Annotated in this window: 55 protein-coding genes (1 of these 55 cut by a window edge); 29 read left to right on the forward strand and 26 right to left on the reverse strand. The window is 62.9% G+C overall.

What is annotated here, in order from left to right; genetic code table 11:
- Positions 1–245: 245 nt before the first annotated feature.
- The 7 genes from APH35_RS06175 to pilM all read right to left on the reverse strand — a co-directional run bounded on the left by APH35_RS06175 (position 246) and on the right by pilM (position 7,195).
- Complete coding sequence (locus APH35_RS06175; RefSeq protein ID WP_060514426.1) at positions 246–1,850, reverse strand: AAA family ATPase; 1,605 nt, start codon at positions 1,848–1,850, stop codon at positions 246–248.
- Positions 1,851–1,865: 15 nt separating this feature from the next.
- The gene (aroB, locus tag APH35_RS06180) at positions 1,866–2,963 is read right to left on the reverse strand and encodes a 3-dehydroquinate synthase (RefSeq protein WP_041166613.1); all 1,098 of its coding nucleotides are present in this window, start codon (positions 2,961–2,963) and stop codon (positions 1,866–1,868) included.
- A 95-nt stretch (positions 2,964–3,058) separates the two neighbouring features.
- The gene (gene aroK, locus APH35_RS06185; protein ID WP_041166614.1) at positions 3,059–3,577 is read right to left on the reverse strand and encodes a shikimate kinase AroK; all 519 of its coding nucleotides are present in this window, start codon (positions 3,575–3,577) and stop codon (positions 3,059–3,061) included.
- A gap of 4 nt (positions 3,578–3,581) precedes the next feature.
- On the reverse strand, positions 3,582–4,844 hold the full coding sequence (locus tag APH35_RS06190) for a type IV pilus secretin PilQ (RefSeq protein WP_082425717.1): 1,263 nt from the start codon (positions 4,842–4,844) through the stop codon (positions 3,582–3,584).
- Positions 4,774–5,784: a pilus assembly protein PilP gene (locus tag APH35_RS06195; protein WP_012274633.1), complete on the reverse strand. Its 1,011-nt coding sequence runs from the start codon at positions 5,782–5,784 to the stop codon at positions 4,774–4,776. Before APH35_RS06195 ends, APH35_RS06190 begins: the two co-directional genes overlap by 71 nt.
- Positions 5,781–6,317, reverse strand: coding sequence for a PilN domain-containing protein (locus APH35_RS06200; RefSeq protein ID WP_012274634.1), 537 nt, complete (start codon positions 6,315–6,317; stop codon positions 5,781–5,783). Before APH35_RS06200 ends, APH35_RS06195 begins: the two co-directional genes overlap by 4 nt.
- Positions 6,314–7,195 (reverse strand): type IV pilus biogenesis protein PilM, encoded by an 882-nt coding sequence (gene pilM, locus APH35_RS06205; RefSeq protein WP_060493003.1) that lies wholly within the window; start codon positions 7,193–7,195, stop codon positions 6,314–6,316. Before pilM ends, APH35_RS06200 begins: the two co-directional genes overlap by 4 nt.
- Before the next feature lie 181 nt (positions 7,196–7,376).
- On the opposite strand from pilM, the gene APH35_RS06210 reads away from it, so the two are divergent.
- Complete coding sequence (locus tag APH35_RS06210) at positions 7,377–9,827, forward strand: penicillin-binding protein 1A (RefSeq protein WP_370739375.1); 2,451 nt, start codon at positions 7,377–7,379, stop codon at positions 9,825–9,827.
- 183 nt (positions 9,828–10,010) lie between these two features.
- Here APH35_RS06210 and APH35_RS06215 read toward each other — a convergent pair whose 3' ends face one another.
- The 3 genes from APH35_RS06215 to rpmE all read right to left on the reverse strand — a co-directional run bounded on the left by APH35_RS06215 (position 10,011) and on the right by rpmE (position 12,496).
- Complete coding sequence (locus APH35_RS06215; RefSeq protein ID WP_041166616.1) at positions 10,011–11,279, reverse strand: malic enzyme-like NAD(P)-binding protein; 1,269 nt, start codon at positions 11,277–11,279, stop codon at positions 10,011–10,013.
- A 177-nt stretch (positions 11,280–11,456) separates the two neighbouring features.
- The gene (locus APH35_RS06220; RefSeq protein ID WP_012274638.1) at positions 11,457–12,278 is read right to left on the reverse strand and encodes a thermonuclease family protein; all 822 of its coding nucleotides are present in this window, start codon (positions 12,276–12,278) and stop codon (positions 11,457–11,459) included.
- A gap of 2 nt (positions 12,279–12,280) precedes the next feature.
- Positions 12,281–12,496, reverse strand: coding sequence for a 50S ribosomal protein L31 (gene rpmE, locus APH35_RS06225; protein ID WP_012274639.1), 216 nt, complete (start codon positions 12,494–12,496; stop codon positions 12,281–12,283).
- A gap of 167 nt (positions 12,497–12,663) precedes the next feature.
- On the opposite strand from rpmE, the gene APH35_RS06230 reads away from it, so the two are divergent.
- The 3 genes from APH35_RS06230 to APH35_RS06240 all read left to right on the forward strand — a co-directional run bounded on the left by APH35_RS06230 (position 12,664) and on the right by APH35_RS06240 (position 17,440).
- Positions 12,664–14,883 (forward strand): primosomal protein N', encoded by a 2,220-nt coding sequence (locus APH35_RS06230; RefSeq protein ID WP_060493001.1) that lies wholly within the window; start codon positions 12,664–12,666, stop codon positions 14,881–14,883.
- Between the two features lie 120 nt (positions 14,884–15,003).
- A complete protein-coding gene (argS, locus tag APH35_RS06235; RefSeq protein ID WP_012274641.1) occupies positions 15,004–16,740 on the forward strand; it encodes an arginine--tRNA ligase in 1,737 nt (578 codons plus the stop codon).
- Between the two features lies 1 nt (position 16,741).
- A complete protein-coding gene (locus tag APH35_RS06240; RefSeq protein ID WP_012274642.1) occupies positions 16,742–17,440 on the forward strand; it encodes an SPOR domain-containing protein in 699 nt (232 codons plus the stop codon).
- A gap of 37 nt (positions 17,441–17,477) precedes the next feature.
- Here the strand turns inward: APH35_RS06240 and APH35_RS06245 are convergent, their stop codons facing one another.
- Positions 17,478–17,897, reverse strand: a complete 420-nt coding sequence (locus tag APH35_RS06245; protein WP_012274643.1) for an NINE protein — start codon at positions 17,895–17,897, stop codon at positions 17,478–17,480.
- A 166-nt stretch (positions 17,898–18,063) separates the two neighbouring features.
- Between APH35_RS06245 and APH35_RS06250 the strand changes: the two genes are divergently transcribed.
- Entirely contained in the window at positions 18,064–18,690 is a 627-nt protein-coding gene (locus APH35_RS06250; protein WP_060514428.1) for a C40 family peptidase, read from the forward strand.
- Between the two features lie 111 nt (positions 18,691–18,801).
- Here APH35_RS06250 and APH35_RS06255 read toward each other — a convergent pair whose 3' ends face one another.
- Positions 18,802–19,800 carry a type IV pilus twitching motility protein PilT gene (locus tag APH35_RS06255; protein ID WP_060493000.1) on the reverse strand — a complete coding sequence of 333 codons (999 nt, stop codon included), beginning with the start codon at positions 19,798–19,800 and terminating at the stop codon, positions 18,802–18,804.
- A gap of 65 nt (positions 19,801–19,865) precedes the next feature.
- On the opposite strand from APH35_RS06255, the gene APH35_RS06260 reads away from it, so the two are divergent.
- The 9 genes from APH35_RS06260 to APH35_RS06300 all read left to right on the forward strand — a co-directional run bounded on the left by APH35_RS06260 (position 19,866) and on the right by APH35_RS06300 (position 26,424).
- Complete coding sequence (locus APH35_RS06260) at positions 19,866–20,552, forward strand: YggS family pyridoxal phosphate-dependent enzyme (RefSeq protein ID WP_012274646.1); 687 nt, start codon at positions 19,866–19,868, stop codon at positions 20,550–20,552.
- A gap of 38 nt (positions 20,553–20,590) precedes the next feature.
- Positions 20,591–21,409, forward strand: coding sequence for a pyrroline-5-carboxylate reductase (gene proC, locus APH35_RS06265; protein WP_060492999.1), 819 nt, complete (start codon positions 20,591–20,593; stop codon positions 21,407–21,409).
- Positions 21,410–21,419: 10 nt separating this feature from the next.
- Positions 21,420–22,010, forward strand: coding sequence for a YggT family protein (locus APH35_RS06270; RefSeq protein WP_012274648.1), 591 nt, complete (start codon positions 21,420–21,422; stop codon positions 22,008–22,010).
- 88 nt (positions 22,011–22,098) lie between these two features.
- Complete coding sequence (gene metX, locus APH35_RS06275) at positions 22,099–23,238, forward strand: homoserine O-succinyltransferase MetX (RefSeq protein WP_012274649.1); 1,140 nt, start codon at positions 22,099–22,101, stop codon at positions 23,236–23,238.
- Positions 23,239–23,245: 7 nt separating this feature from the next.
- On the forward strand, positions 23,246–23,866 hold the full coding sequence (gene metW / locus APH35_RS06280) for a methionine biosynthesis protein MetW (RefSeq protein ID WP_012274650.1): 621 nt from the start codon (positions 23,246–23,248) through the stop codon (positions 23,864–23,866).
- A gap of 22 nt (positions 23,867–23,888) precedes the next feature.
- Complete coding sequence (locus APH35_RS06285) at positions 23,889–24,323, forward strand: DUF4426 domain-containing protein (protein WP_012274651.1); 435 nt, start codon at positions 23,889–23,891, stop codon at positions 24,321–24,323.
- Positions 24,320–24,916 (forward strand): RdgB/HAM1 family non-canonical purine NTP pyrophosphatase, encoded by a 597-nt coding sequence (gene rdgB, locus APH35_RS06290; RefSeq protein ID WP_012274652.1) that lies wholly within the window; start codon positions 24,320–24,322, stop codon positions 24,914–24,916. The genes APH35_RS06285 and rdgB overlap by 4 nt, the downstream gene beginning before the upstream one ends.
- The gene (hemW, locus tag APH35_RS06295; protein WP_060514429.1) at positions 24,913–26,088 is read left to right on the forward strand and encodes a radical SAM family heme chaperone HemW; all 1,176 of its coding nucleotides are present in this window, start codon (positions 24,913–24,915) and stop codon (positions 26,086–26,088) included. Before rdgB ends, hemW begins: the two co-directional genes overlap by 4 nt.
- A 9-nt stretch (positions 26,089–26,097) precedes the next feature.
- A complete protein-coding gene (locus tag APH35_RS06300; protein WP_003249095.1) occupies positions 26,098–26,424 on the forward strand; it encodes a DUF3392 domain-containing protein in 327 nt (108 codons plus the stop codon).
- A 624-nt stretch (positions 26,425–27,048) separates the two neighbouring features.
- On the opposite strand, the gene trmB is transcribed toward APH35_RS06300, so the two are convergent.
- The 4 genes from trmB to APH35_RS06320 form a co-directional block, all read right to left on the reverse strand.
- Positions 27,049–27,771 carry a tRNA (guanosine(46)-N7)-methyltransferase TrmB gene (gene trmB / locus APH35_RS06305; protein ID WP_060514430.1) on the reverse strand — a complete coding sequence of 241 codons (723 nt, stop codon included), beginning with the start codon at positions 27,769–27,771 and terminating at the stop codon, positions 27,049–27,051.
- A 9-nt stretch (positions 27,772–27,780) separates the two neighbouring features.
- Positions 27,781–28,593, reverse strand: coding sequence for a thiazole synthase (locus APH35_RS06310; protein ID WP_003249091.1), 813 nt, complete (start codon positions 28,591–28,593; stop codon positions 27,781–27,783).
- A 54-nt stretch (positions 28,594–28,647) separates the two neighbouring features.
- Positions 28,648–28,848 carry a sulfur carrier protein ThiS gene (thiS, locus tag APH35_RS06315; RefSeq protein WP_012274654.1) on the reverse strand — a complete coding sequence of 67 codons (201 nt, stop codon included), beginning with the start codon at positions 28,846–28,848 and terminating at the stop codon, positions 28,648–28,650.
- 102 nt (positions 28,849–28,950) lie between these two features.
- Positions 28,951–29,322, reverse strand: a complete 372-nt coding sequence (locus tag APH35_RS06320; protein ID WP_012274655.1) for a DUF423 domain-containing protein — start codon at positions 29,320–29,322, stop codon at positions 28,951–28,953.
- Between the two features lie 64 nt (positions 29,323–29,386).
- On the opposite strand from APH35_RS06320, the gene mtgA reads away from it, so the two are divergent.
- Positions 29,387–30,097, forward strand: a complete 711-nt coding sequence (gene mtgA, locus APH35_RS06325) for a monofunctional biosynthetic peptidoglycan transglycosylase (protein WP_060493015.1) — start codon at positions 29,387–29,389, stop codon at positions 30,095–30,097.
- Positions 30,098–30,276: 179 nt separating this feature from the next.
- Here the strand turns inward: mtgA and rpoH are convergent, their stop codons facing one another.
- From rpoH to ftsY, 4 genes are all read right to left on the reverse strand, one after another.
- On the reverse strand, positions 30,277–31,131 hold the full coding sequence (gene rpoH, locus APH35_RS06330) for an RNA polymerase sigma factor RpoH (protein ID WP_015272155.1): 855 nt from the start codon (positions 31,129–31,131) through the stop codon (positions 30,277–30,279).
- 111 nt (positions 31,132–31,242) lie between these two features.
- Complete coding sequence (gene ftsX / locus APH35_RS06335; RefSeq protein WP_012274658.1) at positions 31,243–32,268, reverse strand: permease-like cell division protein FtsX; 1,026 nt, start codon at positions 32,266–32,268, stop codon at positions 31,243–31,245.
- Positions 32,265–32,936, reverse strand: coding sequence for a cell division ATP-binding protein FtsE (ftsE, locus tag APH35_RS06340; protein ID WP_012274659.1), 672 nt, complete (start codon positions 32,934–32,936; stop codon positions 32,265–32,267). Before ftsE ends, ftsX begins: the two co-directional genes overlap by 4 nt.
- Before the next feature lie 2 nt (positions 32,937–32,938).
- Complete coding sequence (gene ftsY, locus APH35_RS06345) at positions 32,939–34,471, reverse strand: signal recognition particle-docking protein FtsY (RefSeq protein WP_060514431.1); 1,533 nt, start codon at positions 34,469–34,471, stop codon at positions 32,939–32,941.
- Positions 34,472–34,702: 231 nt separating this feature from the next.
- Here ftsY and APH35_RS06355 point away from each other — a divergent pair, with 231 nt between their 5' ends.
- The 6 genes from APH35_RS06355 (at position 34,703) to APH35_RS06380 (ending at position 41,956) form a co-directional block, all read left to right on the forward strand.
- A complete protein-coding gene (locus APH35_RS06355) occupies positions 34,703–36,058 on the forward strand; it encodes a M16 family metallopeptidase (RefSeq protein ID WP_060514432.1) in 1,356 nt (451 codons plus the stop codon).
- Entirely contained in the window at positions 36,051–37,541 is a 1,491-nt protein-coding gene (locus APH35_RS06360) for a M16 family metallopeptidase (RefSeq protein WP_012274662.1), read from the forward strand. The genes APH35_RS06355 and APH35_RS06360 overlap by 8 nt, the downstream gene beginning before the upstream one ends.
- Complete coding sequence (rsmD, locus tag APH35_RS06365) at positions 37,541–38,143, forward strand: 16S rRNA (guanine(966)-N(2))-methyltransferase RsmD (protein ID WP_012274663.1); 603 nt, start codon at positions 37,541–37,543, stop codon at positions 38,141–38,143. The genes APH35_RS06360 and rsmD overlap by 1 nt, the downstream gene beginning before the upstream one ends.
- Positions 38,144–38,235: 92 nt before the next feature.
- The gene (locus tag APH35_RS06370; protein WP_060514433.1) at positions 38,236–39,537 is read left to right on the forward strand and encodes a M16 family metallopeptidase; all 1,302 of its coding nucleotides are present in this window, start codon (positions 38,236–38,238) and stop codon (positions 39,535–39,537) included.
- Positions 39,530–40,903 carry a M16 family metallopeptidase gene (locus APH35_RS06375; protein WP_060514434.1) on the forward strand — a complete coding sequence of 458 codons (1,374 nt, stop codon included), beginning with the start codon at positions 39,530–39,532 and terminating at the stop codon, positions 40,901–40,903. Before APH35_RS06370 ends, APH35_RS06375 begins: the two co-directional genes overlap by 8 nt.
- Before the next feature lie 60 nt (positions 40,904–40,963).
- Entirely contained in the window at positions 40,964–41,956 is a 993-nt protein-coding gene (locus tag APH35_RS06380; protein WP_060514435.1) for a hydrolase, read from the forward strand.
- Between the two features lie 12 nt (positions 41,957–41,968).
- Here the strand turns inward: APH35_RS06380 and APH35_RS06385 are convergent, their stop codons facing one another.
- Both APH35_RS06385 and APH35_RS06390 read right to left on the reverse strand, forming a co-directional pair.
- Positions 41,969–42,823, reverse strand: a complete 855-nt coding sequence (locus APH35_RS06385) for a sulfurtransferase (protein WP_012274667.1) — start codon at positions 42,821–42,823, stop codon at positions 41,969–41,971.
- 35 nt (positions 42,824–42,858) lie between these two features.
- Positions 42,859–43,524: a TetR/AcrR family transcriptional regulator gene (locus tag APH35_RS06390; RefSeq protein WP_060493828.1), complete on the reverse strand. Its 666-nt coding sequence runs from the start codon at positions 43,522–43,524 to the stop codon at positions 42,859–42,861.
- Positions 43,525–43,675: 151 nt separating this feature from the next.
- Here APH35_RS06390 and APH35_RS06395 point away from each other — a divergent pair, with 151 nt between their 5' ends.
- The 5 genes from APH35_RS06395 (at position 43,676) to APH35_RS06415 (ending at position 48,172) form a co-directional block, all read left to right on the forward strand.
- Positions 43,676–45,106 (forward strand): coniferyl aldehyde dehydrogenase, encoded by a 1,431-nt coding sequence (locus tag APH35_RS06395; RefSeq protein ID WP_060514436.1) that lies wholly within the window; start codon positions 43,676–43,678, stop codon positions 45,104–45,106.
- Positions 45,107–45,116: 10 nt separating this feature from the next.
- Positions 45,117–45,602 (forward strand): hypothetical protein, encoded by a 486-nt coding sequence (locus tag APH35_RS06400; RefSeq protein WP_060514437.1) that lies wholly within the window; start codon positions 45,117–45,119, stop codon positions 45,600–45,602.
- A 20-nt stretch (positions 45,603–45,622) separates the two neighbouring features.
- Complete coding sequence (locus tag APH35_RS06405) at positions 45,623–47,221, forward strand: GMC family oxidoreductase (protein ID WP_060514438.1); 1,599 nt, start codon at positions 45,623–45,625, stop codon at positions 47,219–47,221.
- A gap of 112 nt (positions 47,222–47,333) precedes the next feature.
- Positions 47,334–47,813: a pantetheine-phosphate adenylyltransferase gene (gene coaD, locus APH35_RS06410; RefSeq protein ID WP_012274672.1), complete on the forward strand. Its 480-nt coding sequence runs from the start codon at positions 47,334–47,336 to the stop codon at positions 47,811–47,813.
- A gap of 107 nt (positions 47,814–47,920) precedes the next feature.
- Positions 47,921–48,172, forward strand: coding sequence for a YfhL family 4Fe-4S dicluster ferredoxin (locus tag APH35_RS06415; RefSeq protein WP_009683359.1), 252 nt, complete (start codon positions 47,921–47,923; stop codon positions 48,170–48,172).
- A 148-nt stretch (positions 48,173–48,320) separates the two neighbouring features.
- Here the strand turns inward: APH35_RS06415 and mutM are convergent, their stop codons facing one another.
- Together mutM and APH35_RS06425 are read right to left on the reverse strand one after the other, a co-directional pair.
- Entirely contained in the window at positions 48,321–49,133 is an 813-nt protein-coding gene (gene mutM, locus APH35_RS06420) for a bifunctional DNA-formamidopyrimidine glycosylase/DNA-(apurinic or apyrimidinic site) lyase (protein WP_012274673.1), read from the reverse strand.
- A gap of 3 nt (positions 49,134–49,136) precedes the next feature.
- Positions 49,137–49,955: an HDOD domain-containing protein gene (locus APH35_RS06425; protein ID WP_171577246.1), complete on the reverse strand. Its 819-nt coding sequence runs from the start codon at positions 49,953–49,955 to the stop codon at positions 49,137–49,139.
- Positions 49,956–50,137: 182 nt separating this feature from the next.
- Between APH35_RS06425 and APH35_RS06430 the strand changes: the two genes are divergently transcribed.
- The gene (locus APH35_RS06430; protein WP_012274675.1) at positions 50,138–51,334 is read left to right on the forward strand and encodes a class I SAM-dependent rRNA methyltransferase; all 1,197 of its coding nucleotides are present in this window, start codon (positions 50,138–50,140) and stop codon (positions 51,332–51,334) included.
- Positions 51,335–51,605: 271 nt separating this feature from the next.
- Entirely contained in the window at positions 51,606–53,447 is a 1,842-nt protein-coding gene (gene ilvD / locus APH35_RS06435; RefSeq protein WP_012274676.1) for a dihydroxy-acid dehydratase, read from the forward strand.
- Positions 53,448–53,508: 61 nt separating this feature from the next.
- Here the strand turns inward: ilvD and APH35_RS29685 are convergent, their stop codons facing one another.
- Positions 53,509–53,967, reverse strand: a complete 459-nt coding sequence (locus APH35_RS29685; protein ID WP_374701318.1) for a DarT ssDNA thymidine ADP-ribosyltransferase family protein — start codon at positions 53,965–53,967, stop codon at positions 53,509–53,511.
- A gap of 60 nt (positions 53,968–54,027) precedes the next feature.
- Positions 54,028–55,083 carry a phosphorylcholine phosphatase gene (locus tag APH35_RS06445; RefSeq protein ID WP_060493822.1) on the reverse strand — a complete coding sequence of 352 codons (1,056 nt, stop codon included), beginning with the start codon at positions 55,081–55,083 and terminating at the stop codon, positions 54,028–54,030.
- A gap of 244 nt (positions 55,084–55,327) precedes the next feature.
- Between APH35_RS06445 and APH35_RS06450 the strand changes: the two genes are divergently transcribed.
- Positions 55,328–56,203 carry the 5' portion of an L-cystine transporter gene (locus APH35_RS06450; RefSeq protein ID WP_060493821.1) on the forward strand. The gene runs 516 nt beyond the window's last position, so the window shows 876 of its 1,392 coding nt (coding positions 1–876); the start codon lies at positions 55,328–55,330; its stop codon lies off the right edge, out of view.

The raw sequence follows: 56,203 nt of genomic DNA on the forward strand, positions 1-56,203 counted from the left end.
AGCGATGCCCACAAATTTTCATGTCTCACCATTGAAAATTTATGTCGCAATTTTGAATGTTTTTGCGCCATGCGCCGTGATAGCGGCTTGGCTTGAGTCTGAAGCGTTTCAGCCATGACTGCAACTAGGGGCTTGTGGCCGGCAGTCTGGGACAGAAAAGCCTGCCGCGCTCGGGCGCAGCAGGCTAGTCGAAAGCTAGAATTCGCTTAGCTACAGGGCGGCGGGGTGATGCCGCCCGGAAGGTATCAGCGGGCCGTGGCCAGCTCTTGTTGGACGCTGCCCACGGTACGTGGCCAAGGTTTACCAGCCTGGACCTTCGCTGGCAAGTTCTTGATTGCTGCAACCGCTGCGTCGCGGTTGGCGAAGCTGCCGTAAGTGACTACATACAGTGGCTTGCCCTGCAGGTTTTTCTTGAAGTAGCGATAGTCGCTACCCTGGGCCTTGACGTATGCCTGGGCCGAAGCTTCGGAGCTGGTGCCGAGGATCTGCACCACATAATTACCTGGCTTCTGCCCCGCGTACCAACCACCACTGCCACCGCCAGCGGCCGCTGGTTTCTCGGCAGGTTTGGCGGCCGGCTTGGCCACGGCAACCTGGGTCGGCGCGGGAGCAGGCTTGGCAGGCGCAACCGGTTTTACGGGTTGGGTTGCAACAGGCTTTGGCGCAGGTGCAACCGGCTCCACAGGCGCACTGGCGACTGGCTGAGCAGGCGCGGGGGCCGGGCCTGCCGGCACACCTTGCGGCGGCGCGATGGTAGTCACGGTAGGTGGTGGGTTGCCAGGCTGCAGGGCGGTATCACCTGCCGGGCTGCCTTCTTCGCCCTCGCCCATGCCTGCGGCCTGGGCCAACGGCTCGCGCATCACCGGCTGCGACTGGCCAACCAGCGGCAGCGGCATGGGCTGGGACGAGCCAGAGAACTCGATGGCAGCACCCTGCTTGCCGTCGCCCAGTGGCAACTGAGCCTGGGCGGCTGGCGCTTCGGCGGGGGCCTTGTCGCTTTTCTTGGGCATCAATACTGCAGCCGCAACGGCGACCACGACCACAGCGGACAGCGCGAGCACATGTTTTTTAGGCATCTTGAACCCCATGGATGGTCGCTTGGCCGTCGAGCGGCTGGCGATCATGGCTTCGATCAAAGTGTCACGGGCGACCTGGTTGATATTGCCAGGCCAACCGTCGGAGTTTTCATGGATATCGGCGATCTGTTCACGGCTGAACACCTCGATGCCCCGGCCGGCGCCCTCCAGGCGCTGCTCCAGGTATTCGCGGGTTTCTTCCTCACTGTAGGGGGCAAGCTCGATGATGTGGAAGCGTTCTTCCTCGACATTGAGCTCGTCCAGCCCGGCAATCAGCGATGGCTCACCGAACAGGAACACGTGCGGGCGCCCTTCCGGCACCCCCGCCGCCAATTCCAGCAACGCTTGGAGTGCCGACTCGTCGAGTTGTTCCGCATCGTCCACCAGCAAATACACTTCCTGCCCGGTCAGTGCCAGCTGCACCACTTTGGACAGGATCGCCTGCACTTCAGGCTGGGCCACACCAAGGTCCTGGGCGACGTGGGCGAGCATGCTGGAGGCATCGCTGGCGCTGCGGGCAGACACCACCACACTTTGCACAGCCTGTTTGTTGGTGCTGGCCACCAAGGCCTGGCGCAGCAGCGACTTACCGCTGCCCAGCGGGCCGCTGACCACCAGCATCAACTGGCTGTAGCGCGCCAGGTGGTGCAGTTGGCCGAGCACGGGCTTGCGCTGGGCCGGGAAGAACTTGAAACCGGGCACGCGGGGCGCGAACGGATCGTGGCTCAACTGGTAATGGTCGAGAAAGGCCTCATCGGCATGCAAACTGGTCATTGCGCTGTCACAACCTCAAAGCTGGGCCACGATCGCGCGGTAATCCGCCGACAGCGTGGCCTGTAGAATCTCTTTCGAATAGTCGTCGGTCACTACGGCCTCGCCCATCTGGCGCAGCAGCACCAGACGCAGACGACCGTCGAGCACCTTCTTGTCGACCGCCATGTGCTCCATGAAATGCGCCGGGGTCATTTCCTGTGGTGGCACCACCGGCAAACCTGCATCCTGCAACAGGCGGATACCGCGATCGCGCTCGGCCTGGTCGATCCAGCCAAGACGCATGGACATTTCCAGGGCCATCACCGTGCCCGCCGCCACGGCCTCGCCGTGCAACCACACGCCATAGCCCATGTGGGTTTCGATGGCATGCCCGAAGGTATGCCCCAGGTTCAGCGTGGCCCGTACGCCCGACTCGCGCTCGTCAGCCCCCACTACTGCGGCCTTGGCCGCGCAGGAGCGGCGGATGGCCTCGGTCAGGGCTGCCGAGTCGAGGGCGCGCAGGGCCTGCATATTGTCTTCGAGCCAGGCGAGGAACGGTTTGTCGCAAATCAGGCCGTACTTGATCACTTCGGCCAGGCCTGCGGACAGTTCGCGCGCGGGCAGGGTCTTGAGGCTGGTGGTATCGATCAGTACCGCATTGGGCTGATAGAAGGCACCGACCATGTTCTTGCCCAGCGGGTGATTGATGCCGGTCTTGCCGCCCACCGAAGAGTCGACCTGGGACAACAGGGTGGTCGGCACCTGGATGAAGTCGACACCGCGCTGGTAGCAAGCGGCAGCGAAGCCGGCCATGTCGCCGATCACGCCGCCGCCCAGGGCGACCACGGTGGTGCGACGATCATGGCGGGCTGTCAGCAAGCCATCGAAAATCAGTTGCAGGGTTTCCCAATTCTTGTGGGCTTCGCCATCGGGCAACACCACCGGCAGTACCGAGTAGGCACCCAGGGTCTTGCTCAGGCGTTCGAGATACAGGGGGGCGACGGTCTCGTTGGAAACGATGGCAACCTGCCGGCCGGCAATGTGCGGCGCCAGCAGTTCGGGCTGGTCCAGCAGGCCTTCGCCAATGTAGATCGGGTAGCTACGCTCGCCCAGGTCGACCTTTAGTGTCTGCATGTATCCCCACAATGTACTTGGGCGCGGCGCCATTCGGGCAACCTGCGCGGTAACGTTGAACCTCGCCCCGGCTGGTGGCCGAGAATAGTCCCGGGTTAACGGGGCGGCAACTGCTGCAAGCGCTCAAGAATATCGATCACCACCATGCGTGGCGGCCGCTCATCGGTTTCCACGACCAGGTCGGCGATTTCGCGGTAGAGCGGGTCGCGGGTTTCCAGCAAGGTACGCAAGGTTGCCTCGGGATTGGCGGTACGCAGCAGCGGGCGGTTGCGGTCGCGCGCGGTGCGCCCGACCTGCTGCTCCACCGAAGCATGCAGGTAGATCACCCGGCCTCCCCGATAAAGCGCCTGACGGTTGGCTTCACGCATCACCGCGCCGCCGCCGGTGGCCAGGACCACGCCGTCGAGCGCGCACAGCTCGGCGATCATCGCTTGCTCGCGATCACGGAAACCCGGCTCGCCTTCCTTGTCGAAAATCCACGGGATGTTGGCGCCGCATCGCAGTTCGATTTCCTTGTCGGAATCCTTGAACAGCAGGCGCAGCTCTTTGGCCAATAGGCGTCCGATGGTGCTTTTACCAGCGCCCATGGGCCCCACAAGTATCAAATTTCGCACAGAATCAACGACTCACAGCAATCGCCTGGTCACTCATGATACGCGGAGTCAGGAAGACCAGCAGCTCGGATTTTTTCTCTTGTAATGCATCGCGTCGAAACAGCCGCCCAACATACGGCAGATCGCCGAAAAATGGCACCTTGTCGACCACATTGTTTTGCGAAGTCGAGTAAACGCCACCAATCACGATCGTTTCGCCATCAGCCACACGAACCTTGGCATTTACCTCGTTCTTGCGGATCGGCGGTACGTTGTTCAAGGCATTGACGTAATCCGGCTCGTCCTTGGTCACCCTGACGGTCATGATCACCTTATTGTCCGGGGTGATCTGCGGGGTAACTTCCAACGACAGCGACGCTTCGCGAAAAGATACCGAGGTCGCACCGCTTTGGCTGGTTTCCTGGTAAGGCACCTCGGTTCCCTTGAGGATCCTCGCCGTTTCCTTGTCGGCCGTGACCACCTTGGGCTGCGAAATGATCTCGCCGTTACCACTCTTTTCCATGGCGCTGAGCTCAAGGTCCAGCAACACGTCCCCGCGCAATAACCCAAGGCCGATACTGCCGCCGGCACGCTCGACGCCGAGATCGACGAACAATTCTTTGCCTGGCCGCAGTTGCGCGCCGTATAGCGGCCCGCTCCAGCGCACCCCCAGGCTCTTCTCGTAATCGACGTTGGCCTCGACGATACGCGCCTCGATCGCTACCTGGCGCACCGGCACATCCAACTGCGTCACCAGTTGCCGCAATTCGGCCAGGCGGTCGGCAGGCAGGTGCACCACCAGGGTATTGGTGCGCTCATCGACACTCAGGCTACCCGTGAGAATACCGTCACCCACCAGGCTCGCCTGTAGCAACTCCGCCAAATCGGCAGCCTTGGCGTGGTGAATAGGCAGCAGTTCCCGACGCAAAGGTTGCAACTGCGCTTCCAGCACTTGCCCCGCACGGGTCTCGGCTGACTGTGCGGCAAAGTCGGCGGCAGGCGCCACCAACAGCACATTACCCTCCTGGCGCCGAGCCAGGCCCTTGCTGCGCAACACCAGGTCCAGTGCCTGATCCCACGGCACGTCCTGCAAGCGCATCGTGACGTTGCCTTGCACCGCATCGCTGGCTACCAGGTTTACCCCGGCATAGTCCGCCAGTACCTGCAGTACCGCGCGCACCTCTACATCCTGAAAGTTCAACGACAGCGGCTCACCCTCATAAGACGTCGCCGACGCCAGCGGAACCGACAGCAGGGTTGCCAGCAGATATTTCATCCACGTTTTCATTCTGGTCCGAGGCCTCCTTGCCCAGGCGCTTGGCAAGGGTGATGAACGCCGTGCGTTCGTGCCACTCCCCCGCCATGAACAGCCGCTCCCGCACTTCGACCTGACGTTGGTCGATGTACGCCACCACCCCCTGATCACGCCCTACCCGGTCACCTGGGCGCACGCGGTAAAGCCTGCCAGCCGCCATCAGCAATGCTTCGCGTGCCGCCCCGCGCGCCAGGCTACCGACCATCTCCAGCTGCGCCAGCGGCACACCGGCCAGCCCCGTTGCGGTCAACCGCGCCGCCACAGGGGCAAACGGGTCTACGGCAGGCGCAGCCATTGCAGCCCTTGCCGGTAGCCGCGCCAGCATCGCAGGTGCCTTCATGGGTGCGGGCGCGTCATAGGCATAAACCCGCAACCGCAGGCGCAACAGCCCAGGCTGGCGATCAACGGCAGCCAGGCTCATGTCATCGCTGTGCAGCACTCGCACCTGCCCCAACCAGTCGTCCAACCACAACCGCAAGGCTGAGTAACGCCCCACCACTTGCAACTCCAGCGGCACTTTGCGCAAACCAGCCTGTTGCTCGCCCTTATCGACATCGAGGCGCTCGACCAGCAAACCCTGCGCATGCCCGGTCACCGCCAGGCGCTCAAGCAGGTCACTCATGCCCTCCCCGCCAGCCAGTTGCCAGCGCGCCTCCTGCAACCGCTGCTCGGCGGCCACCACAGCAGCCCGCAACTGCTCAAGCTCGGCCAACCGCAATGCACTGGCTGCCTGCCTCTGATTCAATTCGGCGTACCTGACATCCTCGCGTGACTGCTGCTGAATCAGTGCCGGCAGGCGCATCGCGCAGCCCAGGCTGAACAACACAGCGGCTACCAGCGCTGGCGCCAGTCGTCGGCAGCGATCGGAGCGCTCGACCACAGCCAACCAAGCGAGAAGCTGTGCAGTACTCACGACCAAAACGCCGAAACGCGCGCGGTCAGCAGGAATTCATCGCCGCCCGGCAGGCTCTTGATGCGCTTGAGTTCCAAATCGAGCAAAACGCTCGAGCGGTTCAAGTCACGCATGAACTGCGCAACCACAGCACCGGATGCAGCCAAGCCGGTCATCTGCAGGCGGCCGCTTTCAAGGCTGAGCTCAAGGAGTTGCACACCTTCAGGCAAAGCCCCCTCAAGGTCAGCGAACAGACCGGCCAACATCCCCTGGTGGGCACGCAAGCCTTCCAGCGCCGAGGCCCGGGCGAGCAATGCTGCATGCTGCGTGCGTACATCGGCCAGCGGCCGCAACTGCTCGTCCAGCTCCTCAAGGGCAGCCTGGAACTGGGTATTGGCCAGCGCCTGCTGCTGCCCGCGCTGGCGGGCCAATTGATCGACCAGCATCACGGCGCACAAGGCCAGTAAAGCGCCAGCAACCAGCTGGCCGCGAAAACGCCGCAGCGCAGCCTGACGCTGCCGTTCACGCCATGGCAGAAGGTTTAACCGCATCATGGGCGCAACCCTCCCACGGCCAAGGCACAGGCCAGGAGCATCGACCCATCGACATGCTCAAGCCCCGTCAGGCCGGGCAGGCACCTGCACGGCAGGTTCAGCCGATTGCCAAGCCCTTGCAACCAGCCTGAGTCAATCGCTGAGCTGCTGCTAATCCACAAGCCCGCAGGCAGGTTTTTTTCGGTCAGCAGCGCCTGCAAATGCTCTGGCAACAGCCCGCTAGTCTCCAAACCGGAGACTGGCAGCTCACGGCGCTGGTATACCCTGCCCGGCAGCCAGTCATAGAGGGTCAGGCTGCGAGCGTCGACACGCAACAACGCCGCCCCCTCCGAGCCGCCCCGTGGCAACATGCGGCACAAAGCAATGTTGTCGACCTCGACGGCTTCCAACTGCAAGCCCGCCGCCTCGACCACTGATTCAAGTGACGCCAGCGCGCTCTGCCGACAGGCAGCAACCATCACCTCACTGCAGCCTGGCTGAACACTGGAAGCCCCCAAGACCTGAAAATCCAGGGCCAGGTCTTCCAGTGGAAACGGAAACAGCCGCTCAGCATCGGCCAGCAACCGCGCCTCCAACTGCGCTTCGTTCTGTTGCGCAGGCAGGTGGCACAGTTTGCAGATGACCTGGCTGGCCGGTAATGCCAGCGCCACCCGGCGCTGCTTGAGCCCGCTACGCTGGTAGGCGCGCTGTAACGCAGCCACCACTGCATCAGGCTCCGCCACCCAATCATCACCCAGCGGTGCCATAAGCGGTTCTTGTGCCGACCCCACCACCCGCCAGCGTCGATTGCGCTGCTGCAGTTGCAGCATGCGAACGGCATCCGGGGCAATTTCCACCCCCACGAGTGAACCGGCATCCTTGCCGAAGCGTCCAAGCATCGCGACTTCCCTGCTGTCTGTGGCAACCCCGCGGCAACACTGGGCCGAGGCTATCCATCGAGGCGACGGGTAGCCTGGCCGGTAACCCGGAGAGGCGAAAAAATGCTTATAATGCCCAGCGTTTTTTGGTCCGCCGGACCCGCGTGCAATCCACTCCCAACCTGGACACCGAAAAGCCTTGATACGTCTGCTGAAGTTCTTCTGGTGGTCATCCGTCGCAGTCATCTGCGCGCTCGTACTCGGTGTGAGCGGTGCGTTTCTGTATCTTAGCCCCAGCCTGCCCTCGGTCGAGTCACTCAGAAGCATCCAGTTGCAGATCCCACTCAGGGTGTACAGCAGCGACGGCAAGCTGATTGCCGAATTCGGCGAAATGCGCCGCTCGCCGATCCGCTTCGCGGAAATTCCCCCACAATTCATTCAGGCGCTGCTGTCAGCTGAGGACGACAACTTCCTCAACCACTATGGTGTAGACCCCAGCAGCCTGATGCGTGCCGCGACCCAGCTGGTGAAAACCGGGCACATCCAGACCGGCGGCAGCACCATCACCATGCAGGTGGCGAAGAACTTCTTCCTCACCAGCGAGCGCAGCTTCTCGCGCAAGACCAACGAAATCCTGCTGGCCCTGCAAATCGAGCGTGAGCTGACCAAGGACGAAATCCTTGAGCTGTACGTGAACAAGATCTACCTGGGCAACCGCGCCTACGGTATCGACGCCGCTGCGCAGGTGTACTACGGCAAGTCGATCCGTGACGTGAGCCTGGCGCAGATGGCGATGATCGCCGGCCTGCCCAAAGCACCGTCGCGCTTCAACCCACTGGCCAACCCGGCACGTGCCAAGGAACGCCGCGACTGGATCCTCGGCCGCATGTACAAGCTGGGCAAGATCGACGAGGCCAGCTACCAGGCCGCCTTGGCCGAGCCGCTCAACGCCAGCTACCACGTACCGACGCCTGAAGTGAATGCCCCGTACATCGCTGAAATGGCCCGCGCGGAAATGGTCGGCCGTTACGGCAGCGATGCCTATACCGAGGGCTTCCGCGTCACGACCACCGTGCCCAGCGACATGCAGGAAATGGCCAACAAGGCCGTCCTCAACGGGCTTTCCGATTACGACGAACGCCACGGTTACCGCGGCCCTGAAGCACGCTTCCCGGGCCGTACCCAGGCAGCTTGGCTGCAGGAACTGGGCAAACAACGCACCCTCGGCGGCCTGGAGCCAGCCATTGTCACTCAAGTTGAAAAAACCGGCCTCAAAGTGCTGACCCGTGACGGCCAGGAAGCACAGGTTGCTTGGGACACCATGAAATGGGCGCGCCCGTTCATCAACAGCAACGCCCAGGGGCGCACACCGCAGTCGCCTTCCGACGTGGCACAGGTCGGTGACCTGGTGCGCTTGCAACGTCTGGAAGATGGCAAGTTCAAGTTCAGCCAGGTGCCCGGTGCGCAGAGTGCACTGGTTACCCTTGACCCCTACAACGGCGCCATCCGCGCCCTGGTCGGCGGCTTCTCGTTCGAGCAGAGCAACTACAACCGCGCCATGCAGGCCAAGCGCCAACCTGGCTCTAGTTTCAAGCCATTCATCTACAGCGCCGCGCTGGACAGCGGTTACACCGCCGCCACCCTGGTCAACGATGCGCCGATCGTGTTCGTTGACGAGTCGGTGGATAAAGTGTGGCGGCCGAAGAACGACACCAACACCTTCCTCGGCCCGATCCGCATGCGTGAGGCGCTGTACAAATCGCGCAACCTGGTGTCGATCCGCCTGCTGCAGGCCATGGGCGTGGACCGCACCATCGACTACATCGCCAAGTTCGGCTTCAACAAGCAGGACCTGCCGCGCAACCTGTCGCTGGCACTGGGTACCGCCACCCTGACCCCGATGGAAATCGCCACCGGGTGGAGCACCTTTGCCAACGGTGGCTACAAGATCACCCCTTACCTGATCGACCGCATCGAAAGCCGCAGCGGCGAGACGCTGTTTACTTCCAACCCAGCCCGCGTACCGCAAGGTGCCGAGGACCAGGCTGGCCTGGCCGCACCCGAGCAGCCAATCAGCACCGCCGCCATGCCAGGCGAAGCACCGCCTGCCTTCAGTCAGGTGGCAACTGCACCACAAGCGCCGGCGATAGCCGAACAGATCGTCGACGGGCGTACCACCTACATCCTCACCAGCATGCTGCAGGACGTGATCAAGCGCGGTACCGGTCGCCGGGCACTGGCCTTGGGCCGTACCGACCTGGCGGGCAAGACCGGTACCACCAACGAATCCAAGGACGCCTGGTTCTCGGGCTACAACGCCGACTACGTGACGACCGTGTGGGTCGGTTTCGACCAGCCAGAAACGCTCGGTCGCCGCGAGTACGGCGGTACGGCGGCGCTGCCGATCTGGATGAGTTTCATGGGCGCGGCGCTCAAGGACAAACCGGCGCATGCGCCAGCAGAACCGGAAGGCATCCTCAGCCTGCGGGTGGACCCGGTCAGCGGGCGCGCCGCCTCGCCGAGCACACCGAATGCCTACTTCGAGCTGTTCAAGGCCGAAGACTCGCCGCCATCGGTGGACGAGCTGGGCAATGGCGCGGCACCGGGCAGCCCGCTGCCAGCCGATGAAGCAGCGCCGATGGATCTGTTCTGAAGCAGGGTGTCTGACTCAGGATTTGCGTGGGCGCGCCAATCGAGCGCCGCCCGCGCGGCGCTCGATCTCATAGGCGCCAACAGTCTCATCACAAGCACCTTGCCACCCTGAAACATTTCCACGGCACAACAAAAAGCCCCGGCTCATCCGAGCCGGGGCTTTTTTATGTTGCTACAGCGGCAATCAGCCGTTGAACACTTCATCCACGCTGGTCAGCGGGTAGTGCTTCGGATACGGCAGGGTAGCCACACCGGATTCGATGGCGGCCTTGGCCACGGCGTCGGAAACGACGGTGATCAGGCGTGCGTCCAGCGGCTTCGGAATGATGTACTCACGACCGAACTCCAGGCCTTCGACACCGTAGGCTTCGCACACTTCCTTAGGCACTGGCAGCTTGGCCAGGTCTTTCAGGGCGATAGCAGCGGCGATCTTCATTTCTTCGTTGATGCGCTTGGCGCGAACGTCCAGGGCACCACGGAAGATGAACGGGAAGCCCAGTACGTTGTTGACCTGGTTCGGGTAGTCGGAACGACCGGTAGCCATGATCACGTCGCTGCGAGTGGCGTGCGCCAGCTCTGGCGAGATTTCCGGATCCGGGTTCGAGCAGGCGAACACGATTGGGTTGGCAGCCATCGACTTCAGGCCTTCCGGGCTCAGCAGGTTCGGGCCGGACAGACCTACGAACACGTCGGCACCGTCAAGGGCATCGGCCAGAGTGCGCTTGTCAGTAGCGTGGGCGAACTGCGCCTTGTACTGGTTCAGGTCGTCACGGCCAGCGTGGATCACGCCGCTACGGTCGATCATGTAGATGTTCTCGACCTTGGCACCCATGCTCACCAGCAGCTTCATGCAGGAGATGGCGGCAGCGCCGGCGCCGAGGCAGACGATCTTGGCGTCTTCCAGCTTCTTGCCGGCGATTTCCAGGGCGTTGATCATGCCGGCGGCGGTAACGATGGCGGTACCGTGCTGGTCATCGTGGAACACCGGGATGTCGCACTGCTCGATCAAGGTGCGCTCGATTTCGAAGCACTCAGGGGCCTTGATGTCTTCAAGGTTGATGCCACCGAAGGTGATCGAAATGCGGCGGACGGTGTCGATGAACGCTTGCGGGCTTTCCGACTCGACCTCGATGTCGAATACATCGATACCAGCGAAACGCTTGAACAGAACACCCTTGCCTTCCATGACCGGCTTGGAAGCCAGTGGGCCGAGGTCACCCAGACCGAGGATGGCGGTGCCATCGGAAATCACCGCAACCAGGTTGCCTTTGCCGGTGTATTTGTAAGCCAGCTCTGGATCACGGCCAATTTCGCGTACCGGCTCTGCAACACCTGGGCTGTAGGCCAGGGCGAGGTCACGGGCGGTGGCAGTGGGCTTGGAGAGTTCGACGCTCAGTTTCCCCGGACGAGGTTGAGCGTGATATTCGAGAGCGGCGGTTTTCAGGTCTGACATGGTGGGCATTCCGCTATTTACTGTTCTGACGGACCGCCGAGGATACGCAAAGAGCCGGGGAGTCACAAGACTGGTCGGTCACTTGTGTCAAGGCCTTTAGCCTACGACTTTACGCTATAACCCACGGGGCATACGGCTCACAGTGTGTACAATCCAATAGCGAAATGTCTACATCTTTTAGCCTGAAATTCGCTCCAACATGCTCGGATCGGTCAATGGCAACACCCAACGTCGCTGCCCAGGCTTGAGGCCGCCCCTGCGGGAACGATCCAGCACCCAACCACGCGCTTCGACCTGGCGTCCTTTGAGGTTATCGAAGAAGCTGGCAGGGAAGTTGCGCTGCAGACGAGCGGGAACCTGTAGCACCACAGCATCGTCCAGGGTCAGCCAGACCCCGCCGCGGTTGCGCTCGATGCCCTTGATGCGGCCACCGACCAAAGCAAAACCCGACTGCCTGACAGCGCTTGCGGGCACCACGGGCGAACGGCGCCACAGGTTGCTACCCGCCTTGCGCGCGGCTTGCTCCGCGAGCTGCTGGCAGCCGTTGAGGCGCACATTGGGGGCAACCGCCACGCGATAACCCAAGCCCTCGCTAAGCAACTGTGCTTCCAGATTGTTGCCATTACGGCCATAGACGTGCGCCAGTGTGCGGCCGTATTTGTCCTTGGATTCAACGCCAGGCACCAGCCCGACACGCCCGTCACTTTCCTGAACCAACGCCTGCAGGCGCCGCTTGGCTGCCTCGGCATAGGGCTCGCTGCTGCGCCCTTTGCGGCCGATTTCCGGAGCATTGATACCGATCAGCCGCACACTGCGGCCATCGGCCAGGCGCAAGGTATCGCCATCGACCACCTGTCGCACCGCTACCAACTGGGGCTTGCCTGGCAGCGGGCAGAACGCATGGGCCGAAGAATGCCAGATAGCGGCCACAAAAAAGGCGCCCACAAGGGGCGCCTTCTTCAGCAACAACGCGAAGCCCGAAGGATTCGCCATGCGCATGATTACTTCTTGGTACCGAACATACCGAAGCGGTCGGCGAACTTCTGTACGCGACCACCGGTGTCCAGGACTTTCTGCTTACCGGTGTAGAACGGGTGGCACAGGTTGCAAACGTCGATCGACAGGACATTGCCCAGGGTCGAACGGGTTTCGAACTTGTTGCCGCAGCTGCAGGTGACTGCAACTACTTCGTAGTTCGGGTGGATACCTTCTTTCATGGTCACTTCCTCGAGCTGCGTGCCGCCACCCAACACCAATTGTTGAATACCGCACGTAATTAGGCGGCGAATAATACCAGAGCACACCGTCAGCGCAAGATGTCGCTTGCACCGACCGTCGTCTGCTAGGCTCGCCAGTTCTTGTAACGCCCTCCGAGACTTTTTGCGTGTCCGACGTCATCCTGCGCCTTGCCCTGCCCTCCCCGCTGCGTCGCCTGTTCGACTACAAGGCGCCGGCGAGCATGGCACGCCAGACCTTGACCCCGGGCATGCGCATTCGCGTGCCCTTCGGTCGCCGCGAAATGATCGGCGTGTTGGTGGAGGTGTGCACGCAGAGTGAAGTACCCGCCGACAAACTCAAGCCGGCCAGCGCCTTGCTCGACCCGGTGTCCCCCATCCCGGCGTCGCTGTTCAAGTTCTGCTTATGGACAGCCCAGTACTACCAGCACAGCCTGGGCGACACCCTGAGCTGGGCCTTGCCCACGCTGCTGCGCCAGGGCGAACCCGCTGAAATGCGCCAGGAACGCTTCTGGCACATTGCCCCCGGCGCCCGCCTGGAAGACCCGCGCATCGCCCGCGCGCCGCGCCAGCGCGACGCCCTGAAGACCCTGGCCCAGCACCCGCACGGCGTGGCCCACAGCCTGCTGACCAAGCTCAACCTGAACAAGGACAGCCTCGACTTGCTGCTGGCCAAGGAGCTGGTTCAGATCGAGGTGCGCCGGCACCTGCCGGCGCTACGCCATGAGCACTGGCTGGCACAGCCGGAACTCCCGCTCAACGAAGAGCAACGCAATGCCTTCGACGCCGTGCGAGAAGGCTTTGACGGCTTCGGCGCGTTCCTGCTGGCCGGCGTCACCGGCAGCGGCAAGACCGAGGTCTACCTGCAACTGATCCGCGAGACGCTGGAGGCCGGCAAGCAGGCACTGGTGCTGATCCCGGAGATCAACCTCGGCCCACAGACCCTGGCGCGCTTCGAACAACGCTTCAATGCCCGCATCGCCCTGCTGCATTCGGCGGTCAACGACCGCGAGCGCCTGGACGCCTGGCTGGCCGCTCGCGACGGCGAGGCCGACATCATCATCGGCACCCGCTCGGCACTGTTCACGCCGATGAAAAACCCCGGCCTGATCATCATCGACGAAGAGCACGACGGCTCCTATAAACAGCAGGAAGGGCTGCGCTACCACGCCAGAGACCTGGCAATGGTACGCGCCCACCAGGAGAACATCCCGATCCTGCTCGGTTCTGCCACGCCGTCGCTGGAAACCTTGCACAACGCCCTAACCGGCCGCTACCACCTGCTGCGCATGAACCAGCGCGCTGGCGGAGCCCGCCCGCCGCGCATGCTGCGCCTGGATGTAAAGAGCTTGCCGCTGGACAGTGGCATCAGCGGCCCGTTGCAACAAGCCATCCGCCAGACCCTGGAGGCCGGCCAACAAGTGCTGGTGTTCCTTAACCGCCGCGGCTTCGCCCCGACCCTGCTGTGCCACGATTGTGGCTGGCTGTCCGAGTGCCCGCGCTGTGATGCGCGCATGACCGTGCATCAGCGCTCTGGCGTGCTGCGCTGCCACCACTGCGGCTATGACGAACGCCTGCCGCACCAGTGCCCGCAGTGCAATCACGTCGACCTGCGCCCGGTCGGCGCGGGTACCGAGCGTGCCGAAGAACGCCTGAAGGTGCTGTTCCCGGACTACCCGATCCTGCGCGTGGACCGCGACAGCACGGCGCGCAAGGACGCCATGCACAACCTGTTCAATACCATTCAGCGCGGCCAGCCGAGCATCCTTGTCGGCACGCAGATGCTCGCCAAGGGCCACCACTTCCCCCGGGTGACCCTGGTGGCCATCCTCGATGCCGATGGCGGGCTGTTCTCGGGTGATTTTCGCGCCAGCGAGCGCATGGCGCAGCTGATCGTACAGGTAGCCGGACGGGCCGGGCGGGCCGAAGAGCCCGGCAAGGTCATCATCCAGACCCACCTGGCCGACCACCCGCTGCTGGTGCAGTTGACCGAGCAGGGCTACTTTGCCTTTGCCGAACAGGCCCTGGATGAACGCCGCGCCGCCGGGCTGCCACCTTACTCCCACCTGGCCCTGCTGCGTGCCGAAGCGCACAAGCCGGGGCAGGCCGAAGGTTTCCTCGACGAAGCCTGCGCCGCCGCCGAGCGCCTGGTGGCCGAACAGCGCCTGCCAGGCATAGAGCTGCTGGGCCCGGTGCCGGCGCCCATGGAACGCCGCGCCGGGCGCTACCGCGCGCAACTGTTGATACAGGCCAATACCCGGGCGCCTTTGCATCGACTGATCAGCGCCTGGTTGCTAGTGTTGGAGCAAATGCCGAGCGGGCGCCAGGTGCGTTGGTCGCTGGACGTCGACCCGGTCGACCTGTACTGACCTCTGGCGCTGCTTTGCAGCCCCAAAGGTTGGCAACCCGCTTCCAGCAACGGATAATGCCCAGTTTTTCCACCTGCGCATCCAGGCGCTCACCGCGCTTGCGGTCGAAAAGAGATCCCCATGAAAGACACCATTCGCCAGCTGATCCAGCAAGCCCTCACCCAACTCGTCAACGACGGTGTGCTGCCTGAAGGGCTGTCGCCGGCGATCCAGGTGGAAAACGCCCGGGACAAGACCCACGGCGACTTCGCCAGCAACATCGCCATGATGCTGGCCAAGCCGGCTGGCATGAAGCCGCGCGACCTGGCCGAGAAACTGATCAATGCCCTGCCGGCCAGCGCCGACATCAGCAAGGTTGAGATCGCCGGCCCCGGCTTCCTGAACTTCTTCCAGAACACCGACGCTTTGGCCAACCGCCTGGATGCCGCCCTGGCCGACGCCCGCCTGGGCGTGCGCAAAGCTGGCCCGAGCGAAAAGGTCGTCATCGACATGTCGGCGCCGAACCTGGCCAAAGAAATGCACGTCGGCCACCTGCGCTCGACCATCATCGGTGACAGCGTCGCGCGCGTGCTGGAATTCCTGGGTGACAACGTCATTCGCCAGAACCACGTCGGCGACTGGGGCACCCAGTTCGGCATGCTGATGGCCTACCTGCAGGAAAACCCGATCACCAGTGACGAGCTGTCAGACCTGGAAAACTTCTACCGGGCGGCGAAGAAACGCTTCGACGAATCGGAAGAGTTCGCCACTCGCGCCCGTGGCCTGGTGGTCAAGCTGCAGGCCGGCGACCCCGAGTGCCTGGCCCTGTGGACACGCTTCAAGGACATCTCGCTGTCGCACTGCCAGAAGACCTACGAGCTGCTCAACGTCAAGCTGACCATGGCCGACGTGATGGGCGAAAGCGCGTACAACGACGACCTGGCCAACGTGGTGGCCGACCTCAAGGCCAAGGGCCTGCTGGTCGAAAGCCAAGGCGCCCAGTGCGTGTTCCTCGAAGAATTCAAGAACAGCGAAGGCGAGCCACTGCCGGTGATCGTGCAAAAAGCCGACGGCGGCTACCTGTACGCCACCACCGACCTGGCCGCCGTGCGCTACCGCAGCAACGTGCTCAACGCTGACCGTGCCCTGTACTTCGTCGACCAGCGCCAGGCCCTGCACTTCAACCAGGTGTTCGAAGTGGCACGCCGCGCAGGCTTTGTCGGCCACCCGATGCAAATGGAGCACATGGGTTTCGGCACCATGAACGGCGCTGACGGCCGCCCGTTCAAGACCCGTGACGGCGGCACCGTAAAGCTGATCGACTTGCTCACCGAGGCCAAGGAGCGCGCCTACGCGCTGGTCAAGGAAAAGAACCCGAGCCTGACCGAAGCCGAACTGCGCCACATCGGCGAAGTGGTGGGCATTGGCGCGGTGAAATACGCCGACCTGTCCAAGCACCGCACCAGCGACTACAGCTTCAACTTCGAGCTGATGCTCAACTTCGAAGGCAACACCGCGCCTTACCTGCTGTATGCCTACACCCGCGTAGCCGGCGTGTTCCGCAAGCTGGGCAAGGGCTTTGACGAAGTTGAAGGCAACATCGTATTGCAGGCGGCCCACGAGCAGGACCTGGCCGCACGCTTGGCGCAGTTTGGCGAAATCCTCAACAACGTCGCCGACAAAGGCACGCCGCACGTGCTGTGCAGCTACCTGTACGACTTGGCCGGCTTGTTCTCCAGCTTCTACGAGAACTGCCCGATCCTCGCCGCCGAAACCCTGGAACAGCAGCAGAGCCGCCTGCGCCTGGCCGCCCTGACCGGCCGTACCCTCAAACAAGGTCTGGAACTGCTCGGCCTGGAAACCCTGGAGCGCATGTAAGTTGGCTGCCAAGAAAAAACCTGCCCCAAAGCGCGGCGCCAGCCGTCAGACGGCGCCGGCCAAACAGCCGATCCCCGGCTGGGTATGGCTGGCAGTCGGCCTGACCGTAGGCGCGTTCATCGTGTTCTTGATGAAGCTCGAACCCGGTGGCGACGACATCAAGCGCGCCAAACCCGAGCAGCAGAAGCCGGAGAAGGTGGCCGAGGCCAGCAAGCCCGCGCAGGCCACCCCGCAGCAGCCGGTGAAGCCGAAGTATGACTTCTACACCCTGCTGCCGGAGTCCGAGGTAATCGTGCCGCCAGAGGCCGTGCCAGAGAAGACGCCTCCGGTCCCGGCACAGCCGGTAACCCCGGTGACCCCGGCCGAAGCGGCGAAGATAGACACCGCTCGTGCACAGGCAGCCTTGCTCGGTCAGACCCCGCCACCGCCACCACCGGTGATCAAGCCGGCAGCGACCACCCAGTACTTCCTGCAGGCGGGCTCGTTCCGCAAGCAGGCCGATGCCGACAAGGTGCGCGCACAGATCATTCTGCTGGGCCAGGCGGTAAAGGTGGAGTCAGGTACGGTCAAGGACGAAACCTGGTACCGCGTGCTGGTCGGGCCGTTCAGCAACCGTGAGCAGTTGACCGGCGCACAGAAGCAGCTGGCCGGGGCTGGGTTCAGCAACCTGTTGCTGCAACAGCGCCAGACCCGCCAGTAAGCCTTGGTTGGGGGCTGCGTTGCAGCCCCCGCCTACCTCATCCCCGCCCCGCATTCCGCTCGGAAACCTGGCTGTTCAGCGTCCAGAAGTCATACAGCACCCCCACCAGGAACAACCCGCCGGTAAAGAAGTAGATGATCGCGGTGATCCATTTACCCTGATACAGGCGATGCAGGCCGAACACCCCCAGGAAGGTCAGCAGAACCCAGGCGATGTTGTAGTCGATACGCCCCGACTGGAACCTCAGGTCAGCCTCACGGTCCATGGACGGGATCAGAAACAGGTCGATCAGCCAACCGATTCCCAGCAGGCCGAAGGTGAAGAACCAAAGGGTCCCCGTAATCGGCTTGCCATAGTAGAAACGATGGGACCCGGTGAAGCCGAAAATCCACAGCAAGTAGCCAATGGTTTTGCTGTGGGTGTCGTGAAAGGGCGCCCCCTGTTGATAACTGTTCATTCATAGCCCCTTTGGGTTATCCGAAAATTTTCTAAAAAAAAATGTGACTTTCTCGTCGCAGGCCGACGTACGGCACCTGGGCAATCGACCAACGGATCAAAGATTGATCAAAAAGCTGTTATAAAGTTGCGCGCCCAACACATAACTATTCATAAGAGCTTCATCTATGCCGCCTTTGATCAAGACATGGCTGACCCTCTGCCTATTATTGCCCCTGGCCGCCCACGCCACCAATCGTGAGCAACGTCTTCCCAATGGTTTCACCGGCTACACCACCAACGCCTCGGTGAAACACGCACCGGTCAAGCAAACCACACTGCGCGCTCGCCCAAGCAATGCCGCCAGCAGCCGCGGCGTGCAGGTTGCCGCCATGTCGCCGAAGCAAAGCAGCGATGTGCTCAGCCGTGCGGTGAATGTGCTCGGTACCCCCTATGTTTGGGGCGGCAGCAGCCCGAAAAAAGGCTTCGACTGCAGCGGGCTGGTCAAGTACGCCTTCAACGACGTCGCCGATGTCGACCTGCCGCGCACCTCCAATGCCATGGCCCAGGGCCACGGCGTGAAGGTGGCCAAGGATGACCTGAAGCCTGGCGACCTGATTTTCTTCAACATCAAGAGCCGCCGGGTGAACCATGTTGCCATTTACCTGGGCAACGACCGCTTCATCCACGCCCCACGGCGCGGCAAGCGGGTGAGCATCGACACCCTGAGCAAGCCGTACTGGCAGAAGCATTACGTCGTGGCCAAGCGAGTACTGCCGAAGGAACAGCAGCAGCTGAGCCTGGCCAAGCGTTAAGCAGGCCAGCCTCTTCGCGGGCCAGCCCGCTCCCACAGCGATGACACAGCCCTCAAAATCTGTGCTGACCCTGTGGGAGTGGGCTTGCCCGCGAAAGGGCCGGTGTAAACACTACAGGTCGTTGATCAGCCCCTTCTCTTTCAACCCCCGCATCGCCCCCTCCATCGTCCGCATCCCCTCCACCCCTCCCGCCTGCATCACCGAACACAACTGCGCCATCCGCCCCTCCCGAACCAGATTGCGCACCGCCGGCGTCGCCACCAGCACTTCCCGAGCCGCCACCCGTCCACCGCCCACACGCCTGACCAGCACCTGCGCGACCACCAGGCGCAGTGACTCGGCCAACATCGCCCGCACCAACGGCTTTTCCTCGGCAGCGAATACCTCCACCAACCTGTCGATACTGCTGGCCGCCGAACGTGCATGCACGGTTGCCAGCACCAGATGCCCGGTTTCGGCCGCGCGCAGGGCCAGGCGAATGGTTTCCAGGTCACGCAACTCACCGATCATGATCACATCCGGGTCCTGGCGCAGCGCACTGCGTAGCCCCTGAGCAAAGCTGTGGCTATGACGCCCCACCTCACGCTGATTGACCAGGCTGCGCTGGCTGCCGTGGATAACTTCGACAGGGTCCTCCAGGGTAATGATGTGCAGCGCCCGCTCGCGATTCAGTTGATCAACCAGCGTCGCCAGGGTGCTGGACTTGCCACTGCCGGTCGGCCCGCCCACCAGGATCAAGCCATCACGGCATTGGGCAACAGCTTGAAACACATCTGCCAGATCAAGCTCATCCAGCGTGGCAATTCGCCCCTGAATCAACCGAAAAGTGACAGCTGGGCCATTCAATTGGCGAAACAGGTTCAGCCGAAAACGCCCAAGGGCAGGTAACTCCAGCGCCAGATCCAGTTCATCGCCATGGGCCCACTGTCGTCGCTGGTGGTCATCCAGCACGGCAGCCATGCCATCGATCAAGGCATCCGCCCCCAAGGTCGGCAAATCCATCCCCTGCAACTCGCCATCCAAACGCAGCATCGGTATCTGGCCCGCCGCCAGGTGCAGGTCCGAAGCCCCCGCATCCACGGCCCGGGCCAACAGGTCAGTCACGTCCATGAGACTCCCCAAAGGCCTTCAAGTAGGTAGAATGCCGCAAACCCTTCAGTTGCCGGCATCCGTCCATGTCCACCCTAGCAGACAACCTTTCCGCGATTTCCGCCCGTATCGCCAGCGCCGCCCAGGCAGCCGGGCGCGATCCGGCCAGCGTTCAGTTGCTGGCCGTGAGCAAGACCAAGCCGGCCAGCGCCATCCGCGAGATCCACACCGCAGGCGTGCGCGATTTCGGGGAGAACTACCTACAGGAAGCGCTGACAAAGCAGCAGGAGCTCAGCGACTTGCCCTTGATCTGGCACTTCATCGGCCCCATTCAGTCGAACAAGACCAAGGCCATCGCCGAGCATTTCGACTGGGTACATTCCGTGGACCGCCTGAAAATTGCCCAACGCCTGTCCGAGCAGCGCCCTGCCGGTCTGGCGCCGCTGAACCTCTGCCTGCAAGTGAACGTGAGTGGCGAAGACAGCAAGTCTGGCTGCGCCCCCGCAGACCTGCCGGCCTTGGCCAAGGCCGTGGCCGGGCTGCCCAACCTGCGCTTGCGCGGGCTGATGGCAATCCCCGAGCCCACCGACGACCGCGCCGCCCAGGAGGCTGCCTTCGCCCATTTGCGCCAGTTGCAGGAAAACCTGGGGCTTGATCTGGACACCCTGTCCATGGGGATGAGCCACGATCTGGAAGCCGCGATCGCACAGGGTGCGACCTGGGTGCGTATCGGCACCGCCCTGTTCGGTGCCCGCGACTACGGCAACACCTGATTCCATGCTTCACTCACTCTTTTCCACAAGGACCTGACATGAGCAAGACACGTATTGCCTTTATCGGCGCCGGCAACATGGCCGCCAGCCTGATCGGCGGTCTGCGTGCCCAGGGGCTGGACGCCTCGCAGATCCGCGCCAGCGACCCGGGCGCCGAGACCCGCGGCCGTATCCAGGCCGAGCACGGCATCGAAACCTTCGAGGACAACGCCCAGGCCATCGAGGGCGCCGACGTCATCGTGCTGGCGGTCAAACCACAAGTCATGAAGGCCGTGTGCCAGGCCCTGCAACCCAACCTGCGGGATGGCCAACTGATCGTTTCCATCGCTGCCGGCATCACCTGCGCCAGCCTGCAAAGCTGGGTGGGCGCTCGCCCGGTGGTACGCTGCATGCCCAATACCCCCGCACTGCTGCGCCAGGGCGTGAGCGGCCTGTACGCCACCGCCGAAGTGTCCGGCGAACAGCGCCAGCAGGCCGAACAACTGCTGTCGGCCGTGGGCACCGCCTTGTGGTTGCAGCAAGAACAGCAACTGGACGCCGTTACCGCCGTATCCGGCAGCGGCCCGGCCTACTTTTTCCTGCTGATCGAGGCCATGACCGCAGCCGGCGAAAAACTTGGCCTGCCACGCGAAACCGCTTCCCAGCTAACCTTGCAGACCGCCCTGGGCGCCGCGCGCATGGCGGTTGCCAGCGATGTCGATGCCGCCGAACTGCGCCGCCGCGTCACCTCGCCCGCCGGCACCACGGAAGCGGCGATCAAATCGTTCCAGGCCAGCGGCTTCGAAGCCATCGTCGAGCAGGCGCTGCAAGCTGCAGCCACGCGCTCCGCCGAACTGGCCGAACAACTGGGCAAATAAGGAGCTTTAGATGAATGCACTGTCCGGCGCCGCGATCTTCGTGGTGCAAACCTTGGTCAGCCTGTACCTGGTGATCGTCCTGCTGCGCTTCGTGCTGCAACTGGTCAAGGCCAATTTCTACAACCCGCTGTGCCAGTTCGCGGTGCGTGCCACCCAGCCGCTGCTCAAGCCGATCCGTCGGGTCATTCCCAGTGTCGGTGGGCTGGACACCTCGTCTCTGCTGTTGGCAATCGTGATCCAGGCGCTGCTGATGGGCTTTGTGCTGATGGTCACCTATGGCACCTTCGGCGACATCCTGCACCTGCTGATGTGGGCGATCATCGGCATCACTTCGCTGTTCCTGAAGATCTTCTGGGTGGCCATGATCGTCATGGTGATCGTGTCCTGGGTAGCCCCCAACAGCCACAATCCGGCGGCCGAGTTGGCCTACCAGATCAGCGAGCCGGTACTGGCACCGTTCCGCCGCCTGGTGCCCAACCTGGGCGGCATGGACATCTCGCCGATCTTCGCCTTCCTGGCGATCCAGGTGATCCAGTCGTTCGTAATGCCCCCGCTGGCCGCCTACGCTGGCATGCCACAAGAACTGTGGCGCATGATCTGACCCTGCTTACCCCTAGCGGCAAGCCTTTGCTTGCCGCTGGGGGTAGCGCTCTTTAGACTTACGCCTCCGTCAAGCGTGAGCAGGGTCGATGTCCACTGTCTTTCCCGTAGATTCCGTCGGTCTGGTAGTACCGCAAACCGCCCGGTTCGATGAACCGCTGGCCCTGGCCTGTGGCCGCTCCCTGGCCAGTTACGAACTGGTCTACGAGACCTATGGCACCCTGAACGCCAGCGCGAGCAACGCCGTGCTGATCTGCCATGCCCTTTCCGGCCACCACCATGCCGCTGGCTACCATGCCGCCACCGACCGCAAGCCGGGCTGGTGGGATAGCTGCATCGGCCCCGGCAAGCCAATCGATACCAACCGCTTCTTCGTGGTCAGCCTGAACAACCTCGGCGGCTGTAACGGCAGCACCGGCCCCAGCAGTGTCAACCCGGCCACCGGCAAGCCCTATGGCGCCGATTTCCCGGTACTGACCGTGGAGGACTGGGTGCATAGCCAGGTGCGCCTGGGCGAACGTCTGGGCATCCAGCAATGGGCCGCCGTGGTCGGCGGCAGCCTGGGCGGCATGCAGGCGCTGCAATGGACCATCAGCTACCCCGAGCGCGTGCGCCATTGCGTCGACATTGCCTCGGCGCCCAAACTGTCGGCACAGAACATCGCCTTCAACGAGGTGGCCCGTCAGGCCATTCTCACCGACCCCGAGTTCCACGGCGGTTCGTTCCAGGACCAGGGCGTAATCCCCAAGCGCGGCCTGATGCTGGCACGCATGGTCGGCCACATTACCTACCTGTCCGACGACTCGATGGGTGAAAAATTCGGCCGTGAGCTGAAAAGCGACAAGCTCAACTACGACTTCCACAGCGTCGAGTTCCAGGTCGAAAGCTACCTGCGCTATCAGGGCGAGGAGTTTTCCGGCCGTTTCGACGCCAATACCTACCTGCTGATGACCAAGGCGCTGGACTATTTCGACCCAGCCGCCGCCCAGGGTGGTGACCTGGCTGCCACCCTGGCCCATGTCACGGCGGACTACTGCATCATGTCGTTCACCACCGACTGGCGCTTCTCGCCGGCCCGTTCACGCGAGATCGTCGACGCCCTGATGGCCGCGCGTAAAAACGTCTGCTACCTGGAGATCGACTCGCCTTATGGGCACGATGCCTTCCTGATCCCCACACCTCGCTACATGCAGGGTTTCTCGAACTACATGAACCGCATTGCCATCTGAGGACAGCATGAGAGCCGATCTGGAAATCATCCACGACTGGATCCCCGCCGGCAGCCGGGTACTCGACCTGGGCTGCGGCAGTGGCGAACTGCTGGCCTCGCTGCGTGACCGCAAGCAGGTCACCGGCTATGGCCTGGAGATCGACGCCGACAACATCGCCGCCTGCGTGGCCAAGGGCGTCAACGTCATCGAGCAGGACCTGGACAAAGGCCTGGGCAACTTCGCCAGCAACAGCTTCGACGTGGTGATCATGACCCAGGCCCTGCAGGCCGTGGAGTACCCTGACCGCATCCTCGACGAGATGCTGCGCGTGGGCCGCCAGTGCATCATCACCTTCCCCAACTTCGGCCACTGGCGCTGCCGCTGGTACCTGGCGACCAAAGGCCGCATGCCGGTCTCGGACTTCATGCCGTACACCTGGTACAACACACCGAACATCCACTTCTGCACCTTCGCCGACTTCGAAGAACTGGTGCACGAACGACGGGCCAAGGTGCTCGACCGCCTGGCGGTCGACCACCTGCACCGCAACGGGTGGGGTGGCCGGCTATGGCCTAATCTACTAGGTGAGATCGGCATCTACCGCGTCAGCAGCCCGAGCCTGCAAGAGCACCAGCTCGCGGTCTGACGCCCACCGGAGGAATCGCCCCATGCGTCGCCTAGCCCTGTTCCTGATCAGCCTGTGCCTGGCCCTGCCGGTACTGGCTGCCGATGCCGCCCGCCCCGAGCGCAAGGAAGTGTTTGGCGACGTGACGGTGCACTACAGCGCATTCACGTCGAGCATGCTTACACCCGAAGTGGCCGCAGCGACTGGTCTTGTACGCAGCAAGAACCAGGGCGTGCTCAACATTGCCGTGCTCAAGGCCAACAAGTCCACCCCGGCGTTGGTCAGCGGCACGGTCAAAGACCTGACGGGGCGCAGCAGCCCGCTGTCGTTCAAGCAAATTACCGAACAAGGCGCGGTGTACTACATCGCCCAATTCAAGATCGACCAACCAGAAACCGTCACCTTCGACCTGAACATCGAAACCGGCGGGATCAGCAACTCCCTCAGCTTCAACCAGGACGTGTTCCCAGGCGAATGATGAATTTCCAGCAACTCGTATTGGCCAGCCACAACGCCGGCAAACTCAAGGAACTCCAGGCCATGCTCGGCCAGTCCGTGCAACTGCGCTCGATTGGCGAGTTCAGCCAGGTCGAGCCAGAAGAGACCGGCCTGTCGTTCGTCGAAAACGCCATCCTCAAAGCGCGCAATGCCGCCCGTATTTCCGGCCTGCCAGCCCTGGCCGACGACTCTGGCCTGGCAGTGGACTTCCTCGGCGGCGCGCCGGGCATCTACTCGGCACGCTACGCCGATGGCAAGGGTGACGCGGCGAACAACGCCAAGCTGCTCGAAGCGTTGAAAGACGTGCCTGAAGCCGAGCGCGGCGCGCAGTTCGTCTGCGTACTGGCGTTGGTACGCCACGCCGACGACCCGTTGCCAATCCTCTGCGAAGGACTGTGGCACGGCAGCATCCTTTTTGAAGCCAGCGGCGAGCACGGCTTTGGCTACGACCCATTGTTCTGGGTACCGGAGCGAAGCTGCTCCAGCGCCGACCTGGCTCCGGCAGACAAGAACCAGCTCAGCCACCGCGCCCGTGCCATGGCCCTGCTGCGCCAACGTCTGGGCCTGGCATGATCGCAACGCTGTCCACTCCCGGCGCGGTGCGCTTCACCAGCCTGCCGCCGCTGGCGCTGTACATCCACATCCCGTGGTGCGTACGCAAATGCCCTTACTGCGACTTCAACTCCCACGCTGCCGGGCCTGAACTGCCGGAAGACGCCTACGTCACAGCACTGCTGGACGACCTCGACCAGGAACTGGCCGCCGTGCAAGGCCGCCCGATCAGCTCGATCTTTTTCGGTGGCGGTACGCCCAGCCTGTTCAGCGCCAACGCCCTTGGCCGTTTGCTGCGCGGCGTGGAACAGCGCATCCCGTTTGCACCAGACATCGAAATTACCCTGGAAGCCAACCCAGGCACCTTCGAGCAGGACAAGTTCAAGGCCTACCGGCAAACCGGCATCAACCGCCTGTCCATCGGTGTGCAGAGCTTCCAACCGGCCAAGCTGGAGGCGCTGGGGCGCATTCACAACGGCGATGAAGCGGTGCTTGCCGCCGGCATGGCACGCGCCGCCGGCTTCGACAACTTCAACATGGACCTGATGCACGGCCTGCCCGACCAGTCGCTGGATGATGCGCTGGGCGACCTGCGCCAGGCCATCGACCTGGGGCCGACGCACCTGTCGTGGTACCAGCTGACCGTGGAACCGAACACGGTATTCTGGAACCAACCGCCAGAGCTGCCCGAAGACGACATCCTCTGGGACATCCAGGAAGCCGGCCAGGCGCTGATGGCCGAGCACGGTTACCGCCAGTACGAGGTATCGGCCTATGCGCAGGCAGGCCGCGCCGCCCGGCACAACCTCAACTACTGGCGTTTCGGCGACTTCATCGGCATCGGTGCGGGTGCCCACGGCAAGCTCACTTTCGCCGACGGGCGCATCCTGCGCACCTGGAAGACCCGCCTGCCCAAGGACTACCTGAACCTGGCCAAGCCGTTCAAGGCCGGCGAGAAGCTTTTGCCGGTGGACGAGCTGCCGTTCGAGTTCCTGATGAACGCCCTGCGCCTTACCGATGGCGTGGAAGCCGAACTGTTTACCCAACGCACGGGCTTGCCATTGGAACAACTGCGCGAGGCACGCCGCGCCGCCGAACAAAAGGGCCTTTTGCAGGTCGAACCGGATCGACTGGTGGCCACGCCAAGGGGCCAGTTGTTCCTCAATGACCTGCTGCAGTATTTCTTGACCTAAGGATGACCCATGGATCTGGTACTTGATCTGCTCGCGACGGTTTCCCGCTGGAGCCGCAGCAACCTGTCGGAGATTTCACTGGCCTTGGTAGGCTGCCTGCTGGTGCTGTTCGGCACCGATGTCAAAGCCTGGGCCGAGCAACGCCTGGGTGGCCTGGCGGGTGCCCTGCGCGTGCCGTTCATGGCATTGATGGTGATGATCGGCAGCGGTGCGGCGCTGATCTATGCCACACCGTGGGTGGTGAAGGGGCTGAGCCAGTTCAACAACTACGCGCTGGCACCGGTGTTGCTGGTGGTGCTGGTGTTGATTGGCGTGGTGGCTGATCGCCGAGGGTAGGCATGGCTAAAAGCTGCCCCGGGATACCAGGGCAGCCCTACCACCTGACTAGCCCTTAACGGGCATCATCGAAGTGGTCACGCATCAAGTCCCGAACGGTCTTGAGCACTATCAAGATCCGGACAAGCTCCAGGCGCGGCTCAGCGCATCAAGCAAACGCTTCATATGCCTTGGCCTCCGTGTTGGCGGGCCAATCTTCCAGCATCTAACCGGTACTTCGATGCCTTCGAAAACTGTGTGAAGTCTTCAGTGAAGTGGCCAGGTTGATGGCCCTTCGAAGAGTGTCACCGGCATGGTTCTCAAGCCATGTCGAAGGGGCCGGAAAGCAGAATTCTTCTCCTACCCGGCCCATCACTGAATCAACGCACAGGAGCGACGCGATAATACCCGCATCATCCAATCAAGGCTGTTAACCGCGCCGACACACGTGATGCCGGATATTTCCGCACATTGACCCAGTTTTCGAAGGTACCTATGATCAGCTGACTGTGTGAAGTTTTCAGTGAAACCCCAGAGCGCAGGATACTCAGTCCTGCTGCTCACAAAAAAACCGCCTTTCTCAAGGCGGTTTTTTTCGCCTGCATTTCTGCAAGCACTAGCACATCAATAGGCTGACTCAGCCGTTCAATCCACCTTCTCGAACTTCAAGTCCCACACCCCATGCCCCAGCCGCTCGCCGCGGCGTTCGAACTTGGTGATCGGGCGCTCTTCCGGGCGTGGCACGTAAGTGCCGTCGGCCGCACGGTTGCGGTAGCCGGGGGCGGCGCTCATCACTTCCAGCATGTATTCAGCATACGGTTCCCAGTCCGTGGCCATGTGGAACACGCCACCGGGCTTGAGCTTGCGACGTACCAGCTCGGCAAACTCCAGCTGCACGATACGACGCTTGTGGTGACGCGCCTTGTGCCAAGGATCGGGGAAGAACAGCATAAGGCGATCGAGGCTGTTGTCCGCCACGCAGCGGTTCAGCACTTCGATGGCATCGCAGTCATACACCCGCAGGTTCTTCAGCCCCTGGGTCAGCACGCCGTTGAGCAGCGCGCCCACACCCGGGCGGTGCACTTCCACACCGATGAAGTCCTGTTCAGGCGCGGCAGCGGCCATTTCCAGCAGGGAATGGCCCATGCCGAAGCCAATCTCGAGGGTGCGCGGCGCCGAACGGCCGAACACCTGGTCATAGTCCACCGGGCTGCCGGCCAGCGGCAGGATGTACAGCGGGCCGCCCTGGTCCAGGCCGCGCTGCTGGCCTTCGGTCATGCGCCCGGCGCGCATCACGAAGCTCTTGATGCGGCGGTGCGGGCGGGCTTCGCCGTCGGGGGTGATCGGCGTATCGTGCGATTCAGTCATCAGTTGCTCTTACTTGATCAGACCATCCAGCGGCGAAGAGGCGCTGGCATAGAGTTTCTTCGGCATACGGCCGGCCAGGTAGGCCATGCGACCGGCGACGATGGCGTGCTTCATGGCTTCGGCCATCAGCACCGGTTGCTGGGCATGGGCAATGGCCGAGTTCATCAGCACGGCCTCGCAGCCCATTTCCATGGCGATGGTAGCGTCGGAAGCAGTACCCACACCGGCGTCGACCAGCACCGGCACCTTGGACTCTTCCAGGATGATCTGCAGGTTGTAAGGGTTGCAGATGCCCAGGCCGGTACCAATCAGGCCAGCCAGCGGCATGACCGCGATGCAGCCGACCTCAGCCAACTGACGGGCGATGATCGGGTCGTCGCTGGTGTACACCATCACGTCGAAACCTTCCTTGACCAACACTTCGGCGGCCTTGAGGGTTTCGATCACGTTGGGGAACAGGGTTTTCTGGTCGGCCAGCACTTCCAGCTTTACCAGCGTCCGGGATTCATGCGATTTGCGCCCATCCAGCAGTTCGCGGGCCAGGCGACAAGTACGCACCGCTTCCACCGCGTCAAAGCAGCCTGCAGTATTCGGCAGGATGGTGTACTTGTCAGGCGACAGTACATCGAGCAGGTTCGGCTCGCCCGCATTCTGGCCCAGGTTGGTACGGCGCACGGCGACGGTGACGATTTCGGCACCCGAGGCCTCGGTGGCCAGGCGGGTTTCTTCCATGTCACGGTACTTGCCGGTACCGACCAGCAGGCGCGACTGGAAAGTACGCCCGGCCAGGGTGAAGGGCTTGTCGCTACGAACGTTGCTCATCGTTGTTCCTCGGGAAAAGGTTGCTGGGCTTGCTTGTGAACCGCCGGGCTGCTGTCAGCCGCCACCGATGGCGTGGACTACTTCGACCTGGTCGCCGTCGTTCAGCAGCGTGCTGTCGTGCTGGCTACGCGGCACGATATCCAGGTTCAGTTCCACTGCGACACGGCGCCCGGCCAGCTCAAGGCGGGTCAGCAGGGCTGCAACGCTTTCGCCAGCAGGCAGTTCGTAAGGCTCACCGTTCAATTGAATGCGCATGCGCACGGCCACCATTGTTCTTTGGGGCCCGCATTCTAGCGCCGAACCGTCCTGCAACCCAAGGGCGGTGCGCGCCATTAGTCGCGATTGTGGACCACTCGGTCAGCCCAGCCGCCAGGCCGCCAGGCCCAGGCACAGCCAGCCGGCCAAGAAGCACAGGCCGCCAATCGGGGTGATGATGCCCAGCTTGCCCAGGCCGCTGAGGGTCAACAGGTACAGGCTGCCGGAGAACAGCACGATCCCCAGCGCGAACAGGCCGCCAGCCCAGCCCACCAGGCGCCCGGGCAGGTGCACCGAGAGCACGGCAACGCCGAAGATCGCCAAGGCATGCACCAGCTGGTAGGTCACACCGGTATGAAAAATGGCCAGGTAGTCCGCCGTCAGGCGGTTTTTCAGGCCGTGGGCGGCGAAGGCACCCAGGGCGACCCCGGTAAAGCCGAAAAAGGCGGCAAGCATCAGGAAGCTGCGAAGCATGGGACGACTCCTTGTATCGGGTCTGTATAATGGCCCCTTCCACCCGTACGGCCAAGCCATCGCCATGCTGCCAACCCTTATCCGTCGCCTCTCCCGCGCCCTGCTCTGGTTCGCTGCCGGCAGCATCGTGCTGGTGCTGGTGTTCCGCTGGGTGCCACCGCCCGGCACGGCGCTGATGGTCGAGCGCAAAGTACAGTCATGGGTGAATGGTGAGCCGATCGACCTGCAGCGCGATTGGGAGCCGTGGGAGAATATCTCCGATGAACTGAAGGTTGCCGTCATCGCGGGCGAGGACCAGAAGTTCGCAAGCCACTGGGGCTTCGACATCCCAGCCATTCAGGCAGCGCTGGCCTACAACGAGCGCGGCGGTAATGTCCGCGGTGCAAGCACCCTGACCCAGCAAGTAGCCAAGAACCTGTTCCTGTGGTCCGGGCGCAGCTGGTTCCGCAAAGGGCTGGAGGCTTGGTTTACCGCGCTGATCGAGCTGTTCTGGTCCAAGGAGCGAATTCTTGAGGTTTACCTGAACAGTGCCGAATGGGGCAAAGGCGTGTTTGGTGCCCAGGCGGCAGCGCGTTATCACTTTGGCGTTGATGCCAGCCGGCTCAGCCGCCAGCAGGCGGCGCAGTTGGCCGCAGTGCTGCCTAGCCCGATCAAGTGGAGTGCCAGCCGGCCGAGTGCCTATGTGGCGAGCCGGGCCGGTTGGATTCGCCGGCAGATGAGCCAGTTGGGCGGGCCCAGCTACCTGATGCAGCTCGATACTTCGCGCAAACTTTGAGCTTTTTGGGGCTGCTGCGCAGCCCATCGCGACACAAGGCCGCTCCTACAGGCGACCGCGATCCCTTGTAGGAGCGGCCTTGCGTCGCGATGGGCCGCAAGGCGGCCCCAAAATCTCACAGGCAAAAAAAAGCCGCTCACCCTATCCAGGCAAGCGGCTCTGTTTACGGCCAGGCTCGATCAGACCGCGATCAGTGCCTTGACCTTGTTCATCGCATTCTTCTCCAGCTGGCGAATCCGCTCAGCCGAAACGCTGTACTTGTCAGCCAGCTCATGCAACGTGGCTTTCTCTTCCGCCAACCAGCGCTGGTAGAGAATATCGCGGCTACGTTCATCCAAACCTTGCAGCGCTTCGTGCAGGTTGCTGGTGGAGTTATCACTCCAATCGGCATCCTCCAACTGCACCGCAGGATCGTAACGATGGTCTTCCAGGTAATGCGCTGGCGACTGGAAGGCGCTGTCGTCGTCAGCTTCCGCTGCTGGGTCGAAGGCCATGTCCTGGCCGCTGAGGCGGCTTTCCATCTCACGCACTTCGCGCGGCTCGACACCAAGGCTTTCCGCCACGCGATGCACTTCGTCGTTGTTCAGCCAAGCCAGGCGCTTCTTCTGGCTGCGCAGGTTGAAGAACAACTTGCGTTGGGCCTTGGTGGTCGCCACCTTGACGATGCGCCAGTTGCGCAGGATGAACTCGTGAATCTCTGCCTTGATCCAGTGTACGGCGAACGACACCAGGCGCACGCCCATTTCCGGGTTGAAGCGCTTGACGGCTTTCATCAGGCCGACGTTGCCTTCCTGGATCAGGTCGGCCTGGGCCAACCCGTAGCCGGCATAGCTACGGGCGATATGTACGACGAAACGCAGGTGGGCCATCACCATTTGACGAGCGGCCTCGACATCCTGCTCATAATAGAGACGCTCGCCCAGATCACGCTCCTGCTCGACCGTCAGCAGCGGGATGCTGTTGACCGTGTGCACATAGGCTTCCAGGTTTGCACCGGGCACCAGGGCATAGGCAGGTTGCAACGATGTGGTCATTCAAGAACCTCCGACTTACTAAACTCGCGCCTTGTGGGCGCTGCCAACATTGACCTGGAACGACGGTACAAGTTCCGTAGTGAAGAAAATGTCAATGCCGGCACGTAAAAACTATCGCGGCGCCAGCTCGTTCAGGTGACGAGCGACGGCAATCCATGCACCGATATACCCCAACAGCACCGCTCCGATCAAGAGCGACAGACCATCGGACGCTGGCACCCCGCCAAGGGCGAAGTCACTGCCGTACAGCCCGGAAAGCCCCACAACCGCGTCATTCAGCCAGTTCAGGCCGAACGCCAGGATACCCCACGCCAGCACCCCCGCACCCAGGCCATACAAGGCGCCCATGTACAGGAAAGGCCGGCGCACGTAGGCGTCAGTGCCGCCTACCAGCTTGATCACTTCGATCTCGACACGGCGGTTTTCAATATGTAGACGAATTGTGTTACCGATTACTAAAAGCAGGGCAGAAATCAGCATCACGGCCAAGCCGAAGACAAAGCGGTCACCCAATTTGAGGATGGCTGCCAGGCGCTCGACCCACACCAGGTCCAGTTGTGCCACTTCCACCCGCGGCAGTTCCGACAAACGCTGACGCAAGGCATCCAGGGCCGGCTTGTCGACCTCGGTCGGGGTCACCACCACCACGCCAGGCAGTGGGTTGTCGGGCAGCTCGCGCAAGGCTTCACCCAAGCCAGACTGCTGCTGGAACTCCTCCAGCGCCTGCTCGCGGCTGACAAACTGCGCGTCCGCGACCCCGGGCATGCCCTTGATTTCGTCGCGCAGGGCCTCGCCATCGCGGCTACCGGCATCAAGCTTGAGGTACAGCGAAATCTGCGCAGCGCGTTGCCACGAGCCGCCAAGCTGCTCGACGTTCTTCAGCAGCAACGACAGGCCCATGGGCATGCTCAGCGCCACAGCCATCACCAGGCAGGTGAAAAAGCTGCCGATCGGCTGCTTGCCCAGGCGACGCAGGCTGTCCGCCATGCTGGCGCGGTGGCTTTCCAGCCAGGCATGCAGCAGCGTGCGGAAATCCGGTCCGTCATCGTCTTCGCCGCGCTTTTTCTTCGCCGGTTGCGGGTCGGCCGGCTTTGGCGCAACCCGCTCGGAAACTTTCGGCGTTCGTGTAGTGCTCATTGCCCGGCCTCCCCATCGCCGATCAAGCGGCCGCGCTGCAAGGTGAGCATGCGGTGGCGCATGCGCGCAATCAGTGCCAGGTCGTGGCTGGCGATCAATACCGTGGTGCCCAGGCGGTTGATGTCCTCAAACACACCCATGATCTCTGCAGCCAGGCGCGGGTCGAGGTTACCGGTGGGTTCGTCGGCCAGCAGCAGCGCGGGCTGGTGGACAATGGCACGGGCGATGCCCACCCGCTGCTGCTGCCCGGTGGACAGGTCGGCCGGGAACAGCTCGCCCTTGTCGGACAGCGACACACGCTCCAGCGCCGAGTCCACACGCTTGGCGATCTCGGCCTTGGACAGGCCAAGAATCTGCAGCGGCAGGGCAATGTTGTTGAACACCGTGCGGTCGAACAACAACTGGTGGTTCTGGAACACCACGCCGATCTGCCGGCGCAGGAACGGGATTTGCGCGTTGCTGATCTGGCCCAGGTCCTGGCCGGCCAGCATCAGCTTGCCGCTGGTCGGGCGCTCCATGGCCAGCAACAGGCGCAGCAAGGTGCTCTTGCCAGCACCCGAGTGCCCGGTCACGAACAGGAACTCGCCCCGACGCGCCCGGAAGCTCAGCTCATGCAAACCCACATGACCGTTGGGATAGCGCTTGGCAACCTGTTCGAATCGGATCATGGTCAGTCTCGCTCGGCGAACAGAGCCTTGACGAACGGCTCGGCTTCAAAGGTGCGCAGGTCGTCGATACCTTCACCGACACCGATGAAGCGGATTGGGATATTGAACTGCTTGGCCAGGGCGAAGATCACCCCGCCTTTGGCAGTGCCGTCCAGCTTGGTCAGGGCCAGGCCGGTCAGCTCGACGCTCTGATTGAAGTACTTGGCCTGGCTGATGGCGTTCTGGCCGGTGCCGGCATCGAGCACCAACAACACCTCGTGCGGCGCCTCGGCATCAAGCTTGCCGATGACCCGGCGGACCTTCTTCAGCTCTTCCATCAGGTTGTCTTTGGTGTGCAGGCGCCCGGCGGTATCAGCGATCAGCACGTCGACGCCACGGGCCTTGGCAGCCTGCACGGCGTCGAAGATCACCGAAGCGGAGTCGGCACCGGTATGCTGAGCGATCACCGGAATCTGGTTACGCTCGCCCCATACCTGCAACTGCTCGACCGCCGCCGCACGGAAGGTATCACCGGCAGCCAGCATCACCTTCTTGCCGTCCAGCTGCAGCTTCTTCGCCAGTTTGCCGATGGTGGTGGTCTTGCCGGCGCCGTTCACGCCAACCACGAGGATCACATAGGGTTTGTTCTGTGCCTGCACTTTCAGCGGCTGTTCGACTGGGCGCAGCAGCGCGGCCAGTTCTTCCTGCAACGATTTGTACAGGGCATCGGCGTCGGCCAGCTGCTTGCGCGCGACCTTCTGGGTCAGGTTCTGGACGATGGCCGAGGTGGCTTCCACGCCGACGTCGGCGGTCAGCAGGCGCGTTTCGATTTCGTCGAGCAGGTCGTCGTCGATGACCTTCTTGCCAAGAAACAGGCTGGCCATGCCCTCGCCGATACTGGCGCTGGTCTTGGACAGTCCCTGTTTGAGCCGGGCGAAGAAGCCGGGCTTGGCTTGCTCGGTAACGGTTGCGGCGGCGACAGGGGCTGGCTCGGGCTCAGGCTGCACGGGCTCTGCCACCGGGCGCTCGGGGATCGCAGGCGGGGCCTTTGGCTCCAGGTCAGGGACGAGCGCGACGGGCTCTTCGGCAACGGGCAGGACCAGGTTGCTGACAGGGGGTTCGATGAATTGAGTGGCAGGAACAGCTACGGGCGCAGGGGTTTCGACCTGCGGGGCGGCAGACTGCGCACTCGCAGGCAACCCCGCGCCCACAGGGGACAGGGCAGGCTCAGGGGCCGAGGCAACCACCGGGGCGGGTGCAGACTCAAGGACCGGGGCTACCACTGGGGCATTTGCAGGCTCAGGGGCCAATGCTGGCTCGGCAGCTCGAGGGGCTTCAGTTGCAGGCGCTGGGGCCTGTGCAGCCACCGGCTCCACTGGAGCAGCTTCAGGGCGCTCGACGGCGGGCTGCGGCGCTACCGGCTCTGCAGCCTGCGGCTCGGGGGCTTGTGGCTGTTCGGCGACAGGTTGCTGCGGCTTCTTGCGAAACCAGCTGAACAGGCCTTTCTTTTCGCCAGCTTCGGCCGGCGCTTTTTTGTCGTCGTTGGAACCAAACATGGAGGACGGCTATCTCAGGGTAGCGATGGGCCAGCTACGGCGCATCGGGAATTCTCTCTACGCAGAACAGACTATCTTGAAGCCGGCTGGTTCATGCGCAACGTTTTGTCTTAGTGTCCTGTGGGCCAGAACGGCGACAGGCATGGTCGCCAGGCAACCGGATCAGTATCCTAGCACCTCCTGGCCCGTCGACGCTAAACCCTGCGGGCCGCCGAACAGGTTGAACACCTTATGAATGCTCTAGCCCGCCGCGCCGCTGGCCTGTTGCTCGGCACGCTCTGCCTGCCGCTCGCGGCCTTCGCCGCCGATGTGCAACCCACCCACGAATTCATCCTCGACAATGGCCTGAAGGTCGTGGTGCGTGAAGACCATCGCGCCCCGGTGGTGGTCTCGCAGATCTGGTACAAGGTCGGCTCCAGCTACGAAACCCCGGGCCAGACCGGCTTGTCCCACGCGCTGGAACACATGATGTTCAAGGGCAGCGCCAAGGTCGGCCCCGGCGAAGCTTCGCGCATTCTGCGTGACCTCGGCGCCGATGAAAACGCCTTCACCAGCGACGACTACACCGCCTATTACCAGGTACTGGCCCGCGACCGCCTGCCCGTAGCCCTGGAGCTGGAGGCCGATCGCCTGGCCAGCCTGCGCCTGCCAGCCGACGAGTTCAGCCGCGAAATCGAAGTCATCAAGGAAGAACGCCGCCTGCGCACCGACGACCAGCCCAATCCCAAGGCGTTCGAGCTGTTCCGCGCCATGGCCTTCCCGGCCAGCGGCTACCACACCCCGACCATCGGCTGGATGGCCGACCTGGAGCGCATGAAGGTCGAAGAACTGCGCCACTGGTACGAGTCCTGGTATGCGCCCAACAACGCCACCCTGGTGGTGGTCGGCGATGTCACCGCCGACGAGGTCAAGGGCCTGGCGCAGAAGTACTTCGGCAGCATTCCCAAGCGCGCCGTGCCCCCCGCCAAGCTGCCCCTGGAACTTGCCGAGCCTGGCCAGCGTCAGCTCACCCTGCACGTACGTACCCAGTTGCCGAGCCTGATCTACGGCTTCAACGTGCCTGGTTTGCCCACCGCCAAGGACCCACGCACCGTACATGCCCTGCGCCTGATCTCGGCACTGCTCGACGGCGGCTACAGCGCCCGCCTGCCGGCCCGCCTGGAGCGTGGCCAGGAGCTGGTGGCCGGTGCGTCGTCCAGCTACAACGCCTTCACGCGCGGCGACAGCCTGTTCCTGATCTCGGCCACGCCGAACGTGCAGAAGCAGAAAACCCTCGCAGACGTGGAAAAGGGCGTCTGGCAGTTGCTTGATGAACTCAAGACCACACCACCCAGCGCCGAAGAACTGGAGCGCGTACGCGCCCAGGTCATCGCCGGCCTGGTCTACGACCGCGACTCCATCAGCAGCCAGGCCACCACCATTGGCCAGCTGGAAACCGTCGGTTTGTCCTGGAAACTGATCGACAGCGAGCTTGACGAGCTCAAGCGCGTCACCCCGCAGGACATCCAGAACGCCGCGCGCACCTACTTCACCCGCGAACGCCTGAGCGTTGCCCATGTACTGCCTGAGGAGTCCGCTCATGAGTAATCGCCGCGCACCACGCCCAACCCTGTTGGCCACGGGCATTCGCGCCCTGGCGCTGGCGGCAGTGCTAGTCGCCCCGGCAATGGCCGATAACGTGGCCAAGGCCGACAACAGTGCAGCCCGCCCGGCCAATACCTTGCAATCGCTGGCCGAACTGGATGGCAAGGCGCCCAGCCGACGCCAACTGAACATCCAGCACTGGAACACCGCCGAAGGTGCCCGGGTGCTGTTCGTCGAAGCACGCGAACTGCCCATGTTCGACTTGCGCGTCACCTTCGCTGCCGGTAGTAGCCAGGACGGCGGTACACCAGGCGTGGCCGCGCTGACCAACGCCATGCTCAACGAGGGCGTGGCCGGCAAGGACGTGACTGCCATCGCCGAAGGCTTCGAAGGCCTGGGCGCGGACTTTGGCAACGGATCTTACCGGGACATGGCCGTGGCCTCGTTGCGCAGCCTCAGCACCAAGGACAAGCGCGAGCCGGCCCTCAAGCTGTTTACCGAGGTGGCGGGCAAGCCGACGTTCCCCGAAGACGCGCTCAAACGCATCAAGAACCAAATGCTGGCCGGCTTTGAATACGAAAAGCAAAACCCCGGCAAGATCGCCGGCAAGGCCCTGTTCGGCAATCTTTATGGCGACCACCCCTACGCTCACCCAAGCGACGGCACCGCCGAAAGCATCACGGCCATCAGCCTGGCACAGCTGCGTGCCTTCCACGCCAAGGCTTACACCGGCGGCAACGCGGTGATCGCACTGGTTGGCGACCTCAGCCGTGCCGAAGCCGAAGCCATCGCCGCCCAGGTATCCGCCGGCCTGCCCAAAGGCCCGGCGCTGCCCGCACCGGCCCAGCCCGCTGATGCCAAAGCCGGCCTGACCCACATCGACTTCCCGTCCAAGCAGACTCACCTGATGCTGGCCGAGCTGGGTATCGACCGCCAGGACCCGGACTGGCCAGCCCTGTCGCTGGGCAACCAGATACTCGGCGGTGGCGCCTTCGGAACCCGCCTGATGAGCGAGGTGCGTGAAAAACGTGGCCTGACCTACGGCGTCTACTCGGTGTTCAGCCCGATGCAGGTACGCGGCCCGTTCATGATCAACCTGCAAACCCGCGCCGAGCTCAGCGAGGGCACGCTCAAGCTGGTGCAGGACATTCTTGCCGACTACCTCAAGAATGGCCCTACCCAGCAGGAGCTGGACGATGCCAAGCGCGAGCTGGCCGGCAGTTTCCCACTGTCCAATGCCAGCAACGCCAGCATCGTCGGCCAACTGGGCGCAATCGGCTTTTACAACTTGCCGCTGACCTGGCTGGAGGACTTCATGCAGCAGTCCCAGGCCCTCACCGTCGAACAGGTCAAGGCGGCCATGAACAAACACCTGTCAGCCGATAAACTGGTGATCGTCACCGTTGGCCCGAAAGTGCCACAAAAACCGCTGCCAGCACCCACTGAAAAGCCCTCCGAGCAACCGCTCGGGGTACCGGAGCACTAATGCCAAGATCCACCCCTCCCGCCCGCCCGCAAGCGGGCCAAAGCAAGGGCCAGGGCCACCTGCGCATCATCGCCGGCGAGTGGCGCAGCCGCCGCCTGGCGGTGCCGGAAGGCGAAGGCCTGCGGCCAACGCCTGACCGCGTGCGGGAAACCGTATTCAACTGGCTGGCACCCTACATCGAAGGTGCCCACGTGCTGGACGCCTTCACCGGCAGTGGCGCCCTGGTGCTCGAAGCCCTGTCACGCGGGGCCGAGGACGCTGTGGCGCTGGACAGCAACCCGGCGGCCATCGCCAACCTGAAGAACAACCTTGAGATCCTGCGCTGCCCGCGCGGGCAAATTCTGCAAACCGACGCCCTGCGCTACCTGCAAGGCCAGGCCAAGCAGCAATTCGATGTGGTGTTCCTCGACCCGCCGTTCCATCAGGACCTGCTGGCCAATACCTGTGACCTGCTGGAACAGAACCAGTGGCTGAACGAGCAGGCATGGGTGTACACCGAGAGCGAAGCCGCACCATCGACCTTGCAACTGCCCGGCAACTGGCGCCTGCACCGCGAGAAGAAGACCGGCCAGGTGCACTACGCACTCTGGCAGCGGGGCTGACCCCCTGACGGGTTGGGTGTATTTAGTTACCGCAACCCCGTCCAGGCTCTGGTTGAAGCTGCGCCTTCGTTTCCCGAAGGAGCACTTCAACCATGACCGAACGCCCCTCCCCACCCTTGCCGGCAAGCTCGGTAAGTGCGTTCACCCTTGCCAATGGCCTGCGCGTCTATCTACGCGAAGACCACCGCGCGCCGCTGGTCAGCGCGCAGTTGTGGTATCACGTCGGCTCCAGCTACGAGCCAGAAGGCCACACTGGCCTTTCCCATGCCCTGGAGCACTTGCTGTTCGAGGGCAGCAGCAAACTGGCTGCTGGCCAGTATTCAGCCCTGATGACCCTTTTGGGAGGAGAGCCGAATGCGTTCACCGGCGCCGAGGCTACCGTCTTTCCACTGACACTGCCTGCCAGTCGCCTGGAAATCGCCCTGGAGGCAATGGCCGACATCATGGCCAGCGCCACGCTCAGCGCTTCTCCTTTCGCTCGAGAGCTGGCAGTGGTCATGGCAGAACGACGAGAGGATGTCGACAACAACCCTTTGGCACTGGCAATGGAACATCACCTGTTGCTGGCCTATGGCAACAACGGTTATGGCACCCCGGTGATAGGCCACGCTACCGATCTCGGCCATATGACCCTGGCTGCCGCACGCACCTGGTACCAAACCTGGTACCACCCCAACAATGCTACGCTCACGGTGGCCGGCAACGTTACCCTGCCACAGCTGCAAACGCTGGTGGCGCGGCACTTTGCAGCGATCCCCGCTCATCGCCTGCCTGTACAGCAAGTACCTACTACGCCCTCTGGGCAAGTCCGGCGCTGCCAGACCCTGCATTTGCAAGGTCTGAACACGGCCGTGATCATCAGTTTCAACCTCCCCAGCCAATGCACCGCCAGCTCTAGCAGCCAAGCCTATGCACTGCGTTTGCTTCCCGAAATGCTTGCCCAAGGCTATGCCAGCATCCTGCAGCGCAACCTGGTGCTGAATGAACCGCTTCTGCAAAGTTTGACGTCGAGATATGAACCCTGGCGGCGCGGTGACAGCCTGTTGACCCTTTACGCGTTCTGCAGCCCGCAGGTAACGCCGGAGGCCGCCGCCGAAAGGCTTACGCTCGAAATCGAAACGTTCCGCCAGTCGGTACCGGCCACCGCAGACCTCAAGCGCGCCAAAGCGCGCTTGATAGCCCGGCAGGTGTTCGAACGCGATGACATCGCAAAACAAGCACATTTCATTGGTATGCAAGCCACCTGCGGCCTGGACCCGGTTGCGCTGGAGGATGAGCGTCAAGCCATCGAAGCCGTGACAGCCGAGCAGGTCGCAGAGACCGCGCATGCATTCCTCACCGAGGCGCGCACAGCAATCACCTTCATGCATCACAAGGAAAGTGCCGATGAATAATTCAGACGCAGGGGCGCAGCAGCTCGCTGCAGCCAACAGCATTCCTGGCAACCTGGTCTCAGCCCAAGGGCTTGACCTGGAACAGTTCGAATCCCTTCAAACGCCTGTGCATGCCTGGACCACCGAAGGCGGTGCAGGGGTGAAATTCGTCGAGGCCCGCGGGCTGCCGATCGTGGACATCATTTTGCGGTTCAAGGCCGGCACGGCCCAGGACACCGTGCAACCCGGCTTGGCGGCCCTGACGTTGTACATGCTCGATGAGGGTAGCCAGCATTTCACCGCCACCGAGCAGGCCGATCAGCTAGAGCGCCTGGGCGCGATCGTGGACAAGCAGGTACGCCTGGAGCACGCGACCCTGAGCCTGCGTAGCCTCAGCGCGAGCGCGCTGCTTGAGCCGGCGTTGGAGCTGCTCATCGACCTTGTCGCATGCCCCACGTTCCCGCCTTCGGCCCTGGAGAACATGAAGCAGCAACTGATCCTGAACAACGCAACTCGCGAGCGACAGCCCTCTTTCAGAATGATAAGCGAGGCCTACCGGCATTTGTTCCACAGCCACCCCTATGGCAACCCACTCGGGAGCACCCGCGAAGGTATCGAAGGCATCGCCCCTGCCGACTTGAAGCGTTTTCATCAGCGTGGTTATTGCGCCAGCAACCTGGAGATGGTGGTGGTTGGGGACCTTTCCCTGGCGCACGCCCAAGCAATTTCACAACGCATCAGCCAGGCATTGCCCCAAGGCTGGAGCGCCACTGAACTCCCCATCGTTCCACCAGCGACCCGTGCAACGATCAACGTCGAGCAGTCCGGTACCAGCAGTGCCGTCCTGCTTGCGCTACCCATGAATGTGCCAGCCAATGAGCCAGAGTACCCGGCCTTGGTGTTGGCCAGCGAAGTGCTGGGAGCCGGTATCGAATCTCGCTTGATGAGGGAACTGCGCCAACGTCGCGGCTTGACCTACGGCATCGCTACCGATGTGAAACCCATGAGTGCTGGCGGCCTGTTCACCATCACCTGGGAAATTGCTCCGATGTATGTGGAAAGTTCTGCTCGTCTGGTTGAAGCCGTGCTAAGCGACTTCATCGAGCAAGGGCCAACCCAGGCCGAGCTGCAACTGGCACGGATAAAGTTGGCAGGGCAGTTATTGCGCGCTGTGGCGCAGAACGAGAGCATGGCAGCCTTGCTGACCGTCATAACCGATCAGCGCCAGCCCGCCGATCATCTCGACACCTACGTCGAACGTCTCCGCGCGCTGACACCGGCCGATGTCTGCGCCGTCATGCGGCGCAGGCTGCACCTGGCCGAAAAGGTACTGGTCAGCGTCGGCCCATCGGCCGACCAGCAGCCTCTGCCAGATCTCGACCAATAGCGCAGGTACTGTGGCGCTGTTTCATGGCACTCTAGGCAGGCACATCACGAGTCGCCCAGCATGCCCAGCCTCAGCGCCACCTTCCGTCCGGCCATCGGCCTGTCCAATCCCCACCTGCAAACGCTGTGGGGGCCACTGTGGCGCAAGCTGCCTGAACTACAGCGCAACCGCGAGCGGCTGTGGCTGGCCGACGGCGACTTCATCGACCTGGACTGGCACGGCCCGCACCAGCCCCATGCGCCACTGGTGCTCGTGCTGCATGGGTTGACCGGCTCGTCTCACTCGCCTTACGTGAAAGGCTTGCAGCAAGCGTTGCAAGGTCGCGGCTGGGCCAGCGTGGCGGTGAACTGGCGTGGTTGCTCAGGCGAGCCCAACCTGTTGCCGCGCAGCTACCATTCCGGCGCCAGCGAAGACCTGGCGGAAATCATCAGCCACCTGCGCGCCCAACGCCCGTTGGCACCGCTGTATGCGGTGGATTACTCGCTGGGTGGCAACGTGCTGTTGAAATACCTGGGCGAGAGCGGCGTTGCCAGCCAACTGGAAGCCGCGGTTGCAGTGTCGGTGCCATTTCGCCTGGACCACTGCGCCGACCGTATCGGCCAGGGGTTCTCCAAGGTGTATCAGGCGCATTTCATGCGCGAGATGCGGGCCTATGTTCAGCTCAAGCAGCGGCACTTCCACGACCAGGGCCAGCATGAGCGACTGGCGGCACTGGAACGCCTGGGCCAACTGACCCACTTGCGCACATTCTGGGACTTCGACGGCAAAGTCACGGCACCGCTCAACGGCTTTCGCGACGCGCATGACTACTATCGCCGCTCATCGAGTCATTATTTCCTTGGCCAGAACCGCACGCCTACGCTGATCATCCATTCAAGCGACGACCCATTCGTGTCCGGCCATAGCCTGCCAACCGCCCGTGAACTGGCACCACAGAGCCGCTTCGAACTGCACAGCCGCGGTGGCCATGTGGGCTTTGTCGATGGCAGCCTGCGAAATCCGGGGTACTACCTGGAGCGGCGGATTCCGCAATGGCTGGTGGACGGCCAATGAAGCGTTGAGCGCTTACTCGCCGGTGGCTACACCATGCTTAGGATCATTGATCCACTCGCTCCACGACCCGGCGTACAGCTTGCCCAGCGGGTACCCCGCCAATGCCATCGCAAACAGGTTATGGCAAGCCGTTACCCCAGACCCGCAGTAAGACACCAACTGCTCCGGTGCCCGCCCAGCGAGCTTTTCGGCAAAGCGCTGCTTGAGCTGGTCCGCCGGCAAAAAGCGCCCATCAGCCCCCAGGTTGTCGGTAAACGCTGCGCACAGGGCCCCGGGAATATGCCCTGCCACCGGGTCGATCGGTTCCACCTCGCCGCGAAAACGCGGTAACGCACGCGCATCGATCAAGGTCAGGTCGGTACTGCCCAGGCGCTTGCCCAGGTGCTCGGCATCGATCAACAGTTTCGCGTCAGGTTCACCACTGAAGGTGCCTTCACGCTTGGGCGCAGGGTCCAGGCTCAGCGGCAGGTGCGCCGCATGCCAGGCCTTCAAGCCACCGTCGAGGATCGCCACACCACTGCGCTTGCCCAGCCAGGCCAGCAGCCACCACGCACGGGCAGCAAAAGCGCCAGGGCCGTCGTCGTACAGCACCACCTCGCTGTCATTGTCCAGCCCCCACTCACGCAGGCGCGCGACCAGCCGCTGCGCATCGGGCAAGGGGTGGCGCCCGGTACGCCCTTTGCTCACCGGCCCGCTGAGGTCGCGGTCCAGGTCGGCAAAATGCGCCCCGGCAATATGCCCCTGGGCATAGCTGCGTTGGCCATAGTCCACATCTTCGAGGGCAAAGCGGCAGTCGAGGATCACCAACTTGGGCGAGTCCAGACGCTCGGCCAACTGCTGCGGGGTGATCAATTGCGCAAGGGGCATGACAATCTCCTGATCGATGGCACTCGTGCCCTGGGCTAATGCTCCAGGGCCTGGTTGAACGGTACATGGAATTCCTGGCACAGCGCGTCCACGGCAGTGCGGGCGCTGTCAGTGACAAAGCCGAGTTCCAGCACCAGCACCTGATAAACGCCGCGCTTGAAGGCTTCTTCACCCAGGTGCGCGGAATGTTCACGCGTGGTGCTGAGAAAACGGACCCACGATGTCAGCACGATCCAGGCGTTGATGGTCAGCGATTCGATCTGCGCCGGCGCCATGGCCAGGATGCCCGCCTCGACGAAACCGCGGTAGATCGCCTGGCCCTGGCGCAGGCAACGCTCGGAAAAACGCCGATAACGGGCGGCCAGTTCGGCATCGCTGTCCAGCAGGTGCTCAAGGTCTCGGTGCAGGAAGCGGTAGTTCCACATCGCCGCCAGCAAGGCCTTGAGGTAGAAGCGCTTGTCCTCCACGGTGGCCGCGCGCCCTTGCGGCGGGCGCAGGAAGCTGTCCACCAGCGCTTCGTACTGGCTGAACAACAGGGCAATGATCGCCTGCTTGTTGGGGAAGTGGTAATACAGGTTGCCGGGCGAGATTTCCATGTGCGCGGCGATGTGGTTGGTACTGACGCTGCGTTCGCCCTGCAGGTTGAACAGCTCCAGGCTGTTCTGCACGATGCGCTCTCGGGTCTTCATGCGCGGGGCCATGCTCAGCTTCCAGTTCGCGGGCTTTCAATAAAGGGCCATCTTACGGCGATTCACCTCACGGGTGCACCGTTCTGTGCTGTGAAAATAGTCGCACCATGGTACGAATTAGAGTATAGGCTCTAGAGATTTCAAGCTCAGCCGGGAGACCGCCTTGACCTCGCCCATTGCCTTGCCTGCTGTGTATTCCGACACCAATCTCGACGCCACGTTCGCCGCCCAGCGCAAGGCCTTTGCCGGCAACCCCATGCCCCCTGCGGCGCAGCGGCGGCAGTGGCTGAAAAGCCTTTGCGAAGCGCTGCTTGCAGACCAACAGCAGTTGATCAAGGCGATCGATGCCGACTTCGGCGGGCGCAGTGCCGATGAGACCTTGCTGGCCGAGTTACTACCGTCGGTGCAAGGCATCCGCCACGCCGAACGCCACCTGCGGCGCTGGATGCGCCCGGCCAAGCGGGCTGTGGGCCTGGCGTTCCAACCGGCCAGCGCGCGGGTGCTCTACCAGCCCTTGGGCGTGGTTGGCATCATCGTGCCGTGGAACTACCCGTTGTTCCTCGCCATCGGCCCGCTGACCTGCGCCCTTGCCGCCGGCAACCGGGTCATGCTCAAGCTTAGCGAAGCGACCCCGGCCACTGGCCTGGCCCTTAAAGCACTGCTGCAACGGGTATTCCCCGAGGACCTGGTCAGCGTGGTCCTTGGCGAAGTCGAAGTGGGCCAGGCGTTCGCTCGCCTGCCCTTCGATCACCTGCTGTTCACCGGCGCCACCAGCATCGGCCGCCAGGTCATGCTGGCTGCCGCACAAAACTTGACGCCGGTGACCCTGGAACTGGGCGGCAAGTCTCCCGCCATCGTTTCGGCCAATGTACCGCTGGAGGTTGCCGCCGAGCGCATTGCCTTCGGCAAGACGCTCAACGCCGGCCAGACCTGCGTCGCCCCCGACTACGTGCTGGTGCCACGCGAGCGTCTGAACGATTTCGTCGATGCCTACCGCAACGTCGTAAGGCGCATGTACCCACGCATCGCCGACAACCCAGACTACAGCGCCATCATCAACCCACGGCAGCTCCAGCGCCTGGAGCATCTGCTGGATGATGCTCGCAGCAAGGGGGCGCAGGTGGTGGACCTGTACCCCGACGAACCGCGCCAAGGCCGACGCCTGCCGCCACACCTGCTGACCAAGGTGAACGACAGCATGCAGGTGATGCAGGATGAAATCTTCGGCCCGCTGCTGCCGCTGGTGCCTTATTCCACCCTCGATGACGCGCTCGCCTACATCAACCAGCGCCCGCGACCACTGGCGCTGTACTACTTCGGCTACGATCGCAGCGAACAGCAGCATGTCCTGCAGTACAGCCATTCCGGTGGTGTATGCCTGAACGACACCTTGTTGCACGTGGCTCAGGACGACCTGCCATTCGGCGGCATCGGCCCTTCAGGCATGGGCCATTACCACGGCCATGAAGGCTTCCTGACCTTCAGCAAAGCCAAGGCGGTACTGGCCAAACAACGCCTCAACGCCGCCCGGCTGATCTACCCGCCTTATGGCAAAGCCTTGCAGCGCCTGGTCTACAAGCTTTTCATCCGCTGAGGGCCAGCCTATGCAACGCCGCGACCTGCTGCGCTTGAGCCTTGGCGCCAGCGCCTTTCTGGCAAGCGCCAGCCTGATTGGCTGTAGCGCGCAAACAGCCGCGACCGGCTATCAAGCCCTGCGCGACGATGACCTGCCACTGCTGCGTGCGCTGATCCCTGTGGTACTGGCCGATGCACAAGCCACCGAGACGCTGGTGTTGCGTAGCCTCGACCACAAGCTGGCGGCGCTGTCGCCGGAAATGCTCAAGCTGACCCGGCAATTGTTCGACGTACTCAGCCTGCCGCTGACTCGCGGCCCGCTGACCGGTATCTGGGGCAGTTGGGGGCAAGCTGACCCCCGGCAGGTCACAGCCTTCCTGCAGCGCTGGCAGGACAGCTCGCTGAACCTGCTGCGCATGGGGCACGCCTCGTTGCTGCAACTGCTGCAGATGGCCTGGTACGAACGCCCCGAATCCTGGGCCGCCTGCGGTTACCCAGGGCCACCGAAAATCTGAAAACAACAAGAGCATCGCCAATGCCTGTACCCAACCCGTTTCGCCAAGGCCTCGAACGCGGCTGGATCACCCACGACGCCTCACGCCTGGAGCACGATCTGAGCCTGGAGGCCGACATTGCCGTGATCGGCAGTGGCGCCGGTGGTGCCACCAGCGCGCAGATGCTCAGTGCTGCCGGTTTCAAGGTACTGCTGATCGAAGAAGGCCCGCTGAAGACCAGCAGCGATTTCCACCTGCTGGAGAGCGAAGCCTACGCCAGCCTGTACCAGGAAGGCCTGGGGCGTATGAGCAAGGATGGCGCCATTACCATCCTGCAGGGCCGCGCCGTGGGCGGTACCACACTGGTGAACTGGACCTCGAGCTTTCGTACCCCGCCGCAAACCCTGACGCATTGGGCTTCGGCCCACGGCGTGAGCGGCTTGGGCGAGGAGGACCTGCGCCCCTGGTTCGAGCGCATGGAGCAGGAGTTGGGCATAACGCCCTGGGCTTTGCCGCCAAATGCCAATAATGACGTACTGCGCCGTGGCTGCGAACAGCTCGGCTACCGCTGGGCGGTGATCCCGCGCAATGTGCGCGGTTGCTGGAACCTGGGCTACTGCGGCATGGGCTGCCCGGTAAACGCCAAGCAATCGATGCTGGTAACCCGTATTCCTGCCACCCTCGAGCAAGGCGGTGAGCTGCTGTACCTGGCCCGGGCCGAGCGTTTCACGCACAACGGAGCGCGCATCCAGAGCCTGACCTGCCAGGCCCTGGACGCCCAAGGCATACAGCCCACCGGCAAGCAGGTCAGCGTGCGGGCACGCCATTACCTGCTCGCCGGGGGTGGCATCAACAGCCCGGCCCTGCTGCTGCGCTCTGCCGCGCCCGACCCGCATGGCCGCCTGGGCAAGCGCACCTTCCTGCACCTGGTCAACTTCAGCGCGGCACGCTTCAGCGAGCGTATCGACCCCTACTATGGCGCCCCGCAGTCGATCTACAGCGACCACTTCCAGTGGCAAGGCGGTGCGGACGGCCCGGTTGGCTACAAGCTGGAAGTACCGCCGCTGCACCCGGCCCTGGCCAGCACCCTGCTGGGCGGGTACGGCCACGAGAATGCCCAGCGCATGGCCGAGCTGCCGCATACCCATGTGATGCTGGCGCTGCTGCGCGACGGCTTTCACCCCGAAAGCCAAGGTGGGGCGGTGGAACTGCGCGGGGACGGCTCGCCCGTGCTCGATTACCCGGTCACCGACTACCTGCGTGACGGCTTGCGCCGGGCCTACCGCAGCATGGCTCAAGTCCAGTTCGCCGCTGGCGCCATCCAGGTAACCCCCGTGCACAGCGACGCCAGCGCCGCATCCAACCTGGAACAGGCCCTGGCCATGATCGATACGCTGCGCCTGGAGCCCTTCCGCACGCGCCTGGGCAGCGCCCACGTGATGGGAGGCTGTGCCCTCGGCGGCGACCCGCGCCAGGCGGTGTGCGACAGCCTGGGCCGTCATCACCAGCTGGAAAACCTGTCGATTCACGACGGCTCGCTGTTCCCCACCAGCATCGGTGCCAACCCACAGCTGTCGGTGTATGCCATCAGCGCCAAGCTCAGCGAAGCGCTGGTCGCCCGCCTGGCACACAGCGCATGACAACGAATACGCCCGCTGTCTATAGTGCCATCAGCCGGCCGCATGACTTGGCCGAGGCGCCGTCGCTGCGCTACCATCCGACTCCCCAACGCACTCCAGCCAGGATGACGCGATGAACCGAGTGTTGTACCCGGGTACTTTCGACCCCATTACCAAAGGCCATGGCGACCTGGTCGAGCGCGCCTCGCGCTTGTTCGACCACGTCATCATCGCGGTGGCGGCCAGCCCCAAGAAAAACCCGCTGTTCCCGCTGGAACAACGGGTGGCGCTCGCCCGTGAGGTCACCAAGCACCTGCCCAATGTCGAAGTCATCGGCTTTTCTTCCCTGTTGGCGCATTTCGCCAAGGAACAGGGCGCCAACGTCTTCCTGCGTGGCCTGCGTGCGGTGTCCGACTTCGAGTACGAGTTCCAGTTGGCGAACATGAACCGGCAACTGGCCCCCGATGTGGAGAGCCTGTTCCTGACACCATCGGAACGTTATTCGTTCATCTCCTCGACCCTGGTCCGGGAAATTGCGGCGCTGGGCGGTGATATCACCAAGTTCGTCCACCCGGTGGTGGCCGACGCGCTGACTGAACGCTTCAAGAAGTAAGCCTGACGCCTGATTGTCGCGCCCGCGTGCACTGCGGGCGCGAATGCGGCACAATTGTGCCCATTGCGTTGAACATGCCCGGGCGAAGCGCCCCGGCCGGAGTCCCCATGTCCCTGATCATCACCGACGATTGCATCAACTGCGACGTCTGCGAACCCGAGTGCCCGAACGAGGCTATCTCCCAAGGCGAAGAGATCTACGTGATCGACCCTAACCTGTGCACCCAGTGCGTGGGCCACTACGACGAGCCGCAGTGCCAGCAGGTGTGCCCGGTCGACTGCATCCCACTGGATGAAGCGCACCCGGAAACCGAAGAACAGCTGATGGCCAAGTATCGCCGCATTACCGGCAAAGCCTGAGCCCTCTCAAGCCTGCTGGGTCCCTGTAGGAGCGGCCTTGTGTCGCGATGGGCCGCGCAGCGGCCCCGGCAATTTCTGCAGCAGAGCTGAAATTTTTGGGGGCGCTTCGCACCCCATCGCGACACAAGGCCGCTCCTACATGTAAGGCTTAGCGCTGGCAGCGCGGGCAGTACACGCTCGCCCGTTGCCCCAGCTTCACCTCGCGCAGCGCCGTGCCGCACACCTTGCACGGCTGCCCGCCCCGCCCGTAGACGAACAATTCCTGCTGGAAGTACCCCGGCTGCCCATCGCCACCGATAAAGTCGCGCAGGGTAGTACCGCCCTGCTCGATTGCCGCCGCCAGCACCCGCTTGATCTCGATCGCCAGCTTCAAATAGCGCGCGCGGGAAATCCCGCCCGCCTCCCGACGTGGGTCGATACCCGCAGCGAACAGTGCCTCGGTGGCGTAGATGTTGCCCACCCCCACCACCACCGCGTTGTCCATGATGAACGGTTTGACCGCCATCGATCGCCCGCGGGACAGCTGGAACAGGCGCTCACCGTCGAACAGGTCGGTCAGCGGCTCCGGCCCCAGGCGCAGCAGCAGTTCGTGGTTGAGCGGGTCCAGGCTCCACAACATGGCACCAAAGCGGCGCGGGTCGGTGTAGCGCAGCATCAGCCCCGACTCCAGCTCGATGTCGACGTGCTCATGCTTGGCCGCCGGCAAGCCCAACTCGACCAGACGCAGGTTGCCCGACATGCCCAGGTGGCTGATCAGCGTACCGACCTCGGCATTGATCAACAGGTACTTGGCGCGTCGTTCGACGCTGACGATACGCTGCCCTGACAGGCGCACATCGAGGTCTTCCGGAATCGGCCAGCGCAGGCGCCGGTCACGCACCACCACACGGCTGACGCGTTGGCCTTCCAGGTGCGGTGCGATACCGCGCCGGGTGGTTTCTACTTCTGGCAATTCCGGCATGTGTCAGTGCCCGCCCAGCTCGCGAATGTTCTGCTTGAGGTTTTCGAAATCGTATTCCGACAAGCCAATGTAATCGAGCACCAGTGGGCCGACCACATTCCATTCGTGGTCCACCGCCTGGTTGCCCAGTACCCGGTAGGACGCGCAAATGTGCTCGGCCATCTTCAGTACCGCCAGCAGGTTCTTCAGCTGGCTCTGGGTATTGCGCGAGGTGTCGTCGCGGAACACAGCCAGGGCGTTGTGGTGGTTGGCGATGGCCCCGCTGAGGTGCTCGGGCAAACGCCAGGACTTGGCGGTGAAATAGCCAACCACCGAATGGTTGGTGTTGAACGTGCGGTTTTCGGTGTCGACCACGCGCGTTGCTTCGTCGGCCTTGGCGTATGCCTCTTCCAGCACATCCATGTAATTGGGAAAGCGCTTGAGCATCAGCGGCACGCCACAATCATGGAACAAACCAAGGGTGTAGGCCTCGTCCGCTGCCTGGATACCGGTACGCTTGGCCAGCGTCAGGCAGGTCATCGCCACATCCTGGGCGGTGTCCCAGAAGCGGTTGAGGGTAACGATGGTTTCGTCGCACATCTCGCCCTTGATCGACTGGGCGTTGATCAGGTTGATGATCGAACGGCTCCCTAGCAGGTTCACCGCGCGCTGGATCGAGCCAATCTTGTTGGACAGGCCGAAATGCGGGGAATTGACCAGTTTGAGCAAGGCGCCAGAGAGGCCCGGGTCCTGGGAAATCAGCTTGGCGATGGTTTCCAGGTCCGGGTCAGGCATGTACTGCTCGAACTGCAGGTCGACCATGATCTGCGGTTGCGGCGGGATGGTGATGCCTTGCAAGGCTTGCTGGATCTGTTCGGCGCTGAGTTCTTGGGACATACGTGCACACTCGTTTAGGACGGGGGATTCTAACCCGGCAGGCGCAGCCTTGCCGCCCTTTGTCGAGGCCTGCACCGATCGAAAGGCCAACAGGTTATACTCCCGCTCTTTTTTCCCGGAGCGACGTCATGTCCCTGCCCAGCCTTCGCCTCAAAGCCAATGCCGACCGCCGCCTGCGCGCCGGCCACCTGTGGGTCTACAGCAACGAAGTCGATGTCAGCGCGACCCCACTGCAAGGCTTTCAGGCCGGTCAGCAGGCCATTCTCGAGGCCGCCAACGGCAAGCCGCTGGGCATCGTCGCGCTGAGCCCGAACAACCTGATCTGCGCCCGCCTGCTGTCGCGCGACATCAAGCTGCCGCTGGACAAGTCGCTGCTGGTCCACCGCCTGAACGTTGCCCTGTCGCTGCGCGAGCGCCTGTTCGACCAGCCGTGCTACCGCCTGGTCTATGGCGACTCCGACCTGCTGCCGGGCCTGGTGGTCGACCGCTTCTTCGATATCCTGGTGGTGCAATTGGCCTCGGCTACCATGGAAGCGCACAAGGACGACGTGATCGCCGCCCTGGTGCAGGTGCTCAAGCCCAGCGGCATCCTGTTCAAGAACGACTCCGCTGCGCGTGATGCCGAAGGCCTGCAGCGCTACGTCGAGACCGTCTACGGCGAAGTACCGGACTGGGTGCCGCTGGAAGAGAACGGCGTCAAGTTCGAAGCCCCGGTGCGCGAAGGCCAGAAAACCGGCTGGTTCTACGACCACCGCATGAACCGTGCGCGCCTGGCTCCGTACGTGAAAGGCAAGCGTGTACTCGACCTGTTCAGCTACATCGGTGGCTGGGGCGTGCAGGCCGGCGCCTTCGGCGCCAGCGAAGTGTTCTGCGTCGATGCTTCGGGGTTTGCCCTGGATGGCGTGGAGCGTAACGCCGCACTCAACGGCATCAGCGAGAAGCTGACCTGCATCGAAGGCGACGTGTTCGAAGCCCTGCGCGAGCTCAAGGCTGCCGAAGAACGCTTCGACGTGATCATTGCCGACCCACCCGCCTTCATCAAGCGCAAGAAGGACCTGAAAAACGGCGAAGCGGCCTACCGTCGCCTGAATGAACAGGCCATGCGCATGCTGAACAAGGACGGCATCCTGGTCAGCGCCTCGTGCTCGATGCACTTGCCCGAGGACGATCTGAACAACATCCTGCTGACCAGCGCCCGCCACCTGGACCGCAATCTGCAACTGCTCGAACGCGGCGGCCAGGGCCCGGACCACCCGGTGCACCCGGCCATCGCCGAAACCCGCTATATCAAGAGCATCACCTGCCGGTTGCTGCCCAACAGCTGATATCTGCTAAAAAGGGCCGCCCAGCGGCCCTTTCCTGCCGCAATCCCCCCGCCAACCATCCACATGCGCATTCCCTCGCCGCGCCAGCGGTGTAGAATCGGCCTATTCATCGCCAGTCATCCCCGGCGGGTTTATGAGCTCTGGCCAAGCACGCGGCGATCCCGCGCGGTCTTCGGCCCCATCCGTGCCAGTGGCAACCGGCCTGCGGCGCAAAGGACAAGAGAAGCTCACTCCCCTATTTGTGACCTGATTAAGCCGCCAGGAGTGTTTCATGCCTGATTATCGTTCCAAGACTTCCACCCAAGGCCGCAACATGGCCGGCGCCCGTGCCCTGTGGCGCGCCACCGGGATGAAGGACGAAGACTTCAAGAAACCGATCATCGCCATCGCCAACTCGTTCACCCAGTTCGTCCCGGGCCACGTGCACCTGAAGGACCTGGGCCAGCTGGTTGCCCGCGAAATCGAACGCGCCGGTGGCGTGGCCAAGGAATTCAACACCATCGCGGTCGATGACGGCATCGCCATGGGCCACGACGGCATGCTGTACTCGCTGCCAAGCCGCGAGATCATTGCCGACGCCGTGGAATACATGGTCAACGCCCACTGCGCCGACGCCATCGTCTGTATCTCCAACTGCGACAAGATCACCCCCGGCATGCTGATGGCCGCCCTGCGCCTGAATATCCCGGTGATCTTCGTGTCCGGTGGCCCGATGGAAGCCGGCAAGACCAAGCTGGCCAGCCACGGCCTGGACCTGGTCGATGCCATGGTGATCGCTGCCGACTCCTCGGCTTCCGATGAAAAAGTCGCCGAATACGAGCGCAGCGCCTGCCCGACCTGCGGTTCGTGCTCCGGCATGTTCACCGCCAACTCGATGAACTGCCTGACCGAAGCCCTGGGCCTGGCCCTGCCGGGCAACGGCTCGACCCTGGCCACCCATGCCGACCGCGAGCAGCTGTTCCTCACCGCCGGCCGCACCATCGTCGAGCTGTGCAAACGCTACTACGGCGAGAACGACGAGTCGGTACTGCCACGCAGCATCGCCAACTTCAAGGCGTTCGAAAACGCCATGATGCTCGACATCGCCATGGGCGGTTCGACCAACACCATCCTGCACCTGCTGGCCGCAGCCCAGGAAGGCGAAGTCGAATTCGATCTGCGTGACATCGATCGCCTGTCGCGCAAAGTGCCGCAGCTGTGCAAAGTGGCGCCGAACATCCAGAAGTACCACATGGAAGACGTGCACCGCGCCGGCGGCATCTTCAGCATCCTCGGTTCGCTGGCCCGTGGCGGCCTGCTGCACACCGACCTGCCGACCGTGCACAGCCGCAGCATGGAAGAAGCCATCGCCAAATGGGACATCACCCAGACCGATGACGAAGCCGTGCACACCTTCTTCAAGGCCGGCCCTGCCGGTATCCCGACGCAGACCGCGTTCAGCCAGTCGACCCGTTGGGAAACCCTCGACGACGACCGTGAAAACGGCTGCATCCGCAGCTTCGAGCACGCCTACTCGCAAGAGGGCGGCCTGGCCGTGCTGTACGGCAACATCGCCCTGGATGGCTGCGTGGTGAAAACCGCTGGCGTAGACGAATCGATCCACGTATTCGAAGGCAATGCCAAAATCTTCGAGAGCCAGGACAGCGCGGTGCGCGGCATTCTTGCCGACGAGGTGAAGGCGGGCGACATCGTGATCATCCGCTACGAAGGCCCGAAAGGCGGCCCAGGCATGCAGGAAATGCTGTACCCGACCTCGTACCTGAAGTCCAAAGGCCTGGGCAAGGCTTGCGCCCTGCTCACCGACGGCCGCTTCTCGGGCGGCACCTCGGGCCTGTCGATCGGCCACGCCTCGCCGGAAGCCGCTGCTGGCGGCGCCATCGGCCTGGTGCGCGACGGCGACAAGGTGTTGATCGACATCCCCAACCGTTCGATCAACCTGCTGGTCAGCGATGAAGAACTGGCCGAGCGCCGCGTCGAACAGGACAAGAAGGGCTGGAAGCCTGCGGAAGTACGCCCACGCAAGGTGACCACCGCGCTGAAGGCCTATGCCCTGCTGGCGACCAGTGCCGACAAGGGTGCTGTGCGTAACAAGGCGATGCTGGAAGGGCTCTGAAGCTCTGGCTGCATAAAAACCGGCGCCTTGAGCGCCGGTTCTTTTTATTGCTCATTGACGGTCAATGAAGCGAGGTGACGGGGTCCGTTTGAAACATTGACAGCTTTTGGAGAGCGATTCCAAGTGACTCGTCATCGAACAATTTGCTTTTTCGAGCAGCGGCACCTGCCCCTCCAGACCAACTTTTCAGATGTTCGCGAATTGCGCGAATCGTCGGCTCAACACCCTCTTCATGTAATAGCCAATCAACGGTGGCCAGTAGCTCCATATGCACTCTGCCATCGAAGGGGTTTTTCGCAAACCAGTGAAATGGCACAAACTGTTCCAGGGCCTCTCCCCGCCGGCCTTCGATAATTTCAGGATCAGCGATATCGGTGAAACCCGCATCCAGATGGGCTCTTGGAAGCAAGCCCCTTCGTACGATGGAAGGGACATTGTCGATACTTGTTAGGTGGTAGATGAACTGCTGATCTCGAATAGCCACTGGCAACCTCTGGCAAAAATGATATCCATATGCCATCAAACATAGTCATTGGATCCACATCTGCCAGGGCGCAGCCGGCTCAAATAAACCTAACCCTTACTGAATTTGCTCCGGCGTCACGATCACCCAGTTCTTGTCCGCCGTCACCGGCAACCCTTCCTTGGCCTGCGCCGCCGCATTCTTCGCAATCATCCCGTTCAGTTGGTCCATGTACTTGGCCTTGCGGTTTATCCACAAGTGGATGCCACCTTTGCCCACATCCACCCCGTGAAACTGCATGTAGCCATCGCTGGTCGGCGTGTCGCCGCCCACCAGCACCGGTTTCTTCCATTCATCGATATAGGTCAGGATCGCCGCCTGCTTGCCCGCCATCCAGGTGGCCGGGGTCCACAGGTAGGGCGTCAGCTCCAGGCCCTCGTTAGCCTTGGCATCGTAGTGCCCGGCGCCGATCTGCTTGCGCGCGGTGGTCAGTTGGCCGCTGGCGCGGTCCTTGAGCAGCAGGCTGACGCCAATCACGTTCTGCGGTTTCACGTTGTAACCGTACTTGGGGTCCGAGGCGACCATGCGCACCAGCTCTTCGGAGGCCGCCGAAATCACGTACACCTCGATGCCGTTCTCCATCAACTTGTTGTACAGCTCGGCCTGGCCCTTGAACACCTTGGGCGGCTGCACCTCGATGGCCTTGACCTGGTCGCCTTCGTAATACGTGCTGGGGATTGGCTTGCTGGAGGCCATCAGCTCATCCACCTGCACCTTCAATTCCTTCAGGGTAAAACCGGAGAACACCTGGGCCACCCACGGGTAGCAGACCATGTCGTCGACTTCACACAGGCGGTAGTAGTAGCTGAACAGGCTTTCCTTGTGCTCGGCGGTGTCCTTGAATGGCATCAGCTTCAACGACGGGTCGAGCTTCTCGCGGCTCAGCAGGCCCTTGTTTTCCATGAACGGCAGCAAGGCTTCTTCCAGGTCATAGCGGTAACTGGTGTTGTCCATGTCGAACACCGCGTAGTTACCCTTGTTGGCATTGGCGGCGATCATGCTGTCGAGCTGCTTGGCGGCCTCGGCAGGCCAGTGCTTGAGCTCGGTGGCGAAGGTTTCGATACTGAACAGCAGGGACAGGCCGAGGGCCACGGCTTTCGGGGCGCGCTTCATGTACGAATCTCCTGAAATGACCCAGAAACGCTAGTGCAACAATCCCTAACGACAACCCTCGATAACGACCTCCAGACAGCTGCAAACGCCGTGTTCATTGCAATCCGCGACACGCCGTTATTCCATAAACGACTATGCACATTCCATTTGGGTATAAATTCGTTTGTTTTCAGGCTGTTAGCATTTCCGTTCGCAATCGCTCACAAGAGGCGATGCTTCCTTTGCTTTTTATGCTGGAGCTTCAATGAACCTGCCGCTGTCTCTTAACCTGCTGGCGTTCCTGGCCCTGTTGCTGGGCCTGGCACAAACCCGCCGCACCGACTGGAGCCTGGCCAAGAAAGTACTGCTGGGCCTGGTGCTGGGCGTAGTCTTCGGCCTCGTGTTGCACACGATCTATGGCGCGGGCCACCCCGTGCTCAAGGCCACCATCGCCTGGCTTGACCTGGTCGGCAACGGCTACGTCGGCCTGCTGCAGATGATCGTCATGCCGCTGATCTTCGCCTCGATCCTAAGCGCCGTGGCACGCCTGCACAATGCCTCTTCGCTGGGCCGCATCAGCGTGCTGAGCATCGGCACCCTGCTGCTGACCACCGCCATTGCCGCGCTGATCGGCATCGTGCTGACCAACCTGTTCGGCCTCAGCGCCGAGGGCCTGGTGGCCGGTGCCCAGGAAAGCGCACGCATGCAAGTTATCCACAGCGACTATGCCGGCAAGGTCGCCGACCTCAACATCCCGCAACTGCTGCTGTCGTTCATCCCCAGCAACCCGGTGGGTGACCTGGCGCGTGCAAAGCCGACTTCGATCATCAGCGTGGTGATCTTCGCCGTGTTCATCGGCCTGGCGGCGCTACAACTGATCAAGGACGATGCCGAGAAGGGCGAACGCGCGCTGTCGGCCATCGATACCCTGCAGGCCTGGGTGATGCGCCTGGTGCGGGTGGTGATGAAGCTGACCCCGTATGGCGTGCTGGCGTTGATGACCAAGGTGGTGGCCAGCTCCAACATGGAAGACATCCTCAAGCTGGGCAGCTTCGTGGTGGTGTCGTACCTAGGCCTGGCGCTGATGTTCGTGGTACACGGCATCATCCTCGCCGCCACTGGCGTGAGCCCACTGCGCTTC

This window comes from Pseudomonas sp. NBRC 111132 (assembly GCF_001320565.1).
Lineage (GTDB): Bacteria > Pseudomonadota > Gammaproteobacteria > Pseudomonadales > Pseudomonadaceae > Aquipseudomonas > Aquipseudomonas putida_P.

Coding starts and splice junctions, on each gene's coding strand:
- APH35_RS06175 (WP_060514426.1), bottom strand. CDS start 1,850: ATGACCAGTTTGCATGCCGATGAGGCCTTTCTCGACCATTACCAGTTG.
- aroB (WP_041166613.1), bottom strand. CDS start 2,963: ATGCAGACACTAAAGGTCGACCTGGGCGAGCGTAGCTACCCGATCTAC.
- APH35_RS06190 (WP_082425717.1), bottom strand. CDS start 4,844: ATGAAAACGTGGATGAAATATCTGCTGGCAACCCTGCTGTCGGTTCCG.
- APH35_RS06200 (WP_012274634.1), bottom strand. CDS start 6,317: ATGATGCGGTTAAACCTTCTGCCATGGCGTGAACGGCAGCGTCAGGCT.
- pilM (WP_060493003.1), bottom strand. CDS start 7,195: ATGCTTGGACGCTTCGGCAAGGATGCCGGTTCACTCGTGGGGGTGGAA.
- APH35_RS06215 (WP_041166616.1), bottom strand. CDS start 11,279: ATGTCAGACCTGAAAACCGCCGCTCTCGAATATCACGCTCAACCTCGT.
- APH35_RS06220 (WP_012274638.1), bottom strand. CDS start 12,278: ATGCGCATGGCGAATCCTTCGGGCTTCGCGTTGTTGCTGAAGAAGGCG.
- rpmE (WP_012274639.1), bottom strand. CDS start 12,496: ATGAAAGAAGGTATCCACCCGAACTACGAAGTAGTTGCAGTCACCTGC.
- argS (WP_012274641.1), top strand. CDS start 15,004: ATGAAAGACACCATTCGCCAGCTGATCCAGCAAGCCCTCACCCAACTC.
- APH35_RS06245 (WP_012274643.1), bottom strand. CDS start 17,897: ATGAACAGTTATCAACAGGGGGCGCCCTTTCACGACACCCACAGCAAA.
- APH35_RS06250 (WP_060514428.1), top strand. CDS start 18,064: ATGCCGCCTTTGATCAAGACATGGCTGACCCTCTGCCTATTATTGCCC.
- APH35_RS06255 (WP_060493000.1), bottom strand. CDS start 19,800: ATGGACGTGACTGACCTGTTGGCCCGGGCCGTGGATGCGGGGGCTTCG.
- APH35_RS06260 (WP_012274646.1), top strand. CDS start 19,866: ATGTCCACCCTAGCAGACAACCTTTCCGCGATTTCCGCCCGTATCGCC.
- proC (WP_060492999.1), top strand. CDS start 20,591: ATGAGCAAGACACGTATTGCCTTTATCGGCGCCGGCAACATGGCCGCC.
- APH35_RS06270 (WP_012274648.1), top strand. CDS start 21,420: ATGAATGCACTGTCCGGCGCCGCGATCTTCGTGGTGCAAACCTTGGTC.
- metX (WP_012274649.1), top strand. CDS start 22,099: ATGTCCACTGTCTTTCCCGTAGATTCCGTCGGTCTGGTAGTACCGCAA.
- metW (WP_012274650.1), top strand. CDS start 23,246: ATGAGAGCCGATCTGGAAATCATCCACGACTGGATCCCCGCCGGCAGC.
- APH35_RS06285 (WP_012274651.1), top strand. CDS start 23,889: ATGCGTCGCCTAGCCCTGTTCCTGATCAGCCTGTGCCTGGCCCTGCCG.
- rdgB (WP_012274652.1), top strand. CDS start 24,320: ATGATGAATTTCCAGCAACTCGTATTGGCCAGCCACAACGCCGGCAAA.
- hemW (WP_060514429.1), top strand. CDS start 24,913: ATGATCGCAACGCTGTCCACTCCCGGCGCGGTGCGCTTCACCAGCCTG.
- APH35_RS06300 (WP_003249095.1), top strand. CDS start 26,098: ATGGATCTGGTACTTGATCTGCTCGCGACGGTTTCCCGCTGGAGCCGC.
- trmB (WP_060514430.1), bottom strand. CDS start 27,771: ATGACTGAATCGCACGATACGCCGATCACCCCCGACGGCGAAGCCCGC.
- APH35_RS06310 (WP_003249091.1), bottom strand. CDS start 28,593: ATGAGCAACGTTCGTAGCGACAAGCCCTTCACCCTGGCCGGGCGTACT.
- thiS (WP_012274654.1), bottom strand. CDS start 28,848: ATGCGCATTCAATTGAACGGTGAGCCTTACGAACTGCCTGCTGGCGAA.
- APH35_RS06320 (WP_012274655.1), bottom strand. CDS start 29,322: ATGCTTCGCAGCTTCCTGATGCTTGCCGCCTTTTTCGGCTTTACCGGG.
- mtgA (WP_060493015.1), top strand. CDS start 29,387: ATGCTGCCAACCCTTATCCGTCGCCTCTCCCGCGCCCTGCTCTGGTTC.
- rpoH (WP_015272155.1), bottom strand. CDS start 31,131: ATGACCACATCGTTGCAACCTGCCTATGCCCTGGTGCCCGGTGCAAAC.
- ftsX (WP_012274658.1), bottom strand. CDS start 32,268: ATGAGCACTACACGAACGCCGAAAGTTTCCGAGCGGGTTGCGCCAAAG.
- ftsE (WP_012274659.1), bottom strand. CDS start 32,936: ATGATCCGATTCGAACAGGTTGCCAAGCGCTATCCCAACGGTCATGTG.
- ftsY (WP_060514431.1), bottom strand. CDS start 34,471: ATGTTTGGTTCCAACGACGACAAAAAAGCGCCGGCCGAAGCTGGCGAA.
- APH35_RS06355 (WP_060514432.1), top strand. CDS start 34,703: ATGAATGCTCTAGCCCGCCGCGCCGCTGGCCTGTTGCTCGGCACGCTC.
- APH35_RS06360 (WP_012274662.1), top strand. CDS start 36,051: ATGAGTAATCGCCGCGCACCACGCCCAACCCTGTTGGCCACGGGCATT.
- rsmD (WP_012274663.1), top strand. CDS start 37,541: ATGCCAAGATCCACCCCTCCCGCCCGCCCGCAAGCGGGCCAAAGCAAG.
- APH35_RS06370 (WP_060514433.1), top strand. CDS start 38,236: ATGACCGAACGCCCCTCCCCACCCTTGCCGGCAAGCTCGGTAAGTGCG.
- APH35_RS06375 (WP_060514434.1), top strand. CDS start 39,530: ATGAATAATTCAGACGCAGGGGCGCAGCAGCTCGCTGCAGCCAACAGC.
- APH35_RS06380 (WP_060514435.1), top strand. CDS start 40,964: ATGCCCAGCCTCAGCGCCACCTTCCGTCCGGCCATCGGCCTGTCCAAT.
- APH35_RS06385 (WP_012274667.1), bottom strand. CDS start 42,823: ATGCCCCTTGCGCAATTGATCACCCCGCAGCAGTTGGCCGAGCGTCTG.
- APH35_RS06390 (WP_060493828.1), bottom strand. CDS start 43,524: ATGGCCCCGCGCATGAAGACCCGAGAGCGCATCGTGCAGAACAGCCTG.
- APH35_RS06400 (WP_060514437.1), top strand. CDS start 45,117: ATGCAACGCCGCGACCTGCTGCGCTTGAGCCTTGGCGCCAGCGCCTTT.
- APH35_RS06405 (WP_060514438.1), top strand. CDS start 45,623: ATGCCTGTACCCAACCCGTTTCGCCAAGGCCTCGAACGCGGCTGGATC.
- coaD (WP_012274672.1), top strand. CDS start 47,334: ATGAACCGAGTGTTGTACCCGGGTACTTTCGACCCCATTACCAAAGGC.
- APH35_RS06415 (WP_009683359.1), top strand. CDS start 47,921: ATGTCCCTGATCATCACCGACGATTGCATCAACTGCGACGTCTGCGAA.
- mutM (WP_012274673.1), bottom strand. CDS start 49,133: ATGCCGGAATTGCCAGAAGTAGAAACCACCCGGCGCGGTATCGCACCG.
- APH35_RS06430 (WP_012274675.1), top strand. CDS start 50,138: ATGTCCCTGCCCAGCCTTCGCCTCAAAGCCAATGCCGACCGCCGCCTG.
- ilvD (WP_012274676.1), top strand. CDS start 51,606: ATGCCTGATTATCGTTCCAAGACTTCCACCCAAGGCCGCAACATGGCC.
- APH35_RS29685 (WP_374701318.1), bottom strand. CDS start 53,967: ATGGCATATGGATATCATTTTTGCCAGAGGTTGCCAGTGGCTATTCGA.
- APH35_RS06445 (WP_060493822.1), bottom strand. CDS start 55,083: ATGAAGCGCGCCCCGAAAGCCGTGGCCCTCGGCCTGTCCCTGCTGTTC.